Here is a 57,671-nt window from a genome sequence, read left to right as displayed (position 1 = left end):
GGAGTGGCTTTCTATCAGCTATTTCTCTTGATAAAAGCAGATGAAAGGGAGGAATCTCGGAATAAAAAGCCGTAACTTTGCAATCCGAAAAAAGTACGCAGAATAAAATGAAGATTTTCTCCTCCATGTATACCAAATTGATTGGCCTTACATTGGGAATTGCCGCCCTTGTTGCCATCATTTCCATGTTGGGATTTGAACAGTTGCTTCATGCAAAGGTTTGGAACATTATTTTGTTTTTCTTCTTTCTCACCTTAGTTATGGTGTTTTTAACCCAATTGATATTAAAAAATGGAGAAGAAAATTTTGCTCAAGTTGTACTGGGGGCTACTATTTTCAGATTTTTCTTCAGTTTGGGGTATATCCTGATCTTTCTGTTTTTAGGATTGGACAATATTATTCTGTTTGTAACTAATTTCTTTGCGGTTTATTTGTTGTATTTATTATTTGATATATACGGGTTAATAACTAATTTGCGCCCGCATTCAAAGTAGGTTTCTAAAAATTGATTTGATGATCCGTAAGTTTCTGTTTCTAAGTGTTTTATTATCAGCCTTCTTGCTGAGCGCACCGGCAGCTTTTGCAGCCTCTGGTTCGGATGAAGATAAGACTGGTTTTATCATGCATCACATCAAGGATTCCCACGAGTGGCATTTTGCTACCGTAGGCCATACCCATGTGACGCTTCCTCTTCCTGTAATCGTTTATTCTCAAGATAGAGGTGTAGAGGTGTTTTCCTCAAGTGACTTTATTGATCCGGAAACCCATACTTTCGGAAAAGAGCATGAAGGATACATTATCGATGACCATGATAAATTGGTTGCTGTAGATGAATCAAGATCAATCACTGACTTATCTATTACGAAGAATGTCGCCATGATGTTTATCGTAATCCTGGTGATTTTAGCTTTAATGATATCAACGGCAAATAACTACAAGAAAAGGCCAAATAGTGCTCCGAAAGGTGTTGCTTCTTTCATCGAGCCAGTTGTATTGTTTGTAAGAGACGAAATCGCCCTGCCTAACATCGGGCCGAGATATAAGAAATTTATGCCTTACCTGCTTACCCTGTTCTTCTTTATCTGGATAGGTAACTTGTTGGGCTTGATCCCTGGTGCTGCCAACTTAACTGGTAACATCGCGGTAACGGCTACATTGGCAGCCATCACCTTTATTGTGGTTAACCTTAACGGCAATAAGGATTATTGGAAGCACGTGTTTGCCACTCCTGGAGTTCCGATTCCATTGTTGTTGGTAATCGTACCTGTAGAGATCATGGGTCTGTTTACTAAGCCCTTTGCCTTGATGGTCCGTTTGTTTGTAGCCATCACTGCGGGTCACATTGTGATCTTGGCCTTTATCGCCTTGATCTTTATCTTTGAATCTTATGCCATTGGCGTAGTGAGTACCATCATGGTGATTTTCATCAACTTGATCGAAATCTTGGTAGCCTCTATCCAGGCCTATGTGTTTACCTTGTTTACATCGATGTATATCGGCGCAGCAGTAGCCGAGCACCATCATGAAGCAACCGAGCATTAAAATTTCTTTGTTCAATTTATATAACTAATAACACGTATGTTAACTTCATTATTATTGTCTGCAGGTCTAGCTCTTATGGGAGCAGGTATTGGTGCTGGTGTTGTTGCGATAGGCGCAGCTCTTGGTATCGGTAGAATTGGTGGTCAAGCTATGGAAGCTATTGCCCGTCAGCCTGAAGCAGCTGGTAAAATCCAGACGGCTATGTTGATCATTGCAGCTCTTGTGGAAGTTGTATCCCTGTTTGCAGTAGTAGTTTGTCTACTTATTGCTCTTAACGCAGGTGGTCTTACTTTCAACTAAGAACAAAAGAATGGGAGTCGGCTTTAGGTCGGCTCCTTATTTAAATTTGAACAAATACGAATAAGAAATATAACATTTAATAAAGATGGATCTTATACTACCTGAATCGGGCTTAATTATCTGGCAAGCAATAGGTTTTATCATATTGTTTGTTCTTTTGGCCAAATTTGCCTGGAAACCAATCCTGGGGGCATTGGAAGAAAGAGAGCAGGCTATTGAATCAGCCATTCTTGCTGCAGAAAATGCCAGAAATGAAATGGCTAACTTGAAGGCTCAGAATGAATCTTTGCTTCAGGAAGCCAGATTGGAAAGAGATCAACTTCTTCAGAAAGCATCTGAAACTTCGGCCAGAATGATCGAGGAAGCCAAGCTGGAGGCCGAGAAAGCCGGTGCGGAGATGATCGCCAACGCAAAGGCGGTAATTGAAACCGAGAAAAAGGCGGCTCTTGCTGAGGTGAAAAACCAAGTGGCTATTCTTTCTCTTGAAGTAACCGAGAAATTGTTGAGAAGAGAATTGAAGGATGAGTCTTCCCAGAAAGCTCTTGTGGAAGAATTTGTTAGCGATCTTAAATTAAACTAAACCCTAATCCATGTCAGTATTTAGAGTTTCCTCCCGATACGCCAAATCCCTGGTTGACCTTTCGATCGAGAAAGGGGTATTGGAAGGAGTGCGTGAGGACATGAACCGGCTATTGGCTATTGGCACCTCAAACAAAGAGTTTGTCAGTGCTATCAAAAGCCCGGTGATCAAAGGTGATAAGAAGCTTAAAGTATTGAAAGCCCTTTTTCCTAATGGAAACGAGCTTACGCTTGCTTTCTTTGACATCCTGTCCAAAAAAGGCAGAGAGTCTCTCTTGTTGGACATTGCCAAAGCGTTTGTAAATCTTTACAATGAGCACAGGGGAATCCAAGTGGCTGAAGTGACCACTACCTTTGCCATGGATGACAAGCAGAGAGAGGAGTTCAAGAAGATTGTCAAGCAAATCTCCAACAAGCAGGAAGTTGAACTTATCGAGAAAGTAAACAAGGATATCATTGGTGGATTTGTGCTGAAAGTAGGCGACAGGCAACTTGATGAGTCTTTGAATTCCAAATTGAACGCTCTTCGTCTTCAGTTTTCCCAAAACCTGTACGAGAAGCATATTTAACAAATTAGCAATAACTATCTAATCATATTTAAGAATGGCAGACGTAAGACCTGATGAAGTTTCGGCAATATTGAGAGAACAGCTCTCAGGTGCTAGAACTGAAGCTGAACTGGAAGAAGTAGGAACCGTCCTACAAGTTGGTGACGGTGTAGCTCGTATCTATGGACTTTCAAAGGCTCAAGCTGGTGAGTTGCTTGAGTTTGAAAATGGCTTGAAGGCCATGGTTCTTAACCTTGAAGAGGACAACGTGGGTGCGGTACTTTTCGGTGACTCCAAAGAAGTAATGGAGGGTGACACCGTAAAGAGAACAAGAACAATTGCTTCCATCAAAGTAGGTGAAGGCATGCTAGGCCGAGTGGTGGATACCTTGGGTAACCCAATCGATGGTAAAGGCCCTCTTGCAGGTGAACTTTATGACATGCCACTTGAGCGTAAAGCCCCTGGGGTAATCTATAGACAGCCGGTAGCAGAACCTCTTCAGACAGGTGTGAAGTCAATCGATGCCATGATTCCAATCGGGAGAGGTCAGCGTGAGTTGATCATTGGTGACCGTCAGACAGGTAAAACTGCTGTGGCGATTGATACCATTCTTAACCAAAAAGAATTTTATGACAGAGGCGAGCCTGTTTTCTGTATCTATGTAGCTATAGGTCAGAAGGCTTCCACAGTAGCCGGTATCGTGGCTGCTTTGGAAAAAGGCGGTGCCCTTCCTTATACAGTAGTGGTGTCAGCTTCTGCAGCTGATCCGGCTCCGATGCAGTTCTTTGCTCCATTTACCGGTGCTTCTATCGGTGAATTCTTCAGAGATACAGGACGTCCTGCATTGGTGGTTTATGATGATCTTTCTAAGCAAGCTGTTGCTTACCGTGAGGTTTCTCTTCTTCTAAGAAGACCTCCGGGACGTGAAGCTTACCCAGGTGATGTATTCTACCTTCACTCAAGATTGTTGGAAAGAGCTGCCAAAATCAACTCTTCCGATACCATCGCCCAGCAGATGAACGATTTGCCTGATTCTATCAAGCATTTGGTGAAAGGTGGCGGGTCTTTGACTGCCCTTCCAATCATCGAAACCCAAGCTGGTGACGTTTCTGCCTATATCCCGACTAACGTAATTTCGATTACTGACGGTCAGATCTTCTTGGAGACTAACCTTTTCAACTCCGGTATCCGTCCTGCGATTAACGTAGGTATCTCGGTATCCAGAGTAGGGGGTGCTGCCCAGATCAAAGCTATGAAGAAAGTAGCCGGTACTTTGAAACTTGACCAAGCCCAGTTCCGTGAATTGGAAGCTTTTGCCAAGTTCGGTTCTGATCTTGATGCTACTACCAAGAGAACTATCGAAAGAGGTAGAAGAAACCAAGAGATCTTGAAGCAGCCTCAATACTCTCCAGTAGCTGTAGAGCTTCAGGTGGCTATCATCTATGCTTCTACTAAAGGTTTGATGGACAAAGTTCCGGTTGAAAAAGCAAGGGCTTTCGAGAAGGAGTTCTATACTTTGATCACCAATACTTATCCAGAGGCTCTTGACCACATCAAGAAGGGTAATATCGACGGCGCTGGAGAAATCCTTAAGAAAGCTGCCGCTGAACTTACTCCAAAGTACTCTAATTAATTATTGAAAACATTCCTCCTGGCTTTGAGCTGGGAGGTTTTTGATATACTTGTCTAGTAAATATGGCTAATTTAAAGGAAGTAAAAGAAAGGATCACCTCGGTTGTATCTACCCAGCAGATAACCAAAGCCATGAAAATGGTGTCGGCTGCCAAACTGAGAAGGGCACAGGACAAGATTGTCCAGATGCGTCCTTATTCCCAAAAACTTACTGCCATTCTCAATAATGTTTCCGCTGCCAGCGAATCTCAAGCGGATATTGTTTACGCCCAAAAGCGGGAGATCAAGAATGTTTTGATCGTGCCTGTGACTTCTGATAAAGGTCTTTGTGGTGCATTCAATACCAACATCATCAAGGCTTCCATGGCTACTATTAACACCCAGTTTGCGGGTGAGAATGTAACAGTAATGCCAATCGGAAAAAAGGCTTTTGATGCCTATAAGAAAAGAGATTTCAACATGATTACCGATTTTTCGGACCTTTTCTTGGACCTTACTTTTGATAAAGTAAGAGCTGCAGCGGAAAGAGCAATGGAAGGATATGCTTCTGGAGAATTCGATCAAGTAATCGTGGTTTACAATGAATTTAAAAACGTAGCTACCCAAATTGTAAGAGCTGAGCAGTTTCTGCCAATGGAAAATACTGCCACTGAAGGTGAGCAGGTTGCCGCAGCTAACAATGAGGTGGATTACATCTTGGAGCCAAGCAGAGAGTACATCATTGAGGAACTCGTGCCAACTTCCTTGAAGATTCAGTTTTACAAAGCTGTTTTGGAAAGCAATGCCTCTGAACACGGCGCTAGGATGACTGCCATGGACAAAGCTACTGAAAACGCCGGCGAGTTGCTTAAAGACCTTAGGTTGCTATACAACAGAAGCCGTCAGGCAGCTATTACCAATGAAATTCTTGAAATTGTTGCCGGTGCTGAAGCACTTGGCGGTAATTAAGAATAGATATATTGAAAACACAGAGCCCTTAGCTGAAAAGTTAAGGGCCTTTTTTTTATAGCTCCTGCTTCAATTTGTATTTTACTATCACCCACATATCATCGTCCAATAGTTCTTGATGTAAGCGAATAAATTCATGAATGTTACTGTTTGTCTTGCTTAGTTCATTATGCTCTTGCAAGTTTCGATAATTATCCAAGATGTCTTTTGATCTTTTTAAGTAAACTATATCGGTTTGAGTATGGGACCAGGGCAGTGTATTTAGTTCAATGTTATCGATATCATTTGTAGGGCTTATTAATTGTCTGACTACCTCAAATTCATTATTGAGTAGGATATAATGTCTATCCTTAGTTCCCTGCCTTACATACATTAGATAATGGTGTTGGAAAGGGAAGAATGCTCCAATTTCTTTTACATAAGATTTCTGGGCTATTTCTTCATTGAGGATTTTTAAATTGTTTTTCCAAATAGTTGAGGGGGGTGAATGTTTCCCGAAATTAAAATTTATACTTCTTATAAGATTTCCATTCTTTTGATCAAAAAATGCAACTTCACTTGAACTGTGTGGAGTGAATATAATTTCATTTTTATAAGGGTTAACAATAAAACCCAAATGGGAGTCATGCTTCGTAAGATTTGACTTTTCCTGTGGTATTTTGATGAATTCTGTATAAGCTCCTGAATTCTTTTCTCTTCTTAAGAAATTGTGCTCCCTCAATTCTGTGCTGTATGACATGAAAAAAAGAGTAAAGTCTTTAGTATCATAAAAGTTTTGGCTTCTTATTGATGTCTTGAACTCGTTTATGAGAAATCCATCTTGACCGTAAGTTTGGATTTTTGAAAGTATTGGGTCGTGTAAGGTCAGGTTTCCCTCTAAATTAATATGGAAATCCTGTATCTGGAAATACTCATTTGGGCCCCTGCCTGTAGGTTGATGAACTTTGTCAACCGTTCCGAAATTGTTAAAAACAAATAGTTCGTTGGTTGAATGATCCTGTACATAAATGCTGTTTTCCCAAAACTTTACGCTATGAGGCGATACAAGATTTTGATTGTCAGAAGTTTTTAGCAAAACATACTCAATAGTGTCGACAAAATCCGAAAGGTTGCTTATTTCCGATTTTGTCAAGTCGATTGAAAAAGAAGTAGAATCATTCTTGGAATTAGGCCGACAGCTAGAGAATAGGATTACTAATATTAAAATAGACTTAATTTTAAAATTCATTGGATTGAAGTTTTAATTTGGAGGGAATATTTTCCCTCCATTAAGTTAATCACATAACTCCTGCTGTCCTGGATCACAGGTTGAATTGTAACTAACGTACACACACCTGTTTACAGTTTGTTCCCCATTTGGGCAGGTTTTTGTTCTCATTGCATAACCATCTTCAGGTAATGCCTCCTGAGCCATTGTATAGCTACCAAATAAGGATAGAAAACAGGTTGAAAATACTAAGAAAGACTTTTTCATTTTAGTTAAAAATTTAAATTTTAAAAAGTTTTGGCCAAAACAGGCTTTTACCTAAAAGCCTAACCAATAATATGAACTATTTTTTTTTTTTTCAAAATAAGAAATTAATTATTTTACTTGGGCCCTTCGAAAACAAGCTTTATGCTGATTTATGAGTGTATGTCCTTACTTTGAATTGTGCGTTTACATTGTAACAGTCCAAATTTGCTGCGTCTCTTTCAATTATTTTTTTATTTAGTGTTGGAAACATGTGTAGAGATAGTTGAAAAGTGAAGGGCTTTTTTTGTGGGATGATTGGATGTCGGACGACCGATGGTGGAAGTTTAATGATGATGGTGATCTCTTGCTAACCAATCAATTTCAGCCTCAATTGCAAAATGATTATTCCTTATCTAAACGATAGGTCATCGGTATATTAAATAGAACTTACATGGATTTCCTCTCCTTTTTCACCCTGGTTCTCCTTCGGTTCCTCTATGTATCCACTCTGTTTTAATACGGAGTGGATAAGGAGTGGGTACGGAGTGGAATGCAGGTTGTATTCTATTTAGGTTCGGGAAATCCTCTATTTTAACCCTCTCTATTATAGGTTTCTGCCCCGTTTTATTTCCCGAGCGCAGCCTTTGTTCGCCTGCTTCAATATTCTATTAACCCATAAGTAATCAAATGCATTTGCCTAAAGCTGAGTCTAGAATGTTAACTTTAGCGGATGTTTCGCAAACTGGATTCCAACAGCCTTTTTCGCCTCCTTCAATGGCTCTCACTGGATGTGGTGCTGGGGGCTTGCGCGGGGATGTATTTTTTTGCACACCTTCTGGGCTTGCATCTCGATTTGCTGTTTTACCTGCTTATGGGTTTGGCTGTTTGGAGCATCTATACGTTGGATCATCTTCTGGATGCCCGGCAGGTAGGGGGCACTGCATCAACTGAACGCCATCGATTCCACCAAGTATATTCTAACCAATTATGTATAGTGTTAGGTGTGGTGGTTATTGTGGGAGCGGGGATTGCCTATTATTTGCTCGATGTTTCGCTTATTTCTGTTTCCGCTATTTTGTTAGGTGGGTTGATTGTGGGAAATATGTTGGCGATCAAATATCTTTTCAGTAAACTGGCCTTTTTGAAAGAGTTTAATATTGCGGTGTTCTATACTGTGGGGATCATGCTAGTGCCCTATTTGTTGGGAATGGATGAGGGAGTTAATAGGGCTTTTTGGTTGCTGGGACTGGCCTATTTTTTAGTTGCCTTGATGAACCTTTGGCTTTTGTCTATAATGGATGCGGAATCCGATAGACAGGATGGGTTTGTCTCCCTAGTGACGTTTTTGGGAAAGGAGAGGGTTCAAAAGTTGCTGTTTTGGCTGATGATAATAACACTAATTTATAACCTTTCACTCTATTGGATACTGTTTTCCTATTTTTATATGCACATCAGCGTAATCCTAATAACAAGTCTGATTCATTGCCTGGAAGTCATCAAGCCCTCGCCTGATAGCAGCCAAGCCAGAAGGAAGATGGAAGCAGCTTTTATGCTGCCGTTTATTTTGCTGCTTTTTTAGGCCTGATAAAAATTGAAATCACCACAGGTTCGCGCCGATAAAAAAGTTACAAGCCTTACAGCCCCTTTTTGTTTAACCTTCCTCTCTGAGCCCTCTGGTCCTCCGTGGTTATTTTATTTGTGTTTGATTAAACAAAAGCACTGTGGCCAGTAATCGCCCTTCCCACGATGAGGGAATTGATTTCCTTGGTGCCTTCGTAGGAATAGATGGCCTCAGCATCTGCCACAAACCTGGCAATGTCGTACTCCAATAAAATCCCATTTCCTCCAAATAATTCCCTTGCCTGGTCCACAATGTCCCGCATCCGGAGTGTGCAGAACACCTTTGCCAAGGACGCATGCTCATCCAGTAACTCGTCATTGTCCTGCATGATGGAAAGTCGAGTCACCATCGTCTGCATGGCGGTAAGATCTCCCAGCATGGTCACCAGTAGGTCCTGGACCAATTGAAAGCTTGCGATTGGTCTTCCAAACTGGAATCGATCATTGGTATATTTCAAGGCTGCTTCATATGCGCCCCTTGCGCAGCCTACAGCCTGCCAAGCCACCCCGGCACGGGTCATTTTTAATACTACAGATGTGTCTTTGAAGGAATTGGCTTCCTGCAGCCTGTCACTTTCTGGGACCCGGCAATCCTTTAAGGTGATCAAGGCGTTCTGAACTGTCCGCAAGGCCATTTTATTTTCCATCTTTTCAGGATGGATGCCTGGGTTGTCTTTTCTTACGATAAAACCTTTAACCTTTTGATCATCTAAGTCTCTCGCCCAAATGATGGTGATATCCGAAAAGGTAGCATTTCCAATCCATTTCTTTTGGCCGTTAATCACCCATTCGTCCCCTTCCCGCTTGCAGGTGGTGGTAAGTCCTCCCGCTACGGCAGAGCCCACTTCCGGCTCGGTCAACCCAAATGCGCCAATCACTTCCATTTTCTGCATCTTAGGTAGCCACTCCTGCTTTTGTTCTTCCGATCCGCAATAGTAAATGGAGCCCATCGCCAAGCCGGTCTGCACCCCAAAAAAAGTGGAAATGGAAGTGTCGACTCTAGCCATTTCCATAGCCAGAAACCCTTCCAAAAGGGCCGAATGCCCCGGACAGCCATAGCCTTTATAGGTTAGGCCCGCTATATTGAGCTCTGCCATCTTTGGGATGATATGCATGGGAAATTCGGCCTTGTTCCAGTATTCATTGGCAATAGGCCGGATTTCCTTTTCCATAAACTCCCGGACTTTTAGCTGTATCTCCCTTTCATTCTCAGGAAGGGTTTTTCCCAATTCATAAAAGTCCCCGTTGATCGGAGGGATTTCCTTTTTCTTGCCCCCCGACTTCATCATTTTCATCATCTTGGCCAGGTCCTCATCGCTCATGGCCGATACGACCCCCATCATCTCATTGAGGTCAACTTTTTGGGATAGCTTGTTCAGCTTTTCTATATCCAGGTTTTTTAAGATTGATTTGATGCCTGAAATGGATTGAAAGAAGTTTTTCATTTGTTATTCGAAAAGAGTTTAAACACGGTACACCAGACCATTGAAAAAATGTATGGCCTTCTGGTAATAAGATGAAATGGGAAAGATTTGTTTTGAGAGGGTTTGTAGGCAGGATAAAGCATTCTATAGATCTCAAGCCCTTACCTTAGCCTTTCGTCATTGTCAGGAGACCTTAAGCCTTTATCAGTAAAATTAAAAACTACATTTGATTTGTATTTTTTACATATAAATCTGATGGTAATCCGAAGCTGATCTGGAATTGATCCCTGATTAATCCAAATCTTAACCTGCCATCGTGGGTGGTGAGGTACTTGGACAGGTTCGGCAGGACTAGGATATCAGAAACGTCTGCTTCAGTGAGCTACATCCGCTGCCTTCTGGATAATCTTGGTGAACACCTCGTCAAAATAGGAACCGGCGTGGGGGCCATACCAGTTCATATCCCGGGCTTCGTGGTGTCGGAGATCATAATACTCGTCGGGGATGATGTAGCCCGTATACCCGCCATTAAAAGTGCTGACGATGAGTTGAAGTCCGTGTTTATTGGCCAGGGATTCCCATTTTTCCATAAACATGCCCGATACCTCCCCTGAAGTAGAAAGGAGGAGGATATTGTCTATTTTGGAAATGTTGATATTTGCGTTAGTTTCCCCAAATAATGAATTAAAGACCCATGGCCGCAGCCTGATATTATCGGAAACGCGGTAGTGGGCTGCTGGAAGATTCATGGAAAGGTCCGCTACCCACATGTCTCCCCCTTTTATCGACTCAAAAGAAGGCTCTGATCTCACTTTCAGCATACTGTCCAGGTCGGCTGCATATAGTTTCACTTTTTCCACCTCCCTTGCTTGCAGATTTGGGCTGTGACTGCCCACCGCTCCCGAACTGAAAAGGGCCATTTCGTAACGATCCTCTTCCAAGGCCTCCATGAGGTAAAATGGATAATCGCCCGAAAGACCCATAAAACCGCTGTGTATACCGGTGGCGTGTGCGGTGTAGGTTAGTAAGGTGGCCTTCTGACCAGAAGTTTTCTCTATGACCAACTGTCTAAGATAGGGGTCTGTTATGCCCTTTTCAACTAAGCGATTGTTTACGCCTTCTGGCAGGGGGGTTTTTTTGAAGCCTATATTTAGGGTATCCATAGCCTCCATCGCTATATTTATAGCCTTAAGGCTGGAATTGACCATGTGGTCCACCACTTCCTCGTCATATCCACCAAAAGCCAACTTGCCCATAATCCCTGGTATATATCCTCCCATCCCACTATGGGTATGGGTTGCGGAAAATACCACTTGGTCAATGGGCAAGTTCTTTTCATCAATGGCAGATTTAACCGCTTTAGCAAGATGGGGATGGACAATCAACAGCTCGTAATTCAAAAAAGCTATAGTCTGATGATTGTTGCTGATTAAAATAGACTTTACGTAGGAACTGTCCTGGACAAATTCATAGGGGCCGCGAGGTTTGTACCCCACGAGGTCAACGGCCTGGGGGGGAGTCATGTTGGCTTTGCCCCAGCCGCCTAACAAAAAATCATTGGAAAAAACCTCAGGTTCTAACTCCGAGATTTTCTCCATCATTTGAGCATAATAATCCTTTTCCCTGTAATCTGTGCGATCTACTGGAGCTAGCAAAAAGATTACAAGCAAAAGTAAAAGGCCTGAAATCCAGGCCAGTATTTTAAGTATGCTTTTCAAATGAAATTAATTATGAAGTGTATTCATAGTCACCATGGGGGCCAGAGATGGTTACCTTCTTGCCTTCCCCAGCCATCACGCGGCCGATAACCTGCGCTTCCACCCCGTGAAATTCAGCAATGTCAATCACCTCTTCAGCATATTTTTCATCCAGATATACCTCCATCCGGTGGCCCATGTTGAAAACTTTATACATCTCTTTCCAATCAGTTTGGCTTTCTGCCTGAATGATGTTGAAAAGAGGCGGGGTTGGGAACAAATTGTCTTTGATGACATGCAGGTTGTCTATGAAATGGAGGACTTTTGTCTGAGCTCCACCGCTGCAATGAACCAAACCGTTGATTTTTGGTCTGAGGTACTTGAGCACCTCGGCCATGATTGGCGCATAGGTTCGGGTAGGGGATAGTACCAGCTTCCCAATGTCGACAGGGGAGCCAGGGGCTGGGTCTGTCAAATTATATTTGCCTGAATAAACTAGTTCATCCGGAACAGCCGGGTCGAAGCTTTCAGGGTATTTGCTTTTCAAGACTTTGTTAAAAACATCATGTCTGGCTGAGGTCAGACCGTTGCTGCCCATTCCGCCGTTGTATTCATTTTCATATTTTGCCTGTCCGAAAGATGAAATACCTACAATCACATCATTGGCTTTGATTCTGTCGTTGGATATTACATCCTCCCGACGCATTCTGGCTGTCACGGTGCTGTCTACAATGATGGTTCGCACCAAATCACCCACATCCGCAGTCTCGCCGCCGGTAAGTACAGCGTGCACTCCGTTGTCGCGAAGCATTTGCAACACTTCTTCGGTTCCCTCAATGATTGCAGAGATGATTTCTCCGGGGATCAGGTTCTTGTTACGGCCAATGGTAGAGGATACAAGGATATTATTGGTGGCGCCTACGCAAAGCAGGTCATCAATATTCATGATGATAGCATCTTGGGCAATGCCTTTCCATACGCTCATATCGCCAGTCTCCTTCCAATATAGGTAGGCTAGGGAGGACTTGGTGCCTGCTCCGTCGGCATGCATGATATTGCAATACTCAGGGTCGTTGCCAAGCGTGTCCTCTACTATTTTACAGAAAGCGTGGGGAAACAGCCCTTTGTCAAGTTTGGAAATTGCTTTGTGGACATCTTCTTTGGAAGCGGAGACGCCTCGCTGCATATACCTTTCGTTCATGATAGGGGGGTGTATTTGGGTAGGAAACAAAGTTAATAATTTAATATTTCGAATCGAAAGTAATCTTGAGGAAAGCTTGCAGGAAATCTGTCTTTGATAAGTACAAAGCATTACGGTGGTGTAAAATGCCATTTAAACAGTATAAAATGTTATTGATGTGCAAATGGTTGATTATCAATTTTGTGCAGGTGCTTAAAGGCTTAAAAATTTAAAATAAAAAATCGCGTCTTACCATTTAAATTTTAAATTAAGGTAATAAATTTGCACTCCTCCGTTTTATTTAAGCACTTAGAGTGCTAACTTTAAAACGTTCAACTAACATCAAATAAAAGCACAAACCAAGAATGGGATTATTTGACTTTTTCTCAAGTGATATAGCAATAGATTTAGGTACAGCCAATACCTTGATTATATATAAAGATAAAATTGTGGTGGATGAGCCATCCATCATCGCCATCGACAAAACCACCAATAGGGTGCTTGCCGTAGGACGCGAAGCGATGAACATGCACGAAAAAACGCATGAAAACATCAAGACGATCAGGCCATTGAAAGACGGTGTGATTGCTGATTTCTATGCTGCCGAGCAGATGATTCGCGGGATGATCAAAATGATCCCAGGTCACAAAAAAAGCATGTTCCCACAATCCCACCGTATGGTAATCTGTATACCTTCAGGGATTACGGAAGTGGAAAAACGTGCCGTACGTGACTCCGCGGAGCATGCGGGTGCCAAGGAGGTGTATATGGTATATGAGCCGATCGCTGCTGCTATCGGTATAGGTATTGATATCGAAAAGCCAATGGGTTCCATGATTGTAGACATCGGGGGTGGTACTACTGAAATTGCTCTTATTGCCCTTTCAGGTATTGTGGCCGATCAGTCTATTCGGGTAGCTGGGGATACTTTTACCAAGGATATCTTGGATTACATGAGAAGACAACACAATCTCTTGATTGGGGAGCGCTCTGCTGAAAAAGTCAAAATTGCTATTGGATCAGCTTTAACGGAGCTTGACGATGCTCCTGAGGATTATGAAATCCGAGGAAGAGATTTGATGACAGGTATTCCAAAAGTTATCAAAGTTTCATATTCAGAGATTGCTTTTGCATTGGATAAGTCTGTTTCTAAGATTGAGGAAGCGGTATTGAAGGCGCTTGAAATCGCCCCACCAGAGCTTTCAGCTGATATTTATGATAATGGTATACACCTTACAGGTGGTGGTGCCTTGCTCAAAGGTTTAGATAAGAGGCTTCATCAGAAAACAAAACTTCCAATCCACATTGCCGAGGATCCATTAAGGGCAGTAGTGCGAGGAACAGGTACAGCCCTGAAAAACATAAATAATTTCAGAACCGTCCTGATGACCTGATGTTTGAATGCAACGCATCTTATTATTTCTATATAGCTTACGCGTATTTCTTATCTTTATCGGTTTAGAGGTTTTAGCCATTTGGCTGATCTTTTCCTACAATTCCCCCCAGGGGGCGGTTTTTTTCAATTCCTCCAACTATTTTGCAGGCTCCGTTTTGCAGGCAAGAGATGGTGTCACGGGGTATTTTACCCTCGGGGCGGCCAATGAGGCGTTGGCTGAAAAAAACGCCGAGCTTCTCAGCAGACTTTCTGTAACCATTCAGCCTGCTGACAGCGCCTATCTTGAAATAGATAGCGTTTTGGCCAGTCAGTATGAATTCCGCTCCGCAAAGGTGATCAATAATTCCATCCGTTTAAATCAAAACCACATCACCCTAAACAAAGGCCGCAAACACGGGGTGCGGGAAGGTATGGGGGTGTTTAACGAGCAAGGGGTAGTTGGCCGGGTAAAAGGGGTTACCGAGAACTTTTCTTCGGTAATTTCACTTTTGCACACTGAACTGCTTATTTCTTCCAAGGTCAAATCCTCATCCGTATTTGGGTCTACCAAATGGGACGGCAAGAATACCCGAAAGGCCAAATTGCTTTATGTGCCTCGCCATGTTATGCTATCTGAAGGCGATACGGTGGTGACCAGCGGTTACAATGCTGTATTTCCCGAAGGGATCATGATTGGAATCGTGGATGAAGTCACTAAGGGTGCAGAAACGAATTACTTGGATATCACCATAGATCTTTCCACTGAGTTTAGCAGGCTGACCTATGTCTACCTGGTTGAAAATCCATTGGAGGAAGAATTAGATTCCCTATACCAAATGTCAGGCGTACAAAATGAATAGCAGAAGTTTCATATTAGCTATACTTGGTTTTTTTGCATATATGGCCGTGCAGGCTTTTGTGCTGAAAAACGTGGTGCTATTTGGTAGCGCTTTTGCCTTTTTGTATGTAATCTACATATTGATATTCCCATTGGAAATCAAGACCATTCCTTTGATGCTGGTCAGTTTCCTGTTGGGTTTTTCGATCGATATATTTTATGACAGCTTGGGTATGCACACGGCCAGTTTGGTGCTGGTGGCATTCCTGAGAAAATCCTGGCTCAACGTCCACACCCCTACTGGAGGGTTTGACGACAACACGGATCCCACTGTTTTAAACATGGGTTTTGGCTGGTTTTTGACTTATGCCCTGCCATTGATATTAGTTCATCATTTGGCCTTTTTCTATATTGACAATTTGGGAACTGATTTATATATTCCAGTAATTATGAAGGCTGTGTCGAGTGCGGCGTTCACTTTTATATTGGGGGTAATAGTCCAGATGTTGTTTTATAAGAAAAAGAGGGGAATATAATGAACAATCCAAGGCCGGCTATATTAGTAGCTTTCATTGTTTTGATAGCGGGGGTGCTTCTTACGAAACTGTTTTTGATCCAGGTAGCGGATGATAGTTTCCTCAAAAGGGCCGAAAGAAACGCTATCCAACGTGTAGTGGACCACCCCTACCGTGGGCTGGTCTATGACCGTAATGATAAGTTGTTGGTGTACAATAACCCGGTTTTTGATCTGATGATCATTCCCAAGGAATTTACTGTGAAGGATACAGCGAAATTCTGTCAGCTTTTTAAAATCGAGAAAGAGGAACTTATCGACAAATATCAGGCAGCCCGCAAATATTCTTGGGTGAAGCCTTCCCCTTTGATGAAGGCTATTTCAAATGCTGAATTTGCTCGGATTCAGGATTTTTTGATTGATTATCCAGGGCTCTTCGTGATGACCCGCTCAGTGAGGGCTTATCCCCAAGCCAGTGCTGCCAATGCCTTGGGCTATATCGGGGAGATCAGCGGCAACCAACTGAAAGCGGATTCTACCAGATATTACCGGCAAGGTGACTATGTGGGCCTGGCTGGATTGGAAAGATATTATGAGGATGACCTAAGGGGCAAAAAAGGCGTCAAGTATAAAATGGTCAATGTCCGGGGTATTGACAAAGGCTCCTTCAAAGGAGGGGAGTATGATACCCTTTCACTTGCCGGTAAAAACATCCAATCCACCATAGATCTGGAGCTTCAGCTATATGGTGAAAAACTGATGGCAGGGAAAAGAGGTTCCGTGGTGGCTATAGAGCCTAAAACAGGCGAGATACTTTCCATGATTTCCGCACCTAGCTATGATCCAAACATCCTTGCGGGATCTAGATTTGGAAAAAATTACGGCGTGCTGACTATGGACGAGACCAAGCCTCTCTTCAACCGCCCTATTATGGCCATGTATCCTCCAGGGTCCATTTTCAAAGTGGTTCAATCGCTTATAGGGCTACAAGAAGGGGTTTTGCAAACCAATACCGTATTTAGCTGCAATCAAGCTTTGGTAAAATGCCACCCGCATCCCAACCCAACTAATTTATTTGGCGCTATCAAGTATAGCTGTAACCCCTATTATCACCAAGCATACCGTAAGATGATCAATAGGGAGGTTTCCAGCAACACGTTCAAAGATACCCAGATCGGACTCGACCAGTGGAGAGAGTCAGTGATGAAGTTTGGATTGGGACAGACCTTGGGGATAGATATGAATAATGAAAAAGGTGGTTCAATCCCTTCAAGCGCACTTTACAACCGTATTTATGGTGAAGGTAGATGGAAGTATTCTACCATTTACTCCCTATCCATTGGGCAAGGTGAAATGTTGGTGACTCCACTACAGATGGCCAACTTGGCTGCTATTTTTGCCAACAAGGGCTGGTACTATCCGCCTCACTTGGTGAAAACCATCGATGGGGAGCGGGCCAATATTCCAGAGAAGTTTAGGACAAAAGTGGAGGTAGGAATAGATGCCCACCATTTTGATATGGTGCATGATGCGATGAATGAAGCCTTGATGGGGACGGCCAACCGGGCCATCATTAAGGATATCGCCATTGCCGGTAAAACCGGGACAGCTCAGAACCCGGCTGGAGCCGATCACTCGGTATTCGTAGCATTTGCCCCTAAAGAAGATCCGCAGATCGCTATAGCGGTATATGTGGAAAACAGCGGATTTGGCGGACGTGCGGCTGCCAGTACGGCAAGTTTGATGATTGAAAAATACCTCAGAGGCCACATCACCAGGCCGGCGTTGGAGGATTATGTGTTAGCAGGTAAATTTCTTTATTAATTGAGGCAGGACGATTTATATATCAACAAAATTGACTGGATCACCATTCTGATCTACATAGCCCTGGTCACCATGGGCTGGTTCAATATCTATGCTGCTGTGTATGACGAGCAGGCAGCCAAGAGTATTTTCGATTTTTCTATCAACTCAGGTAAGCAGCTAGTATGGATTGGAACGGCCATATTACTTATTACAGTGATTATGGTGGCCGACTACCGGCTTTTTGACAACCTCAGTATGATCCTGTTTGGGTTTTTCCTGTTTATCCTTCTTTTGACGCCCTTTTTCGGTAAAGAAATCAACGGCCAGCGGGCATGGTTTGAAATCGGGGTGTTTCGATTGCAACCAGCGGAATTTGCCAAATTTGCTACGGCTTTGGCCTTGGCAAAATTCATGGAGTCCCCCACTTTTGACCTTTCCAAAACCAAATTCCAGATGCGGGCATTGGGTATCATTGCCCTGCCGGTGGCTTTGATCATGCTGCAGCCTGATACCGGCACAGCGATGGTTTACAGTGCATTTGGTATCATGCTCTTTAGGGAAGGAATGCCCCAGAGGTATTATGTGTTTGCCCTCAGTTTTGTGGCCATCTCCTTGCTTTCCTTGGGGATTGAAGAAAACCTTTACTTGGCAGCCGGAGTAGGGGTAGTAATTGCAGCTTTGATTCTTATTGGGAAAAAAACCTGGCAAAGGATCACGGCACTTACAACAATCGGCTTGATCGTGATAGCCTATTCATACAGTTTGGATTATGTCGTTTCCAAACTTCCAGATCACCAGCAAAACAGGATCATGGTACTGTTTAATCCCGACCTTGACCCGCTTGGGGTAGGGTGGAATGTGACCCAATCCAAGATCGCCATTGGATCAGGAGGCTTTATGGGGAAAGGGTATCTAGAAGGTACACAGACTAAATTTGATTTTGTGCCGGAGCAACATACCGACTTTATTTTCTGTACTCTTGGGGAAGAGTTTGGCTGGGTTGGGTCGGCTGTGATGATTGGATTGTTTGTAGCCTTACTGATCCGATTGGTGTTTCTGGCAGAGAGGCAAAAGACCCGGTTCTCCAGGATATACGGCTACTGCGTGATGTCCATTCTGCTTTTTCACTTCACGATCAATATAGCCATGACCATTGGCTTATTTCCTGTAGTGGGGATCCCGTTGCCCTTCTTTAGTTATGGTGGATCTTCATTGTGGTCCTTTACCATCCTGTTGTTTATATTTATAAAGCTGGATTCCCACAGGATTCAATTATTGGGAAGACATTAACAAAAAAAGAGTACATGCCATGTGTACTCTTTTTTTGTTCATTTTTTCGAGAATTGCCTAACTTTTACTTGCTCTCAAATTTCCGGAAAACTAATTGCAGAAATTCGTTGACTTCCTCGGAGTGCTTGTTCCAATTCAGTTCATGCACATATCGCTTGTTGAGCAACTCCACCGCTTCCATAAAACTGTCACAATTGTCAATGGATTTCAAAGCATGCTTCATCAGGTCATGGTTGCCTTGAAACAGCTCCCGGGTAAACATGAATTTTTGGTTCAAGGCCAATCCATCTGTGAGGGTGTCAATGCTGCCCTTCATGTAGCTGTAGGTTTCAGATTCAAATTTGGCCCAGGTTAAGGCCGGATCAATTTCCTTTTCGCTCTCCCCAGAAACAGGCATTTTAGGCTGCTGAGGTTCTGGGTTTGTGGACTGTTCTTCATTTATTTCAGGCTCTTTGACAGCCACTGGCTTTGCCTCTACCGTCACTTGTTCCTTTTGTAGAGGTTCAGGCTTTGGTTCAGGTTTTGGTTCAGGTTTTTCCGGTGTTGGGTTGTGGGATTTGTCCTCAAAAAGCTGAATGAGTTCCAAATGCTGGATCTGGTTAAGCGGTTTGAGCAAAATCTCCGGGTTGTCCAGGTCACGGTGGATAGCCTGGTACTTGTTGCGCAAGGCCATTTTCAGGTCTGGCACGGTGAGTCCCATGGATGCCTTGTCCATCAAGTGGGTCAAGAGTTCATGGTGCCATTTGATGTACTTTTTGGAATCCTTATAATATTGTTCGTTCTCCTGACCTTTGTCGATAAGGATATTGAAAAACATGAAGGGGTCAATAGCCAGGATGATGGTGTCTTCCACGGCCTCTTTGAGTAGGGGCTCGAAGTATCTTCTCTCCACTTTGATGGATCGGGACAGGACGTTCATAAATTCCTTCAGAGCATTGTCAACGGCAATATCACGGTAGTCGAAATAGGGACTTTTTTTCAATTCCTCCATTTCTTCCTGCCAGGCATTGAATAAAGACCGAATGGTCATCAAATTGACCTGCTGGCTTGGAGTAAGCTGGATGATTTCTTGTCCGGTCATATATTTCCTCGAGCGGAAATATTCGTCGCAAACGGATTCAGAAACCTTTTGGGCATAGGATTCTAAATAATTGAAATTAATTTTATCAGTCATTGTTATATGGTTTCACAGTAAGTAGACATGGATCATGCCTAAAATCATTATCGAAAACATGAATTTCAGGGAAATTGATGTTCCCAAACCGGACTATAAAGTTATTGAAATTATTCATGAAAATTACATTGACTGGATGCATGCCTGCGGGAAAAAAGGGCGGTGCACCAGTTGCAAGATGATAGTGTCAGACGGTATGGAGAATCTGACACCTATGAACGATAAAGAACAATTTTTTGCAGAAAAAGGCAGGTTAAAAGTGAATGAAAGATTATCTTGCCAAGCTAAAATTATGGGTGGGACCTTGGCGATCCGAGTTGCCGAAGAAAATAAGTTTCCCCATATTGAGTACAGTGAATAAGTTTGGTCACGCATGTTTATAGAACCTTCCATAGGGAAAAACACATTAAAGGAAAAAGCTGGTCATATCGAGGTGATCTGTGGTTCCATGTTTTCCGGTAAAACAGAAGAACTCATCCGTCGCCTTAATAGGGCGCTCATCGCAAAGCAAAAGGTTGAGATTTTCAAGCCTGCTGTCGATAAGCGTTATCACGACATGGACGTTGTCTCCCATAATGAAAACGCAATTCGCTCCACTCCAGTACAGTTTGCAGATGATATTATGCTCTTGGCCGGAAACTGCGAGGTAGTAGGCATCGATGAGGTTCAGTTTTTCGACACCCAGATTGTGAACTTGGCCATTTCTCTGGCCAATTCTGGCAAGAGGGTTATCATGGCTGGTCTAGACATGGATTTTGCCGGCAGCCCGTTTGAGCCGATGCCCCAGCTTTTGGCCATAGCCGAGTATGTGACCAAGGTTCACGCCATTTGCATGAAATGCGGAGGACTAGCCTCTTATAGCTTTAGACTGTCCGATAGTAAACAGAAAGTGATGCTCGGGGAAAAGGAAAGTTATGAGGCCAGGTGCAGAAAATGCTTTTACGAAGATAAAAAATAGACTTCCGCTGTATGCTTCGCAAAACCTCCGGTATAGTCATCAGCTACTTGAAGTATAGGGAAACCTCCATTATTGTCAAGATTTTTACACGTGAACTTGGGCTGAAAAGCTATATAGTCAACTCCGTGCGCAGCTCAAAAGCCAAAACCAAAATGGGCTTTTTTCAACCCCTTACCATTTTGGAACTGGTAGTTTACGATAAAGAGAAGGCCAACCTCAACCGCATTTCAGAGGTAAAGCTGAAATTGCCTTACCATTTTATTCCATTCGATTTCCAAAGGTCAGGCGTGGCAATGTTTGTGGGCGAGGTGTTGGGTAAGGTGATCTATGAGGATTATCAAAACGAAGCCTTATTTGATTTTTTGACGCATGCGCTGAGCCATTTGGATCAAGAGTCCACCAGGCTTCATTTGTATCCCCAATCTTTTTTGCTCGAAACGGCCAAGTTTCTGGGGTTTGGCTCAGACGATCCACACGAGCTGTTTTCCCAATTGTATGGTCTTGATCAGCAGGATGATTTTATAAGGGAGGAAAAAGGGTATCTGGGAGAATTGATGGATGATCCGTTTTCCAATGATCTCAAGGTTCCAAGCATCTTCAGGAAGAAAATGCTGGATGACCTATTGTCCTTTTATAAAATGCATGTGGAGGGTTTTGCGGAATTGAAATCCATCAAAGTGCTTCGTAGCCTTAATTAACCTTGATCCGTTTTTGGGAAGAAGTGAATACGCCCTCCAGTTCAGAGCCGTCAGCTTTGATCAGGCTAACCTCCAGCTTGTATTCCCCCGCAGGCAGCTGGTCCACACGGATAGGCTCGATTTCATCGGTGGTAAATTCGTAACCGTTAAGCTTTATCCTCACCATATAGCCATCATTTTTCAACTCCCCATCCAAAACCATAAAATCGACGATTACCTCGTCACCTGTTCCGTATTCCTGCTCATTGAGGGGGAGGTTTAGGATAAGAAATGGCTCATCGTTTTCGGGAAAGGGCTGGCTATCCATTACCCTGAAGTCCCTGTCTACATAATTTCCAAATTCCTTCAGCGCCAAACCTTCCTCATCCACCAAATAGGCTACGGCGCGATAAGTGCCCTGATTGAGTTCTTTTTGGAAAATGGGCATGTTATAGCCAATAGGATCGTTCCCGTTCAGCACCATTTTCAACTGAAAGCCCATTCCCTTTTCCCCGAACGGATAGTTTTTGACATTAAATTCGAAGGGGACCTTGTTGGAGCTAAAGTTCTGGTTGCCAAGGGGGCTGTACATTTCCAGAATGGCATCTGGGTAATCGGAGTGCTCTGTATAAGTGTAAAAATGTACCGAATGTTCATCCGTGTCTCCCTCGGCAGGAGCTGTGACTAGGTTTTCCGACTTTCTTTCTCTTTTGCCATCGCAGCCTACAAAAGTGGCAACCATAACAAAAGCTAACATTCCAATAGCATTTCTCAGCATAGCAAAGCGGGTTCTGTTTGGTTAAAGATATTTAATTTTAGGCGAAAATAAATTAACTTGCGGTACAAAATAACAAATTACATGAGCGAAATTCTGTATAATGAAATTCCATCTTTGGATTTAGCGGATTTTACTTCCGGAGATGCTGAGAAGAAAGCGGCGTTTGTACAGGCCTTGGGCCAGGCTTACAACAACATAGGTTTTGCAGCCATCAAAAATCACGGCCTATCGCAAGAGCTTCAAGACAAGCTGTATGCTACGATTAAAAAGTTTTTTGCATTGGAAGACAGTGTGAAATCCCAATATGAGAGACCTGAAATCGGTTATCAAAGAGGCTATACGGGTAAAGGAAAAGAGCACGCCAAAGGTAGAAATACAGGTGATCTCAAGGAGTTTTACCACGTTGGACAGGATCTTAATGATATTCCTGATTCAGATGCGATCAAATCCGAATATCCTGAAAATGTTTTCCCTTCTGAAATTGCCGAATTTGAAGAGGTGACTTTGGAGGTTTACAAAACCATCGAAGCCGCTGGTAAAAACATGCTAAGAGCTATCGCGCTTTATCTGGAATTGCCGGAGGATTATTTTGAGAACAAGGTAAGGTTTGGGAACTCCATCCTTCGACCTATCCACTATTTCCCAATCGAGAACCCTGATGAAGTGCCTGCTGATGCCGTAAGAGCTGCAGAGCATGGTGATATCAACCTCATCACGCTTTTGATGGGTGCAAGTGCCGATGGGTTGCAGGTGTTGCGAAAAGATAACCAGTGGATCCCGATCACCGCCCTGCCTGATCAGTTGGTAGTGAATGTTGGAGATATGTTGGAAAGATTGACCAATAAGAAACTGAAGTCAACGATCCACAGAGTGGTCAACCCTCCAAAGGAGAAAATGAACAGCAGCCGATATTCGGTGCCATTCTTCATGCACCCAAGATCCGAAATGGACCTTACTTGCTTGGATAGTTGTGTGGATGATCAACACCCTAAGGAATTTGAAGATGCTACAGCAGGAGAATTCCTTGACGAGCGTCTAAGAGAGCTTGGATTGAAGAAGTAAGATAAGTGGCTGTCAAGAGAGTTCGTTATTATTTCTATCTGCGAGATGTATTGGTTCTCTCAGTGACAGCCTTTGGAGGCCCACAGGCATTTCTCGCCATGGTATTGGATATCATGGTGAGAAAGCGGGGCTACCTTTCCGAAAATGACCTCATGGAGCTGAATGCGCTGTGTCAGGTCTTGCCTGGACCAACCTCTACCCAGACCATTTCGGCAATAGGCTACCGCATTGGCGGACCTAATTTAGCCTATCTTTCTCTTTTTGTGTGGATTTTGCCAGCCACCCTTCTGATGATCCTGGCGGCTGTGCTGATTGATTTTTTGCAGGAAAATACTGCTGGGTCGCTGGACTTTGCCAAATTCATCCAGCCAATGGCTATCGGGTTTATCATTTTTGCAGCCCAAAAGACCATTCGGATCATGATTCAGACCAAGGAAGCCATGGTGCTGATGATGCTTTCTGCTTTTGTCGCTTTCTTTTATAATTCTCCCTTTGTGTTTCCCTTGATGTTGGCCATAGGTGGTCTGAGTACTTCCCTGAAGTATAACAAGCAGCCCAAAGTCAACGACAAGGCTATATTAAATGTGAAGTGGGCAAATTTTATCCTCTGGGCAGGGGTGTTGATCGGAGCGGCTGTGTTGGGGCATTTTACAAGGTTGTTGCCCATTAGGCTATTCGAAAACTTTTATCGAAACGGTAGCTTGATATTTGGGGGAGGGCAGGTGCTGGTTCCCTATCTATATACCGAGTTTGTGGAGTTCAAAAACTACCTGACTTCTGAAGAGTTTTTGACCGGCTACGCAATTTCTCAAGGACTGCCCGGGCCAACTTTCAGCATCAGTACTTACATAGGCGCGTTGTCTATGCGCGAATTTGGGCTGAGCGGAAAAATCTTGGGTGGTTTTATCGCTGCGGCAGGAATTTTCCTTCCAGGGACATTTTTGATATTCTTTGTGATCAGGTTCTGGGATGGTCTGAAAAAATACAGACCGGTAAGGGCGGCTCTTGAAGGTATCAACGCGGTAAGTTGCGGAATGCTGCTGGCTGCTGCCTATCTGCTTTTCGAACCTTTGGACGCCAATACCTTCAATATTTTAGCCATTGTGGCCACCTATGCCCTGCTGCAGTTTACCAAGCTTTCCTCACCGCTGATCATCGCCCTGGGGATCGTAGCGGGAATCAGTTACAATTGGGTTATTGCGCTGATTTAATTTTCTGCATCAAGTCAAATAAGCTTACCGCCCACAAATCATTTCCCAAGGGAAACTCATCATGTCCCGCAAAGACAATAAAACGACGAACCGCTTTTATGTCTTCACATGAGATCAAAAAACCTTTAGATGCCTTTGGGCTAAGAGTTCTTTTGATTTCAATCGCCCAGACTTCATCTTTGATAATCAGGACCAAATCGATTTCGGCACCAGCCGAAGTGCGGTAGTAATAATAATCACTTCCTTTGGGCAAAACTGAAAGGATGTTTTCAATAATAAACCCTTCCCAGCTCGACCCCACCACCGGGTGGCTCAGAAGGCTTTCCATGTTGGGGATATTCAGGAGCGCATGAGTCAAGCCTGAATCTCTGATGTAAACTTTTGGACTCTTTACCAGTCTTTTGCCCCCATTGTTGTGCCATGGACGTATCTGCCTGATGAGCAGTAAGTCTTCCAGCATCTCCACATAGCTTTTTATGGTTGGCGAACTCAAGTCCATGCTCGCCGCGATTTTGCTAAAATTCACCTGCTGGCCTTGCTGGTGGGCAAGTATGGTCCAGAGGTTTCGCAACCGGGTGGCGGGAATCATGGTTACAATTTGAGGGATGTCCCTTTCCAAGTAAGTGGTGATGAAATTTCGCCTCCACCGTATGCTGTTGTATTCAGACTTGGCCAGGAAACTGTCAGGGAAACCTCCTCTAAGCCATAATTGGTTCAAGGGGTTTTCTGACATGCTTTTTATTTCCAGAAGGTTAAACCCAAATAGTTCTTCATAGGCGATTCTGCCAGCCAATGATTCGGAAGATTGCTTGATCAGCTCTAAAGAGGCAGATCCCAAAATCAAGAATTGCCCAGTCCGAAACCCTTTTTTTCTTCTCCGATCTATCACTCCTCTTAATACCTGAAAGAGTTCGGGCATTCGTTGGATTTCATCCAAAATGATAAGCCGGCCTTCGTGAAAGTCAAAATAGGCTTCCGGATCGGCTAGCCTCACTTTATCTGCGGGGCTTTCCAAATCGAGATATATGGCGTCTTGGTCCATACTTTCCGCTACTTCCTGCGCTAGTGTGGTCTTTCCGACCTGCCTGGGACCCAATATTGCAACTGCTGGGAAATCCTGCAAGAGGTCATTGAGTTCATATGTTATATACCGTTTTATCACCTTGCAAATTTAAATAATGATTTTAAATTTGCAAGGTAAAGTACGGGTTTTAACCTTGTAAAATTAAAGTATATTTTTAAATTTGCAAGGTAGAATGATTAAAGTAACCTTGTAAATTTAAAGCGGCATTTTATATTTACAAGATAAAAAGTTGGTATTCAGGCTGTTTTAAGGGTTTTGGGGGTTTTGGCTGATTTCGGAACAAAAATGAAGCTATATCCATTAAATGTCGCCAGTAAATACTTCTTTCACTTTGTAGGTTTTTTTATCCTGTGATTCAAAATATGTCCTTACGATGATTTCCGCAATGATGCCAGTGGTGATCAGCTGAATCCCGGCTAAAAGGAAGATGAATCCCAGTAATAGGATAGGCCTTCCCCAGATATCCGCACCCAATATTTTGTCTACAAGTAGGTAAAGGTTGATTATTATACCGATCAGGAAACTGAATAGCCCCAAGGTTCCAAATATATGGATTGGACGCTGTAGGTATTTTTGGAAAAAAAGCATGAGGATGAGGTCAGCAATAACCTTGAAGGTCCTGCTCAGTCCGTATTTTGAATCTCCATGGATGCGTGGATGGTGTTTTACAGCTACTTCGGTCATCGTTGCACCTTCTTGCTTGGCCAAAACCGGGATGAACCTGTGGAGTTCCCCGTACAATTCCATGTTCTGGGCTATTTGGGCTTTGTAAACCCTTAAGCTACAGCCATAGTCCTTTAGGTATACTTTGGTGGTGTTCCGGATGACATAATTGGCAATCTTGCTGGGCAGTTTTCGAAGTACAAAGCCGTCTTTCCGGTCTGCCCGTCTCCCTGCTACCACATCCCAGTTTTCGTCAATAGCCTTATTGAGCATCATCGGGATGTCAGAGGGGTCGTTTTGCAGGTCCCCGTCCATGGTGGCAATGTATTGTCCCGTGGCGTGGTCAATACCCGCGGCCAAGGCAGTGGTTTGGCCGTAATTTTTATTGAAAATGATCAGCTTTGTCCTTCTGTTGGCTATTTTTTTTACTTCTCTGATGGTTTGGTCGGAAGAGCCGTCATCAACCAGGATAAGTTCGTAATCGAGCTCTCCCATTGCTGAATAAACAGCATCCAGCAAGGGTTTGATGTTTTCTTCTTCGTTGAAAACGGTGACTACGACTGAGAGTTTGGGAATGTGCATAGGGTGGAATTTTGCCAAATTTACTCTTTTTATACCGTGGCAGCAAGCTGGATTTAATGGTTGGCTAGTAGCGGCCCGCTGGAGCGTACCTCAATCAGATAATTTGGTGTAAGCGCTTTCTCCCGGGTGGAAGGGTTTAGAAACCGGCCTTTTAATCGGGAAACATGGAAAGCGCCTTTTTCCGCAAGGTTGTCTACCTGAAGATTGGTCTGGGATTGGAGGAAGTTTAATCCGTCGTTATTTACATACAAAAATATGGGGCCGCTGGCGACCTTGTCCAATATGTCCTCGTACGTTACCCTTTTGTGTAGGTGCTTGCTCTGGAAATCGAAAGAATAACTGTGCATCTCAAAGAAATAGGTTTGTTCTTTATCCAGCCTCATTCGCTCTGCTTCTTTGGCCAAAGCAGTTCCTCCTTGGTATTTTAAAAGTTGGGGATAGAAATTGACCTGCATCATCATGTTGACCCCCACACCGACAGAAAGGGAGAGCATGACCATGGAGGCCCATTTTTTTTCTAATTTTTTCCAGTAAGCCAGATAAACGGCTGCGATGGACAATGGGAGGATGATGGCCCAGCTTGGGAAGGCGAAAACATTCACCGTTATCGCCAGCAAGGTGATCAAGATTAGAACTACATATTGGACATTCCTTATGGCAGGTGAGATCTCAAATTTAACCAAGGCCGCTGCAGTCACAATTGCCATGAATGGGAAAAGTGTGTTGAGGTAGTGCGGAAGTTTGAAACCGGCTAAAGAATAAATTCCCAGCAGAAATATCAGCGTTCCCATTGTCATCCAATCCAATCCGGTTTTGGAGATAAGCTTTTGTTTTAGCCCTTTGGCAATGCCGAAATAGAAAAGGAAGGACCAGGGCAAAAATGCCCAAAGGATGGTGTGTAGAAAAAACAGGTAGTCCTTGCTGCCGTCACCACCCCAAGTTTCCCCGTCAAATCGCTCAAAATTCTGGTCCCAAAGGATGAATTTTATTCCTGAAATATTTTCCCTGCCTCTAATGACCAAATCAGGGTTTAGGTCGAATTGGATGTAATACGCATATAGTACTGGGCTGGAAAATATGAAAAATAGCGGTATGGCCAGATAGGCTTTATAGTCAAGAAAAAACTTCCAGTCCTTTTTTTCCACTAGGTAGAAAAGGAATGCGAAAACCGGCACTGCGGGGCCAATCATGCCTTTGGTCATGAAGCCAAGGCTAAGCCCAAGGGCTGTTCCGGCAAGATAGGGCCAGGATCTAAACTGATAATATCCCCAAGCTTGCCAAGCCGCAAAGATCATGGATGCTGTAAGCATGGCATCCATTCTCACATCGCTGTTTGCCAGGATAAAGGCAAAGCTGGTGGCTAAAATTGCAGTGGCGAGCCATCCCGTTTTTTTGTCGTAAAGTCCGCTTCCCAGCCTAAAAGTGGAATATAGGCCGAGTAAGGTAAAAAGGAAAGAGGGAAATTTGTAGGCAAACGCATTAATTCCAAACAGGTTGAAGGAGGCAGCGCTGGTCCAGAATAGCAAGTGGGGCTTGTCCAAATAGGGCTTGCCTTTGTCGATAAGGCTGATGTAGTCACCAGTTAGCACCATGTGTAGGGCTATGTTGGCATGATGGGCGGAATCTGAATCCATCAAAGGGACGAAGAGAGCAAAAATATAAGTCAGGAATAAGCCGGCAAACAGTAGTAGTAAGAAAAGTTGTGTGGAGGTGTGATTTGAAGGCTCAGTTAGGTTAGTGTTCATCCCCGGAAATTTTTTATGCAAATTTATGGATTATTTCCACATGGGGGTAGGGGTAAATAAAAAGCCCTCTTGAACAAGAGGGCTTAGGGGAGGGTTTATTGTTTTGCCAGCAAGGATTTCTCCTTGTGCTTTTTAAGCTGCCTTCTTAACTGCTCGACTGCTTCGTCCGCGGCAGCTTCAAAAGAACCGTTTTGGGTTTTGGAAAACAGTTGTTTTCCGGGTACATTCATTTTGATCTCCACGACCTTGTTTTCACTTCTGTCATTTTTATCTAACCTCATGAAAACTTCTCCGTCAATGATACGATCATAGTAGGTGTCCAGCTTGTCCGCTTTTTTCTGAATAAAATTGATGAGCTTCTGATCAGCGTCAAAGTGGATTGAATGCATCTGTAATTTCATAATCGTTACGGTTTATAGTTAAACTTTTATTAAGCTTTAGGATGTGCTTGATCAAACACGGCCTTCAGTTTTTCCATGGAATTGTGGGTATATACTTGGGTGGCGGCCAAATTGGCGTGTCCAAGTAGATCTTTCACGGCGTTGAGGTCTGCTCCTTTATTGAGAAGATGGGTCGCAAAAGTGTGCCTCAGGATGTGAGGGCTTCGTTTGGAAGTTTGGGCAAAAAGATCTAGATAATGCTTCACTATACGGTAAATTTTCATCGGATATGCCGGCTCTCTTGTAATTGTAACGATAAAATAATCACAATGGTCTAGATTATGAAATGTTTTTTCAAATGATTTTTTGTATGAAATAATATTTTGTTTAAGGACTTTTGTGATTGGAATTATACGTTCTTTTTGCCTTTTCCCCAATACTCTAACGAGATCGGAATTAAGGTCTACATCCTTCCATTTTAGGTTCAAAAGTTCGGATAAACGCACCCCCGTGAGGTAGAGAAATTCCATGACCATCTTGTCCCGTTGTCCTTCAAAATCCTCCTGATATTGGATTTCTGACAGCACTTCTTCGACGTTCTGTTCCGATATGAATTCGGGCAATCTTTTTGGGGTTTTGAGCGCCTGGATTTTATAGGTGGGGTCTTTTTGGATTTGGCCTTCCTTCAACAAAAATTTATAGAACGAGCGCAGGGTGGCAATCTTCCTGTTAATGCTTCTGGGAGAAAGGCCGCTTTCGACCAGGTCGATTACCCATGCTCTGATTTCAGCATGTTGGGCGTCCTCGAGAGGCGTTTGAAAGGCTGTCTGGCCGAACTCCTCAAACTGCTCCAAGTCTTTCTTGTAGGCGGTAAGGGTGTGTTGGCTGGCCCTTTTGGTGTGTTGTAGGTAGGTTATAAACGACAAAAGCATATTAGTGAATATTTACACTAATATGCTTTATTTATCTTGAGAAAGAAAATGATTAACCCATTTCCTCAGTTTGCATTCTTTGCTTATAAGCAGCTTTGATGACTTCAGTTCTTCTTTTGATAGAAGGTTTCTCAAAATACTGTCTTGCTCTCAGTTCTCTGATTGCTCCAGTTCTGTCAAACTTCTTCTTGAATCTTTTCAAAGCTTTTTCGATAGATTCGTTTTCTTTAACGTTTACTACGATCATAATTTTACACCTCCTTTCGAAGTGCAAATGTAGCCAATTATTCTGTCAATCCAAAAAGAAGTCCTGATTGTGGAATATTATTTCAAGATTTGACGTCCGATTACCAATTTTTGTATCTCAGAAGTACCTTCACCAATCGTACAAAGCTTGGCATCTCTATAGAATTTCTCCACCGGATAATCTTTGGTAAAGCCGTATCCACCAAAAATCTGCACAGCCTCATTTGCTACTGATACAGAAACCTCAGAGGCATAAAGTTTAGCCATCGCGCTTTCTTTGGTTACGTTTTGTCCTTTGTTTTTCAAGTCCGCAGCCTGGTAGATAAGCAGTTTTGATGCTTCTACCTGGGTGGCCATATCGGCAAGTTTGAAGCTGATGCCTTGGAAGCTGCTGATAGGCTTGTTAAACTGTTGTCTTTCCTTGCTATACTGGATGGCTGCTTCAAGAGCGCCCTCGGCAATTCCCAGGGATAGGGCAGCGATGGAAATTCTTCCTCCATCCAAAATTTTCATCGACTGGATAAAGCCATCACCTACTTCTCCTAACACCTGGCTTTTATGGACTCTGCAATCTTCAAAAATCAGCTCAGCCGTTTCTGAGGATCGCATGCCTAACTTATCTTCTTTTCTGCCGCCTCTGAATCCAGGGGTGTCACGATCAATAATGAAAGCCGTCATGCCATGGGAATCACCGACTTCTCCAGTTCGGGCAATGACCACTGCCACATCTCCGGATACACCGTGGGTAATGAAGTTTTTGGCGCCATTCAATACATAATAATCACCATCTTCTACAGCGGTGGTTCTCATGTTTCCAGCATCCGAACCGGTGTTGGGTTCTGTCAAGCCCCAAGCACCTAGAAATTCGCAACTGGCCAGTTTGGGGATGTACTTTTTCTTTTGTTCCTCATTGCCAAACATCATGATATGTCCGGTACAAAGGGAGTTGTGGGCAGCCATGGAAAGGCCTATTCCCGGGTCAAGCTTGGTCAGTTCCACAATGGCAGTCACATATTCGAAATAACCGAATCCTGATCCTCCATATTCATTGGGAACCAGCACGCCCATAAGGCCAAGTTCTCCAAGTTTTTTAAATAGCTCCAATGGGAATTTTTGCTCGTCATCCCATTCTTTTCTAAAAGGGGTAATTTCCTTTGCTCCAAAATCCCGGATCATTTCCGCGATCATTTTTTGGTTCTCATTGAGTCCGAAACTCATCATAATTTTATAAGTTTATTTGGGTTTGCAGTTCAAAATTCCAAATTAGAGAATCTTTTTTTGAATTCTTGCATGGAATTTGACTTAATTTTGAAAATGGTTTTTTTAAAGGGAACCAGACTTTTATATTTGTTGGCGTAAATTTTGTTTATAGGATCTCGAATTTGTTGATTTTATTCGGATATCACTTCGAAGGATGCAAATCACCCTTAAATGAATTTTTAAGAGAATCTTCCAAGTTTTTTACTCATGAGGATTCGCCGCGGTGACCAGCCGCTTTGTTTTAAAATAATCAGAACAGGTAAAAATTGTTTTTCACTAAATCATTTTACAAAAATTAATTATGAAAATTACAGTAGTAGGTACCGGATATGTAGGTTTGGTAACGGGTACATGTTTTGCCGATGTAGGTGTGGAAGTGGTCTGTGTAGATGTAGACCAGAAGAAGATAGATAATTTGAAAAAAGGTATTATGCCTATCTATGAGCCAGGTTTGGAAGAGATGGTAGTGCGTAATTATAAAAGCGGAAGGTTGCAGTTTTCCACCGATTTAGGTGAAGCAATAAAAGGAAGTGAAGTGGCGTTCATCGCGGTAGGCACCCCTCCGGGTGAAGACGGCTCTGCTGATTTGCAGTATGTTTTGGCCGTAGCCGAAGGTATCGGTAAAAGCATGGATGATTTCATGGTAGTGGCTACCAAGAGTACCGTACCGGTAGGTACAGGTAAAAAAGTGCATGCGGCCATTCAGAAAGCCTTGGAAGGAAGAGGCAGTGACTTGGGTTTTGCAGTTGCTTCCAACCCTGAGTTTTTGAAAGAAGGAGCCGCAGTGGAAGATTTCTTGAAGCCGGACAGAATCGTGATTGGTGTGGAGGATGAAAAAGCCGAAGCTATCATGAAGCGCCTTTATAAGCCTTTCCAGCTTAGCGGTGACAGAATCATTTATATGGACATCCCATCTGCGGAAATGACCAAATATACGGCTAACGCCATGTTGGCAACCAAGATATCTTTTATGAACGATATCGCCAACCTTTGCGAGCTAGTGGGCGCAGATGCCAACATGGTGCGAAAGGGGATCGGTTCCGATCCTCGTATCGGCAACAAGTTCATTTACCCAGGTGTAGGTTATGGTGGATCTTGCTTCCCCAAGGACGTGAAGGCTATCATCCGAACTGCAAGAGAGTACAATTACGAGTTGAAGGTATTGCAGTCTGTGGAGGATGTAAATGAGAAACAGAAATATGTGCTTTCCAACAAAGTGAAAAAGCACTTTGGAGAAGATCTTTCTGGAAAGACTTTTGCCATGTGGGGACTAAGCTTCAAGCCAAATACAGATGATATGAGAGAGGCTCCTGCATGCGTGATTATCGATGAATTATTGGCTGCTGGCGCGCAAGTGAAGGCTTATGATCCTATTGCCATGAAAGAGGCAAAAGAGCATTATATAGGTGATAAGATTACTTATTGCAATGATGCTTATGAAGCCCTAGTTGATGCAGATGCATTATTGCTTGTAACGGAATGGTCTGAATTTAGAATGCCAAGCTGGAATGTGTTGACCAAGCTGCTGAATGACAAGGTGATTTTTGATGGTAGAAACATCTACGATCCTAAATACTTGAAAGAGCTTGGGTTCACCCATTATGGAATCGGTATCTAATTAATACATTATAATTTAGAGTGAAAAGCATAATCAGGTGAGTTTATTCCTTGATTATGCTTTTTTTATTACAAATAAAATTGGATTTTTAGCTATGAAGAAAAAAATATTGATCACGGGAGGAGCCGGATATATCGGTTCCCATACCGCTGTAGCACTTTTTGAGGCAGGTTTTGAGCCGGTTGTAATCGATGACTTTTCCAATTCTGACAAATCCGCAGTTAGGGGCATCGAGAAAATTGTGGGGCAAGAAGTTAAGCTTTACGAAGGTGACTGCAATGATGTGAAACTGATGGAAGAAATTTTTTCCACAGAAGGAATCGCAGGAGTTATCCATTTTGCAGCCTATAAGGCAGTAGGAGAGAGCACTGAGCATCCCTTAAAGTATTACAAAAACAACGTAGGTTCCCTGCTGGTGCTTTTGGAGACCATGCGGAAATTTGAGGTGGGCGACATTGTTTTCTCTTCATCCTGTACCGTCTATGGTCAGCCAGATGAAAACCCTGTAAAGGAATCAACCCCCCGCAAGGAGGCCGAAAGCCCCTATGGCAACACAAAAAAGGTATGCGAGGATATCCTCAACGATTATGTGAAAAGCAAGGCTCCGGTGAGAGTGATAGCATTAAGGTATTTCAACCCGGTAGGTGCACACCCAAGTTCGGCCATTGGAGAGTTGCCGCTAGGGGTTCCCAATAACTTGGTGCCATTCGTAACCCAAACGGGAGCTGGGCTCAGGGAGCAATTAACTGTTTTTGGGGATGATTACGATACCTCTGACGGTACGTGTATTCGGGACTATATCCACGTGGTGGATTTGGCCGAAGCTCACGTAAAATCCATTCAGCACCTTGCTGATAAACCTGCGACTTATTTTGACCTATTTAACTTAGGTACAGGTGAAGGCAATACCGTTTTGGAAGTGGTAAAGACATTCGAAAAGGTAAGCGGGGAATCCTTAAAATACAAGATAGGCCCTAGAAGGTCTGGCGACATCGAAAAAGTGTGGGCCAATACGGATAAGGCAGAGCAGGTCCTGGGATGGAGATCCAGACTGAATCTTGAGGATGCCCTCAGGGATTCCTGGAATTGGCAATTGAGTTTGAAGGAAAAAGAAAAGATGAGCTAACACTCATCTTTTCTTTTTTGCTATTCCTGATAAATAGTAAAGAGAACAGTTTCGCCCACAGCTTTTAAAGTTCTTCTGTCGATCAAGTCCATGCTGTCCTGATGGGTATGGTGGTATTTACCAAAACCGTAATCAGGTGAATATTCCACGATGTCAATCATCGGGATTTTCGCCACTTGGTTGACAAACACGTGGTCATCGATGATTTCATGAGAATCCCTCATGGGGAAGAAATCGCCATGACCCAAGCGATGGGCATTTCTCCATACTTTTTGTACGATATTGCGGGCGTACTGCATGGAATAACCCTCTCGATAAAACCTTGCTCCTTTGGCGCCAACCATATCGAGAAGGATTCCATAATAGGCTGAATATCCGGCTTCATGTGGATTTCTGGACCAATGCTGGGAGCCCAAGGCCCACCAAATCTGGGAGTGGTTTCGGTCGCTTGGCTTGGTCTGTTCGGGCTCCCCGTAATCCTCCCCGTCAAAAAGTATAAAGTCCACGCCAACTTCCGGGTCCATCCCGGATGTGGCTATAACCCTGGCTATTTCCAAGATCACGCCAACACCGCTTCCTCCATCATTCGCCCCATCAATTGGCTGCTCAATGTTTTCGGTATCCTTGTCGGCTAGGTGCCGGGTGTCCCAATGGGCGGCCAAGAGAATTCTTTTGCTAGCCTGTGGATTGTGGGCTGCAAAGATATTGGTCAGCTTCAGGTTGGTTCCGTCATAGGCTTTTGCTTCAAAATCCTGCTCGGTAACCTGCATTCCGTACTCATTGAATTTTTCAACAAGCCATCTTTTGGTCTCCTGATGCGCCTCAGTGTTGGGCACCCTAGGCCCAAAATCAACTTGCCGTTGGATAAAGCTATAAGCAGAATCAGCGTTAAATTCAGGTACTTCCCTTAATTCCTCTTCTTCGACCCTTTCTTCAGCCTGGTCGCGTCCACAAGCTATGAGCGTAATGAAAAGAATTGCAAAAATCCAGTTACTCTTCATATGCCCAGTCGATTTTATCTTTCATGTCTTTTACTATGATGCCATTGGTTTTCAAGGTGGCTCTGATCTGATCTACCAAATCATAGTCACGGTTTTTCTTGGCGTCGCCATATACATTTAACAATGCATCCAAGAGGCTATATTGAATGTCTGCTTTTTCCTCGACAAGACCTAGAATCTCTTCCACAAATACTATATAGCGGTCGAGCATCTTTTCAAAAACCTCCTTGCCCAAGGCAGCGGATTTAAGCTGGCCTGTGAAACAACTGTTGATCTTCTTGGTCAGATTGAATAGGTAGCCGATTGCCTGTGCGGTGTTGAGGTCATCGTTCATCGCCCTGTAGGCATTCTGGATGTTTTGCTCCACCTGTTTGGCCTGGTTTTCATCGATATCCACGCCTTCTTCCTGCTCAAATTTTAGGTTTTTGGCAATTCGAAGGGCGTTGATGATTTTCTTGTAGCCTTTTTGGGCTGCTTTCAGAGCGTCGTTGGAAAAATCCAGCGTAGATCTATAATGGGCAGTCAATATGAAATACCTGATCGTCATGGGACTGTAGGCCTGCTCCAATAGTTCGTGTTCCCCATTAAATAGCTGCTGCAGGGTGATAAAATTGCCCAAGGATTTGCCCATCTTCTGGCCATTGATGGTGATCATGTTGTTGTGCATCCAGTATTTGGCCGGGTCGGTGTGGTTGCAGGCGTTGCCCTGTGCGATTTCACATTCGTGGTGTGGAAACATAAGGTCCATGCCCCCGCCGTGGATGTCAAAATGCTTGCCCAGGTACTTTGCACTCATAGCCGTACACTCCAGGTGCCAGCCTGGAAAACCCTGGCCCCAAGGCGAGTCCCATTTCATCAGGTGCTCCGGAGAGGCTTTTTTCCAAAGGGCAAAATCGATTGGGTTGCGCTTTTCCTGCTGTCCATCAAGTTCGCGGCTTCCGGAAACCAATTCTTCCAGAATCCTTCCAGAAAGCTTTCCGTATTTTCCACGCTCATTGTACTTGAGCACATCAAAGTAGACGCTGCCATTTACCTCATAAGCCAAGCCTTCGGCAAGGATGTCCTTCACCAGCTGGATCTGCTCGGGAATATGGCCAGTAGCCCGGGGCTCAATATTAGGTTTTTTGGTGTTGAGCAGGTCCATGTCCCGATGGTAGGTATCCGTGTAGTGCTGGGCCACTTCCATGGGTTCGAGCTGTTCGAGTTTAGCCTTTTTGGCTATCTTGTCCTCCCCGTCATCGGCATCGGCTTCCAGGTGTCCCACGTCGGTGATGTTGCGGACATACCTGACCTTATTGCCCAAATGGGTGAGGTAGCGGTATAAAGTGTCAAAAGTGATAGCTGGCCGAGCATGGCCCAGATGGGCGTCGCCATATACGGTAGGACCGCAAACATACATCCCCACAAAGGGAGGGTTTAGCGGTTCGAAAAGTTCCTTTTTCCGACTGAGGGTGTTGTATATTTTTAAATCTTTTGAATACATGTTACAAATTTATCAAATCAAGAGAGAAAATTAAGAAAACTGTGAAATGAACACTTCCGTTGTGAAGGGGTTCGATTACTTAAATGTCCAAATAAAAACACCGAATTTAGGGTAAAAAGGTTTAAAACGGACCTAGGGAATAATTTTCTGTAGGGATTATTTCTTTTTTATAGGAAAAAAAATTATTACATTTGTACCCTACTTAGCCGAATTTAGAGAGGGGACAAGCAGTCCCCTCTTTCATTATGCTAGAATTTGAACATGAGTTTGAAGCAGACTATAGAAGAAATTGTAGAGAAGCATCTGCCTGATGCCAGCCATTTTGTGGTTGATGTGACCGTGAAGGAAGCTTCGGGGAAGCAGAAGGTAATCATCCTGATCGATGCCGATGAGGGGCTTAACATAGATGCCTGTGCCAAGGTGAGCCGTGCCGTAGGGGAGGAGCTTGAGGCCAAGGATATCCTTGAGGAGGCGTATGTGCTGGAGGTTTCTTCTCCTGGTTTGGATTTTCCATTGACTAGCAGGAGGCAGTACCAAAAAAACATCGGCCGCAATATAAAGGTGACACTAGAAAATGGAGGCGAGCAGGAAGGCGAGCTGACATCAGTGGAGCCGCTACATGTGGTTTTGAAGACAAAGAAAAAAGAAAAAGGGAAAAAAGCTGTAGAGGAAGAAGTTCAGTTGGCTTTTGACCAAATAAAGAAATCAATTGTATTAGTCTCTTTTAAATAAACACAATGGATGCTAAAGTTTTAATTGAATCGTTTGCAGAATTTGCAAGGTCTAAGAATGTGGATCGCCCTACCATGATCCGCATACTGGAGGATGTATTTAGAGCAATGATTCGTAAGAAATACGAAACTGACGAAAACTTTGATGTGACCATCAATGCCGACAAAGGCGACCTTGAGATTTGGAGGATTAGGGAGATTGTAGACGATAACTCAGAGGATATCTGGGATAATGACAAGATCAGCCTGACTGAGGCAAGAAAACTTGAGCCCGATTTTGAAATCGGGGAAGAGACATACGAAAAGGTGGAGCTTGAGGACTTTGGACGTAGAGCCGTTCAGATGGCCCGCCAGACGTTGATCCAGCGGATCAAGGACCTGGAGAAGGATCTTCTTTTTCAGCAATATGAGGAATTGGTAGGTGAGATCATCACAGCAGAGGTGTACCAGGTGCTTGGCCGTGAGGCTTTGTTGATGGACAGTGAAGGTAATGAGCTTGTTTTGCCTAAAGGCGAGCAGATTCCAAAAGACAGATATAGAAAAGGCGATGCTGTGAAAGCCATTGTCCACAAAGTGGAAATGATTAACGGCAATCCTAAAATTATTCTTTCCAGAACCTCTCCGATTTTCTTAGAGAGATTATTCGAAAATGAGGTGCCGGAAGTATATGATGGGTTGATTACCATCAAAAAGATCGTGCGTGAACCGGGTGAAAGGGCAAAAGTTGCCGTGGAATCTTATGATGACCGTATTGATCCGGTAGGTGCTTGCGTCGGGATGAAAGGAAGCAGGATCCACGCTGTGGTGAGAGAGCTTCAGAATGAAAACATTGACGTAATCAATTATACCGACAACTTGGAGCTGTATGTTTCCCGTGCGTTAAGCCCGGCAAAGGTTAGTTCTATACAAGTTAACGAAGAGGGAAAGAGACTTTCCGTGTTTTTAAAGCCTGATCAGGTATCTTTGGCAATTGGTAAGGGAGGATTCAACATCAGACTTGCCAGCCGCTTGGTAGGATATGAGATCGACGTGTTCCGGGAGCTTTCCGAATATGAGGAAGAGGAGGATGTGGATTTGACAGAATTCACCGATGAGATCGAAGATTGGGTAATTGAAGAGTTGAAGAAGACCGGTTTGGACACCGCCAAAAGTGTATTGGCAGTGACGAAAGAAGAGCTCCTACGCAGGACGGAGCTTGAGGAAGAAACCATCGATGAGGTCTTCAGAATATTGAAACAAGAATTTGAACAGTAAAAAAGCGTCGAATAGTTAATTTAAAGGCGTTATATTTACACAAAAATAAAATAGCAAGGTTTTAGCGTATGTCAGAAGAAAAAATGATGCGATTGGGCCAGGTAGCCAGAAAACTCAACGTAGGGATTTCTACGATTGTAGATTCTATGGCTAAGAAAGGCTTTGATGTAGAGAGCAACCCTAATTCCAAGATAAGTGTTGAGCAATTCAACATGTTGGCTAAGGAATTTAAGTCCTCTGCAAAGGAAAAGGAGGAGGCATCCCACCTTTCCATTGGCAAACGTCATAATGAGACGTTTACCATCAAAGCTGAATCTGAGTCTGAGCCTGAGAAGGAGAAAAAACCGGAGCCTCCTACCAAACCAGCTCCCAAACCAGAGGAAAAGAAAGTAGAGAAGAAGGAAGAGCCGAAGCCGGAGTCTGACAAAGTACAGGCATCAGCAGACAAGCTTCCTGGAATCAAAGTTTTGGGCAAAATCGACTTGGACAAAAAGCCGGCCGAGAAAAAAGAAAAGCCTGAGCAACCTAAGCCGGAGGCCAAAAAGCCGGCAACACCTGAAGCTGCACCTCCCAAGAAAGAGGAGAAGCCTCAGCCTGAGAAAAAAGAACAACCAAAAGAGGAAAAGCCAACTCCTCAACCTAAGGCTGTGAAGCCTCAGACTTCTGAACCTGCTAAAACTGAACCTACCAAAAGTAAGCCGACAGCTCCAGACGCATCTAAGGAGAAAGACGCACCAAAGCCTGCCAAGCCAGTAGAGCAAAAACCAGCTGCCAAAGAGCAGACTGAAAAGCCTGCTGAAAAAGCGGAGGATAAACCTGGACAGGTAATTTCCGCCAAAGCTGACGCGCTCAAGGGCCTTACTGTTTTGGGTAAAATTGAACTTCCTGCTGATAGATCCAAGAAAAAGGCCAAGCCTGTGGCGTCTTCAGATGAAAAAGGGAAGGATAAAAAGAAAAGACCTCGCAAGAGAATCGATAAAAAACCTGGAGAAGGCGGCGGTCAGCAAAGACCGGGCGGACCAGGACAAGGTCAAGGCGGACCGAGAGGAGCAGGCCAGCAAGGCCGTGGCGCCAGACCGGGGCAAGCTGGAAGAGGTAAACCTGGGGCTAAAGGACAAGGCGCAGGCCGTTTCCAAAAAGCCGAGCCTACGCAAAAGGAAATCCAAGACCAAATCAAACAAACCCTTGCCCGTCTTCAAGGCGGTGGCAAAGGCGGAAAGAAAAGCAGCCGTAGAGACAAGCGTTCTGAAAGAAGCAGAGAGCAAGTTGAAGGGGTGGAGGAAACAAGAGTACTTAAGGTTACCGAGTTTATCTCTGCAAACGACCTTGCCAGCCTTTTGGACGTATCCGTAAATGAGATCATTTCGGTTTGTATGTCCCTTGGTATGTTTGTTTCCATCAATCAAAGACTTGACGCGGAAGCCATCACCATCATTGCGGATGAGTTTAACTACGAAGTTGAATTCTCCAAAGCTGATGAAGATGAGGATGTGGAAGTGGTAGAAGACGCACCGGAAGATCTGGAGGAAAGAGCTCCTATTGTGACTATCATGGGTCACGTCGATCACGGTAAGACTTCCCTTCTTGATTACATCCGTAGTGCAAAAGTAACCTCAGGTGAAGCAGGTGGTATCACCCAGCACATCGGAGCTTACGATGTAATGACAGACAATGGTAACAAGATCGCATTCTTGGATACACCGGGTCACGAAGCCTTTACGGCGATGAGGGCTAGGGGTGCCAAAATCACCGATGTGGCCATTATCGTGATTGCAGCTGATGACGACATCATGCCTCAAACCAAGGAAGCTATCAATCACGCCCAAGTAGCTGGGGTGCCGATGATCTTTGCAATAAATAAAATAGATAAGCCAAATGCAAACCCTGAGAAAATCAAGGAGCAATTGGCAAATATGAACCTATTGGTAGAAGATTGGGGTGGTAAATACCAGTCCCAGGAAATTTCTGCCAAAACAGGGCAAGGTGTTGACGACCTACTTGAAAAAGTGCTTCTTGAAGCGGAAATCCTTGAACTTAAAGCCAATGCCCATAAAAACGCGGTTGGTACTGTAGTGGAAGCTTCCCTTGATAAAGGTAAAGGTTATGTTTCTACGGTGATGGTTCAGGCCGGAACGTTGAAAATCGGTGACATCATGTTGGCCGGTGAGCATTACGGTAGGGTAAAAGCCATGTTTGACCATACAGGTAAGAAGGTGAAAGAAGCAGGACCGTCCACACCAGTTCAGGTGCTTGGTCTTAGCGGTGCACCTCAAGCCGGTGATATCCTCAAGGTTTACGGCACAGAACGTGAAGCCCGAGAAATCGCCAACCAAAGAGGCCAGATCAACCGTGAGCAAAGCATGCGTACCAAGAAGCATATTACCCTTGATGAGATTGGAAGGCGTCTTGCTATCGGTAGCTTTAAAGAGCTTAACATCATCATCAAAGGTGATGTGGATGGGTCTGTGGAAGCGTTATCTGATTCCTTGCTGAAGCTATCTAAAGATGAGGTAAGTGTGAACATCATCCATAAGGGTGTGGGTCAGATTTCAGAATCTGACGTCTTGTTGGCTTCTGCTTCAGACGCCATCATCCTAGGATTCCAAGTTAGACCTTCTACCAACGCCAAGAAATTGGCCGAGCAGGAGGAAATTGAAATCCGTCACTACTCCATCATTTATGATGCGATCAACCAGATCAAAGATGCTATCGAGGGTATGCTAGAGCCTACATTTGAAGAGGTAATCACGGGTAATATCCAGGTGAGAGAAGTCTTCAAGATCTCTAAAATCGGTACAGTTGCCGGATGTTATGTGACTGACGGTTTTGTGACCAGAAAGAACAAGATTCGAGTAATTCGCGAAGGTATTGTTGTCCATGATGGAGAAATCGATCAGTTGAAGCGATTCAAGGACGATGTAGCTGAAGTGAAAGCTGGATATGAGTGCGGTATCTCGATCAAAAACTACAATGATATCAAGCTTGACGATATCATCGAGGGATACGAAATGAGAGAAATCAAACGTAAGAAATAATTAATTTCATATAGATTTAAAAGGCGGTTTTATTTAAACCGCCTTTTTTTATTTTTGCACATGATCGAAGCGTTAATCATATTGGTCAAAATCCTCTTCTACTTTTCCTTAATTAACCTGGCGGCAGGCTTTGTAAAGCCGGTGTATGCTCTTTGGTTTTTGGATAGGAGTAATAGGTTAAAGGTGATCTGGATATATGGAAGTGCTGCTGTGATCTTGTTTCTTTGTAAAACCATGTTACAGCTTTTGGCTTAATGGGATATGGGGAGGTAGTATGTATGGTATTCTTATTTTTGATCAAATTTAAAGGATTTCAAGGTGGGGCTTGAAGGTTGTTTAGGGGGAAAAGTTCTAAGTTAAAAAGAAAAAAGCCGGCCGAGGTTGCCGGCTTTTAAGAGTTACTCGAATGGATTGACACGCATGTTGTACCAGGCAAAGGCAAACTTGTCTGTTACCTCATCGATGATCATGCTGGTCGGCTTTCCTGCACCGTGTCCCGCATTGGTTTCGATTCTGATCAAGACCGGGTTGCTGCCCGTGTGGGCTTCCTGAAGCCTTGCGGCAAATTTAAACGAATGGGCTGGCACTACCCTGTCATCATGGTCTGCTGTTGTGACCATAGTGGCTGGGTATTCCGTATCATCCCCTAAGCTGTGAAGTGGGCTGTAGTTTTTCAAGTATTCATACATCTCCTTGCTGTCGTCAGCCGTTCCGTAATCGTATGCCCAACCTGCTCCAGCAGTAAACTGGTGATACCTCAACATATCTAGAACTCCCACAGCGGGGAAAGCTACTTTCGCCAATTCTGGTCTTTGCGTCATCGTAGCCCCAACTAATAATCCTCCATTACTTCCGCCGCTGATTGCCAGCTTTTCCGAGGAAGTATAGTTTTCAGAAATGAGGTATTCGGCCGCTGCAATGAAATCGTCAAACACATTTTGCTTTTGCATCTTGGTGCCTGCTTCATGCCATTTCTTGCCGTATTCTCCACCCCCACGAAGGTTAGGAACCGCATAAACACCTCCTTTTTCCAGCCATACCGTATTGGCTACGCTAAAGGATGGTGTCAAGCTAACGCCAAATCCACCGTAAGCGTATAATAAAGTTGGGTTGCTGCCGTCAAGTTCAAGGCCTTTTTTGTGGGTGATGATCATTGGTACCTTTGTTCCGTCTTTGCTGGTGAAGAAAACTTGCTTGCTTTCATAATCTTCAGCGTTAAATTTGACGTCTGGTTTGATGTGAAGTTCGCTTTCGCCAGATTCGATCTCATATTTATATATTGTGCCTGGTGTAATGTAAGAAGTGAAGCTGTAATAAAGGTGCTCATCATCCTCCTTGGCTGAGAAACCACCTGCTGAACCAATGCCTGGCAAATCCACCGTCCTGATTTCATTTCCTTCCAGGTCAAACTGCTTTACATGGGTAATGGCATCTTTCAGGTAGGATGCAAATATGTTTTTTCCGGCAGTGCTTGCCCTCAATACGTTTTCTGTTTCAGGAATAACTATTGTCCAATTCTCTGGGGAAAGCTGATCAATCGAGGTTTTTACTACCTTGTTGTTTGGCGCGTCCATATCAGTGAAGATCAGCAATTCGTCGCCTTTGGAAGTAAGCACCGAATGGGTATTTTCCATGTCGGAAACGATAGGCTGAATTTCGCTGTCATTTTTCCGTAAATCCTGCACATACAATTCGTTGCCCGTTGTGCTGTTTGCGGCTGTTATGATCAGGAAGTTTTGGTCTTCCGTCACTCTTGCGCCTACATATCTTCTAGGGCTTTCGTCATCACCAAAGACCAGCACATCATCCTCTTGGCTTGTCCCCAGCTTGTGATAATAAAGTTTGTGGTTATTGGTCAGGGCCGAAAGCTTGCTGCCCCCCGGTTTTTCATAGGTGCTGTAGTAGAAGCCTTCATTGCCTTTCCAGGCGATTCCGGTAAACTTTGCATCCTCGATTTTGTCATTAAGCAAAGTCTTGTCATTCGCATCCATTATATAGATGTCTCTCCAGTCGGATCCGGCTACCGACACGGCATAGGCAAATAGGCTTCCGTCCTTTGTGAAATTGGCTGAGGCCAAGGAAGTGGTGCCGTCTTCCGAAAGTTGGTTGGGATCCAAGAATACTTCTTCCTGGCCATCTTCGCCTTTTTTGCGGTAAAGAACAGACTGGTTTTGCAAGCCGTCGTTTCTATAAAAATAGGTGTAATCCCCATATTCAAATGGAGCACCTACTTTTTCGTAATTCCAGACATCCTCAAGTTTTTCCCGGATCTGGGAGCGGAACGGGATTTTTTTCAAGTAATCAAAAGTGACCTTGTTTTGGGATTCTACCCAAGCTTTGGTTTTCTCCGCGTGATCATCCTCCAGCCAGCGGTAGGGGTCTGCCAGCTGCTCTCCCCAATAGGTGTCTATTTGCTCACCCTTGGTCGTGTTGGGGTAATTCAAATCCATTTGCATCTGTGCCTGTGCACCTGTGAAAAGGCCCAAGGCAAGGCCTAGGGCGATTAGTTTCTTTTTATCCATAGTTGAATTTGGGTTTTTATACTTGAAATATAATAAAGAAGGATCAAAAAAGCATCTGAATAAAAAAAGCCGGTCCATAATGGCCGGCTTTTGATTTAATCTATCATATCAAATCCCAAATAAGGAACCAATACCTTCGGCATCCTGATGCCATTTTCTGTCTGGTTGTTTTCCAAGATGGAAGCCACAATCCTAGGCAAAGCCAAGGCGCTCCCGTTAAGGGTGTGGGCCAAAGTAGTCTTTTTGTCCTCACCTTTAAATCTCAGCTTCAACCTGTTCGACTGGTAGGTTTCAAAGTTGCTGACAGAGCTTACCTCAAGCCATCTTTCCTGAGCGGCGGAATATACCTCCATATCATACGTCAAAGCTGAAGTGAAGCCCATATCGCCTCCGCAAAGTCTCAGTACACGGTAGGGGAGCTCAAGCTTTTGCAATAAGCTCTGTACATAATTGCTCATGTCTTCCAAAGCCTCGTAGGATTTTTCCGGATGGGTAATTTGCACGATTTCAACCTTGTCAAATTGATGCAGCCTGTTCAAACCTCTCACATGCGCTCCCCAGCTGCCCGCTTCCCTTCTGAAACAAGGCGTAAAGCCTACATTTTTGATTGGGAAATCATTTTCTGAGACAATCACATCCCGGTACAAATTGGTGATAGGTACCTCGGCAGTAGGGATCAAAAAGAGGCCGTCAGCCGCAATCTCATACATCTGACCTTCTTTGTCAGGAAGCTGGCCAGTTGCATACCCAGAGGCTTCGTTTACCACAATAGGTGGCTGCACTTCGTTGTAGCCCTGAGCGGTGGCCTCATCAAGGAAAAAGTTGATGAGTGCGCGCTGAAGTCTGGCGCCTTTACCTTTATAAACAGGAAAGCCCGCACCGGAGATTTTTGCTCCCAGGTCGAAGTCTATAATGTCATATTTTTTGATCAAATCCCAGTGTGGCATTTTGTCCTCAGCCAGGGACGGGATCTGTCCGTTTTCCAATACAATCTCGTTGTCTTCAGCACTCTTGCCTGCAGGGACGCTTTCGTGCGGGATATTTGGAATGGTATATAAAAGTTGGGTTAATTCCTGCTCAAATTCGTCGTAGCGGTTTTCAAGGTCCTTGATCAAGCTCTTGATTTCGGCAGTTCGGGACTTGACCTTTTCGGCTTCATCTTTTTTGCCCTCTTTCATCAGCATTCCGATCTGCTTGGATATGCTGTTGGATTCAGCCTGCAATTGGTCTCTTTCGGTTTGCATTTCGCGACGTTTTTGATCTATGTCCAAAACCTTTTGAAGGGTGCTGTCTGCTTCCGGGAAGTTCCTTTTTTCCAGGCCTGCCAAAACGGTTTGGTAATTCTCTTTAATGCTGTTTACCTGTAACATGGATGATTATGTATTATAAAAATGAGATAAAGTGCAAAGATAGCAAATTTGACACCAGTTAGGCAGAGCTTTTGCTTATAAAAGCGGGACACATAGGCCTCACATGGCAGTGTGTCAAAGGATCGGAATGAGAAGATTTTTACTTGTTTTCGAGCAACGTGTGAATTTATTGCTAAGATTCAGTTGCTTGCAGAAGAAAAATTTGCTAATTAAATTCTGATGATGTAATATTGCAAAGTCACAGTATCAAAAATCCCGGTCCCGGTGATTTTACATTATCCTGAAGACCTTTTTATTCCAATCACAATTAGTCACAATACTTACTTCATTTATTCAATTCGAGTAATATCATACGCTTTTTATGTATAACATAGAAGAATTAAAAATCAGATTGCTGTCTGAACTGAAAGAGATAGCTGAGGAGCTGGGGGTCAAAAACTTTAAATCCCTTAAGAAAGACGAGCTTGTTTATGCCATTTTGGACCAGCAGGCCATCACTCCGGAAAAAGCCCTCCCCAAGAAAAAGCCCTCCAAAGCAGAAATTGAAACACCTTCCTCCCCGGAAGAATCAGCAGACACACCTCAAGAACAGCCTTCCAAACCAAAATTCAGACGCCAGAACGTGACTGAACTTGAAAAGGATGATAAGGAACCAAAGCCTGAAGCCAAAAAAGAGGAGCCCAAAAAAGAAAAAGAAGCTCCAAAAGAGGCCATAAAGCAGGAAGCGCCCCAAAAGGCAGCGCCAACCCGAAAGGAAGAGCCGCAAAAAGAGCAAAAGAAAGAAGTGCCGCCCAAGCCTCAGCCAAAGCAGGAGGATAAGAGATCTTCTGAAGGCAAGCAGGAAGAGTCCGGAAGGAGCTTTAGGCCGAGAAGAAGAGCCGTGGTCGAAGAAGCCGTTTCCAGCAGCACTGCATCCGAAAAGTCTCAAGATCAGGAGCAGCCGCGTAGAAGACAGCAGCGAGATGAGGATTCACAGCCCCAATCGCAACCTAATGAGTCTTCCAGAAAGAAATCAAACATTAGCATCAAGGATTTTGATGGCATTATAGAAAATGAAGGTGTGCTTGAAATCATGTCCGACGGATACGGTTTCTTGAGATCATTGGATTATAATTATTTGGCCTCACCGGATGATATCTATGTATCCCCTTCCCAGATCAAACTTTTCGGTCTGAAAACGGGTGATAATATAAAAGGTCAGATTCGTCCTCCAAAAGAAGGGGAGAAGTATTTTGCCCTTTTGAAGGTTGGAACCGTAAACGGTAAAACTACCGAGGAGATCAGGGATAGAATTCCTTTCGAGTACCTTACTCCATTGTTCCCTGAGGAGAGGTTAAACCTGACTACCAAGCCGGATAACTACTCTACCCGAATTTTGGATCTGTTTGCACCTATCGGGAAAGGCCAGAGGGGGATGATTGTGGCGCAGCCTAAAACAGGTAAGACGGTATTGCTTCAAAAGATAGCCAATGCCATCGCAGAAAACCACCCTGAAGTTCACTTGATGATCCTATTGATCGATGAGCGTCCTGAAGAGGTAACAGATATGGCTAGATCAGTAAAGGCTGAGGTGATATCCTCAACTTTTGATGAGCAGGCCGAGCGCCATGTGAAGGTTTCTTCCATGGTATTGGAAAAAGCTAAGAGAATGGTGGAGTGTGGCCATGATGTGGTGATCCTTTTGGATTCCATCACCAGACTTGCCAGAGCATACAATACAGTAGTGCCATCCTCAGGAAAGATCCTTTCCGGTGGTGTGGATGCCAATGCCCTGCACAAGCCTAAGAGATTCTTTGGGGCAGCGAGAAATGTTGAAAATGGCGGTTCATTGACCATCATAGCAACTGCACTAGTGGAGACAGGCTCCAAGATGGACGAGGTTATCTTTGAGGAATTCAAAGGAACCGGTAACATGGAGCTTTCCCTTGACAGAAAACTATCCAACCGTCGTATCTATCCTGCTATCGATGTACCGGGTTCTGGTACAAGAAGAGAGGATCTCCTTATGGACAAAGAGGAAATGCAGCGTATCTGGATCCTAAGAAAGCTCATGTCCGACATGACCTCCCAGGAAGCTATGGAGTTCTTGCTCCAAAGAATGCGAGGCACGCGTGACAACACGGAGTTTTTGATCAGTATGAACGGGTAAGAACTACTTAAAATAAATAATTTTTAAAGCACCTCAGGATTGAGGTGCTTTTTTTTGGTGGTAATTGAAATTTATGCTATTTTTCTTTTAAACGCTTGTTTTTTTTGTAAAATACATATTTTTACGTTTAAAATATATTGTAAGCTCATGAGGTTATTGCCTGTTATTTTGGTGTTTTTGTTTTCTATTTTGATAAGTTTTAAAGTTAAAAGTCAGGATTTTGATTGTAGGGAAACATATAGCGTTAGTGGTTCTGATAGATTTTTTGTACCTGCAAATGTTTCTCAAATAAGAATTAGCGTGGTAGGGGGTGGTGGAAGTGGCGGCGTGTATTATTATGATAGAGCAGGCGGAGGTGGTGCAGGTGGATATTCTCAGTCAGTGATAAGTGTTTCTGCTGGAGATCAATTTTTTATCAATGTTGGTAGTGGAGGGGTAAATTCCGATGGGGGAGATTCTTGGGTTTCAAGAGATAATATCAAAAATAATGCAATTGTATTAGCTAAAGGCGGAGGTAAGGCAAATGGCCAAGTTGGAGGGGTTGGAGGTAATTCTGAAAATGGAAGGGGCGACTCTAAAGTTTCCGGAGGAGATGGAGAAAGTGCACAAAACAATAGGTCAGGAAGTGGTGGTGATTCGGCGTATGGTAATGGTGGAGTTGGTATTCAAGGACAACATGGTTCAGGTAATGCTGGTACTCAAGGAGGAGGTGGAGGCGGGGCTACAGTAAATAGGGGGAATAGTCATCATAATCCTGGAGTTGGCGGGGCAGGCTTTATTGAAATAGAATATAAATGTCAATTTACTGATTTACCATCATGCGCTTTTTTAGAGGATACTGGAGTTAGAACTGGAGAAGTTGTTATATCTTATAGGGAGGGTATTTGTGAATGGAGCCCACCAGCTGGTTTGATGGAGTTTGAAGTGTTTCTTGTAGGAGGAGGAGGAGGAGGAGGTCGTGGTGAAAAGGCTGGTGGCGGAGGTGCGGGAGGTGTTGTGCGTAGAAAATTTTGTGATGTTAACAATGGAAATGGTTTTAATGGAAATGAAAAATTTATTGTTGAAGTTGGGAATGGTGGAAATGGATCTTTGCAGCTAGATAGTCAGGGTGGAGATGGAAATAAAACTTATTTTCGGCTTGAAACTTTTTTTGAAATAATTGTAGGTGGAGGAGGTGGTGGTGGATCCGACCTGAACTCCAATGGTAGAAAAGGAAATGGATATGCATCCTCCGGGGGAGGTGCTGCTGCTGGTGGTGACTTTGGTGATGCAGATGAGTGCTATTTAATTGCTGGAGACTCATGTGGTATAGAAGATTCCTGGTGTGGGTTTCCAGGTGGGGGGGCAGATGGTCAAAACGATGGAGCAGGCGGAGCAGGAGGAGGAGGAGGAGGGAACTCAACCTCTGGGGTCGCAGGGAGTTATTATAGTTTAAATGCAAATGGTGGTAATGGGGGAAGTGGTTATTTCTATTCCATTAATAATGATAGAAGTATTTTAGTGGCTGCTGGAGGAGGTGGAACGGCCAGTGTTGATATTGAATTTTCGAGAGCTCAAGGTGAAGGTGGGGATAATGTTGGGGGAATTGCTAGAAATCCTGGCTCAGGTGGGGTAGGCCTTACTGTAGGGTCAGGTGGCGGAGCAGGTATAACAGCAGGAGGGGCTGGTCAAAGGGGGTTGGTTATTGTTAGATTTGAATTAATAAGTATTAATCCCGTCGAATGGTACGAAGTCTCTGCTAAATACGAAGCCTCCTCTCGATCTAACTCCGTAAACTGGTCCACCCTCAAAGAATGGGAAAACAGCCATTTTGAAATTGAGCGGTCCATAGATGGGGTAAAGGATTATAAGAAGATAGGGCGCGTAGAGGGCATGGGCTGGTCGGATGATTTGACGGAGTATAGTTTTTGTGATGAGGATCTGCCGCTGAGAGGGGGTAGGGTCTATTATAGGATCAAGCAGGTGGATTTTGATGGGACTTTTGATTATAGCCAGACGATGATGGTGAATGTACCTGGCGTGCAGGTGACCAAGGGGGACTGGCGCGCCTATCCCAATCCCATAAGGGGATATGAATTCAATATCGCCCGTCTGGCCGCGGAAAGCCTTAGGTCGGATATACAGGTAAAAGTGATGACTTCCCAGATCCCGTTGGCCACCTTCACGGCAAAAAGCGAGGTAGAACTTAACAGGCACCTGCAAAAACTCCTTCCCAGAATCCCAAAAGGGGTTTTCGTGGTAGAGCTTCAGTCCAATCAGCAGGTAGAGTACCTGAAGGTTATCAAAGATTAAAAGCAAATAATTAGTAATATCCGTCGAGATGTCAGCAGCAAGGAGACCGAAGACTGATGACCTAAGAAGCGGACAATCCTTACTGAGAATACGGAATTTTAAAAATCCCGGCAGAACCTACCTGCCGGGATTTTTTGCTTTTCAGATGGAGGGTATATAATGGTTTTATTATCAAAATCTGCTTATTGTCCACTTTAAGTCGTGTGAATAACTGTGTGGATAAATAAATCATCAAATAGTGATAAAAAAAGAAATGCAAGTATTGCGGGGTTAAAATTTTTCTGTAAATTTACTTCTGTAATGCAAATAAACGGTGTCTAAATGCATTTATAGATTTTTTAAGTTTACTTTTTAGCGATGAGAAGAAATGAAGGGGCCTGGCTTTTTGATACTCATTTTTTTAACCCTTTTTCTTAAAAAACATTTCTTTATCAAGGTTGGCTTATAAAGTCAGCCTTTTATTTTTATAAAACTACATGGTTTTGGTATTTCTAGGGTAATCTGTAATTAATTCTAAGATAAGGAGTGATTCAAATTAATTTATTACATATATTTGTATAAGCAAAATTATTTTTGTCTCAATTTCTTTTTTTAAGAAGTTAGCTATTCTGCGAGTGAGTGTCTATTACTTTCCGATTTTTAGGAGTAAATGCTTGCATTATGAAAGTCTTTTTTAAGTCAATTTTCTTTTATTTTATACTTACCGCTGGCTTTGCCCAAGGCCAGTGCTTCAGGGAATATGCTATTTCAGGGAATTTTTCCTTCAATGTTCCATTTGGGGTTACATCAGTCACAGTTGAAGTTTGGGGTGCTGGTGGAAAAGGGGCTGATATGTCCATTACTGGTGGAGGTGGTGGGGGCGGTGGCGGTGCCTACTCTAGGCAAACGCTTGTAGTGATCCCAGGACAAACTCTTAGTGTTTTTGTGGGGGAAGGCAGTGAAAGCGTTAATCCAGGGGAAGCCTCTTGGGTTTCATTATCAACAAATGTAAATAACCCTTTTGTACTTGCTAGAGGTGGAAGCTCCGTAGGTCTAAATTCTCCAACAGGAGCACAGGGTGGACAAGCTGCCTTGGGGATAGGAGAGATTAGGTACAACGGTGGAAATGGAGGCAATCAAACCACTACTACTCGGCCACCGGGAAACACTATATCCCCTGTTTCGGGCGGAGGTGGTTCATCCGGTGGTACTTTCCAAAATGGTGTTGCTGGCCAGGGGCCAACTGGAGGTGAAGTAGAAGGTGGGGGCAAAGGTGGTGATGGGAGTAGTCAAGGGCAAGGAAGTTCAGATGGAATTAGAGGTGGTGGCGGTAGTGGTGGAAGAAGGCAAACAGATAATCCTGCTCAAAATATCGCTGTCGGAGGTAAGGGCGGCAACGGATATGTGAAAATTTCATACTCCTGTCCTGATGCTGATCCCAATTGGCCAGATTGTGCCACATTAATCGATGATGGAGCTCTAACTGGGGAGGCCATAATAGAGTTTTTAACCGGGGTTTGTGAATGGATTCCTCCTGTTGGACTTACTGAGTTTGAAGTAATGGTAGTTGGTGGTGGCGGTGGCGGCGGTAGAGGTGAAATGGCCGGCGGCGGCGGCGGTGGGGGGCATATTGAATTGACCTTTACAAACATTAATAATGGTCAGGGGTTTGGCTTTGATGTTAGGATCCCTATAGTAGTGGGTGATGGAGGGGTTGGCTCAGGTGATTTAAACAATAGAGGTGGCGACGGTGGTCAATCAAGTTTTGATTTGAATGGATCTTTTGCAGTTATTTCTGGTGGTGGAGGTGGAGGGGGTTCCACAAATGAATCAGATGGTAGTGCGGGGACTGGAAATGGTGCAGCAGGTGGTGGAGCGAGTGGAAATGGTAGTTTTGGCAATGGCGATGGAAATAATGGGGGAATAGGTATAATTAATGGTCTAGATGGCTCTGGTGGGGGTGGTGGAGGAGCCGGCTCGGCAGGTATTAGTGGTGCATTGGATGCTGAATTTGTATCGGGAGGAAATGGTGGGGCTGGCGTAGAGTCTGACTTTTCAGGCATACGGAATATATATTCTGCTGGAGGAGGTGCTACGGCAACATTAGGGGATTTATATTTAAGTTCTCAAGGTGTTGGGGGTAGCGGGGTTGGCGGTGTTGCTAGGAATGTTGGAGAAGGTGGTGCTGGTCAAACACCAGGTTCAGGCGGTGGAGCAGGTAGCCTTCAAGGCGGGAATGGTCGATCTGGAATTGTCATTGTCAAGTTCCAATTGATAAGCATTACCCCAATTGAATGGCAAAATATTAATGTTACATTCAATAATAATATAAGAGAAAATAAAATTTACTGGTCCACCACCAAAGAATGGGAAAATAGCCATTTTGAAATTGAAAGGTCCATTGATGGCGCTAGTGGGTTTGAGGTTATTGGCAATGTGCAGGGTACAGGGTGGTCGGAATCCCTGAGCAATTATGAATTCGTGGACGACAGGCTGCCGTTGAAGGGTGGGAACTTGTTATATAGATTGAAGCAGGTGGATTTTAATGGGTCGTTTGATTATAGCGACATCATTTCAATCCGGGTGCCTTCAGCCACATTCACCGAAGGGGTGTGGCGCGCATATCCCAATCCCGCTACCGGCACAGAGTTTCAGCTGGAGCTGTTGGATGCCCAGCAGTACAGTGGCGAGGAGATTTTATGTCGCATTTTTTCATCCACCACTAGCTCGGGGCAGTTGGCGTTTAAGGACCTCAATGAACTCAGATTCGGGGCCTCAGAGCTGATTGGGGCCATTACCCCGGGGCTATGGATTCTTGAAGTGCACTGGGGCAGCAAAGTGGAAAGGATCAAGATCGTAAAAAGATGACTGCCCTTACTTTTTAGATTGTATTTCCCTCAGTCAATTTGATTTTTGTAGATTTGTAATTCAAGCACCTGTCTGTTTTTCTATGAACTCTCCTATTGAAGTACTTAAAGGCTTTTTTGGCTATAATCAATTCCGTGGCAACCAGGAAGCCATTATCAAATCGGTGATGGACAAGAAGGACACCATTGTCCTCATGCCTACCGGTGGAGGAAAGTCAGTCTGCTACCAAGTGCCGGCCATGGTTTTGGAAGGGTTTACTCTTGTAATAAGTCCTTTGATTGCTTTGATGAAAGATCAGGTGGATGCGCTTAACGCCAATGGCATCCCCGCTGCATTTTTGAACAGTACCCAGAGCCAAAGTGAGCAGCGATACATTCTTCAGGAAGTGGAACAAGGAAAGATCAAGCTGGTGTATGTAGCGCCGGAAAGACTATTTTCCCCATCTTCACCCTTGTCGGATTTTTTGCAAAACAGCAAACTTTCCTTGGTGGCTGTCGATGAGTCCCACTGCGTGTCCCAATGGGGGCATGATTTCCGTCCAGAATATCTCAAGATAGGTGAACTCAGGAAGCTTCTGCCTAACATCCCATTCATAGCCCTCACTGCCACAGCGGATAAACTTACCCGTAAGGATATTGCGCTTAACCTAGGCCTGAAGGATCCCCAATGGTTTATCTCTTCTTTTGACAGATCCAACATCACCTATAGGGTGGAGCCCAAGCGGAATTCTTTCGAAAGGTTGCTAGAGTTCTTGGAAGAACAGCAGGGGAATAGCGGGATCATTTACTGCCTTTCCAGAAAGAATGTGGAGGAGACCGCCGAAAAACTCCAGATGGTTGGGCTTTCTGCTTTGCCCTATCACGCAGGATTGCCCAGAGAAGTCCGGGAGAAGAACCAGGAACAGTTTATCAAGGATGAAACCAAGATCATGGTGGCTACCATCGCTTTCGGGATGGGGATAGATAAGTCCAACGTGAGGTTTGTAGTTCATATGAACCTGCCCCAAAACATTGAAGGCTATTATCAAGAAACTGGTAGAGCAGGAAGGGATGGGTTGCCCAGTGAGGCTTTACTTTTCTTCAGCGTGGCTGATTCCATTACACTTGAGCGCATGCTCGAGAAAGCCGACAATCCCGACTATGTGGCTATCATGAAAGGGAAACTTGCCAAAATGAGAAATTTTGGAATGAGCAGAACTTGTCGTAGGAAGTATTTGATGAATTATTTCGGGGAGGATTTTACCGATAATTGTGGCAATTGTGACATTTGTTTTAGCCAGGGGAATGCTCGGGACATGACTGTGTCTTCACAGATGCTGTTGTCCGCCATAGTAAGGTTGCAGGAGTCTTTTGGGCTTGGGTACACCATTCTTATTTTGAGAGGGTCAAAGTCTGCTAAAATAAGAGAGGAGCATACCAAATTGTCTGTGTATGGGATTGGCAAGGACCAGACAGAAGATTATTGGAAAACTCTGGGGGAAAAGTTGATGAAGGAGGGCTATATAGCCGAGGCCGGAAGCCAGTTCCCGACTCTTAAATTAACCACCATGGCTTGGGACAAACTCAAAAAGAAAGAGAAAATATTCTTGCCAATGGAGGCGCCTGTCAAGGTTTCCAGAGAAGTTGCATATAATAAGGAGTTGTTTGAAGCCTTAAAAGAGGTGAGGTTCGAATTAGCCAGAAAGGAAAATGTGCCTCCGCATATTGTGTTTTCTGATACCACGCTAGTTGATATGGCTACCTATTGCCCCAATACCAAGGAAAGACTTTTGGATATGACTGGTGTTGGTGAGGTAAAGGCTGACCGTTATGGGACCGACTTTTTGGAAGTCATAAAACGGTTTATCAAAACCCATAAGTTAAAAGTCAGGATGAAGCTGACAACTAGCAAGAGTGCTGTCAAAAAAGCAGTAAGTACGGGTGTGTCGGATACAGAATGGTTGACCTACAAATACTTGCAGGAAGGTATGAATACCTATCAAATCGCCGATAAACGCGAGATGAAAGTCAATACTATTGAAAGTCACTTGGTAAATTTGGTGAAAAACGGTAAAGTGGATGCTGAAAAGTTTGTCTCAAAGGATGACATCACAAGCATTCGGGTATTTTATAGAAGGCTTGAGGAAAAGCGCCTCAAGCCTGTCAAAGAACATTTTGGGGACAGGTTCAGCTATTGTCAAATCAAGCTCGCCCTGGCCCATGAGAATTAGAAAAGGGAGAATTTTAGTTTTGTAGTTAGCGATTCCAGGGCTTTCATAGCTTTGAGGCTATTTCCCTTATCGTTGAGCTGGGGGCTGAATGCTGCGACACTAAATTTGTTTGGCATCACGGCTGCCACGCCTCCGCCTACACCACTTTTTCCCGGCATACCCACTCTGAATGCAAACTCCCCGGATTCATCATAAAACCCACAGGTCAGCATCAGGGCATTTACCCTTTGGGTGTGCCTTTTGGTCAGGATGCTGCGGTCAGCAAAAATGCAATGACCATCATTGGCCAAAAAGTTAAACGACCTGGCCAAGTCGATACAGTTCATTTCAAGAGAACAATGGTAAGTATATACATCCAAAACCCTGTCTATGCCGTTGTTAAAATTTTTATGCGCGCGTAGAAAGTGGGCCAAGGCCATGTTTCGGTCAGAATGGTCTAATTCCGATGTGTGGACTATGGGGTTGACCTTTACAGACTTATGGCCAGTAATTTCATTGATAAATTTGATGATGTCCTTTTCAGGGTCTTTAAATTTTGAAACCAAAGCATCTGTGATTACCAGGGCCCCGGCATTGATGAATGGGTTTCTGGGAATTCCTTTTTCATATTCCAGCTGTGCCACAGAGTTGAATGGGTTGCCGCTGGGTTCCACATTTACGCGGTGCCAGAGCTTGCTCTTGAAAACATGGAAAACCATGGTAAGGGTGTGAACTTTGGAAATACTTTGGATAGAAAATTCCTTCCGATAATCCCCTGCGCCGTAAACATTCCCTTCTAAATCCACCAATGCGATACCAAATAAATCGGGGTCTATATCAGCCAGTTGGGGAATATAATCAGCCACTTTACCTTTCAGTTTTAATTTTGATACCTCGTGGTAAACTTCATCTATTAATTCTTGATAATCCATAAAAAGTTAGCCTTGCTATATAATAAATTATGCTTAATATCTTATATGAAATAGATAATTCCCTACTTTTCAGAAGGTTTAATATTTTACCTATTCGAAATTGTACTTTGTCAACAAAAAAAAGTCAAAAAATACCCCTAATTGGGTATTTCAAAAAAGTTGGTTCACTTCTATCTTTACGTAGGGTGATTAAGCAACTTTTTCCGCTTTACTATTTTTGAGAAACTATAAAGGAGGTATTTTTTGATAACTTTTTCTACCTCCTTTTCTTTTTTCTTAATCAACCCAATGGCCAAATTTGCCTTGCTGGTAATCTTGGTAAGCCTGCATGATTTCCTGCTGTGAGTTCATTACAAATGGCCCTTGCGCCACTATGGGTTCCATAAAAGGCTTGGCGTGTCCCAATATAATAACGGCGTCCTCACTGGCGCTCACTTCCAAGGTACCATCTTGATTGGCAAATTCCACTAGATTCCTAAATCCCACCTCAGTTCCATTTACATTAACCGTGCCCCTCACTACATAAAAAAAGATATTTTCACTGCTAGGCACTTCCTTAGTAAATTTCCCCCCTTCATTCATATGTATTGTGCTCAAGAAAATGGGATTTAAAGTTTCAAACGCTCCCTTTTCCCCATTCCATTCTCCTGCTATTAGCTGGATGGTGACCTTTTCATCCTCAGGGTAAGTGAAAGTGTTTATTTCTTCTTTCTGTAGTCCGATGTATTTTGGGGCAGTCATTTTATGTTTTGCGGGAAGGTTGACCCATAGTTGAAGGATCTCCAGCGGGCCGCCTTCTTTTTTGAATTGATCGCTGCTGACTTCCGCATGGATCAACCCCTTTCCGGCGGTCATCCATTGTACACCCCCAGCCTCTATTACCGATTCGTGTCCTGAGGAGTCCTTATGTGATATATCACCTTCCAATATAAAGGTGACTGTTTCCATACCCCTATGTGGGTGGGGGCCAAATGGGAGGCCATTGTTTCCCTTAGCGTAGGTCTGATGACCGTGGTGATTTAAAAATAGGAAAGGATCCAAATATTGAAGCCTTTGTGTGGGCATGGGGCTGTAAGTGATTAAGTCCGCAATAGGACGAAATTCCCCGGGATGAATTTGTTTGATCGTTTTCATGGGTTCATAAAATATGCATAAAAAAAAGCTTGAAGGTTATTCAAGCTTTTCAGTTTCTTATTTAAGCCAAGCTAGGCTGATTTCGTCTGGGGTTTTCATTCGATCTGCTAGCCTCATGTATCTGGAAGAAAGTCCGGATAAATAATCTTGGGCTTTAGCCGCTACATCGTTGAGTCCGGTTACGTTCTCTACATCCCACAGCTTCACTAGGTGATCGATTATTCTGGCGTAATCCCAGCCGGTATACACCCCGATTTTTTGGGTGATGGCCGAAAACTGACTGAAAAGAGTTGGATTGTTTCCACCTTCACCCATAAGAACTGCAGGCATCACAATTTGTTTTTTCATCATTTTCTCAAAGGCAACCATCGCACCATTGGGGTCGATTTCAAAGATCCTGCTCATGAAAGACTTATAGGCCTTCTCATGACGGGCTTCATCACCGGCAATGGTTTTGCAAATCCTGGAAAGCACATCATCACCGGCCTTAG

Annotated in this window: 49 protein-coding genes (2 of these 49 cut by a window edge); 29 read left to right on the top strand and 20 right to left on the bottom strand. The window is 43.8% G+C overall.

The window, feature by feature from the left end; genetic code table 11:
* The 8 genes from KI659_RS09320 to atpG all read left to right on the top strand — a co-directional run.
* Positions 1–75, top strand: the 3' end of a protein-coding gene (locus tag KI659_RS09320) for an AtpZ/AtpI family protein (protein ID WP_213945077.1). 180 nt of this gene lie to the left of the window's left edge; the window shows 75 of its 255 coding nt (coding positions 181–255); its start codon lies off the left edge, out of view; its stop codon occupies positions 73–75.
* 32 nt (positions 76–107) lie between these two features.
* The gene (locus tag KI659_RS09315) at positions 108–494 is read left to right on the top strand and encodes a hypothetical protein (protein ID WP_213945076.1); all 387 of its coding nucleotides are present in this window, start codon (positions 108–110) and stop codon (positions 492–494) included.
* A gap of 19 nt (positions 495–513) precedes the next feature.
* Positions 514–1,542 (top strand): F0F1 ATP synthase subunit A, encoded by a 1,029-nt coding sequence (atpB, locus tag KI659_RS09310; protein WP_213945075.1) that lies wholly within the window; start codon positions 514–516, stop codon positions 1,540–1,542.
* Positions 1,543–1,578: 36 nt separating this feature from the next.
* Positions 1,579–1,842, top strand: coding sequence for an ATP synthase F0 subunit C (atpE, locus tag KI659_RS09305; protein WP_035076334.1), 264 nt, complete (start codon positions 1,579–1,581; stop codon positions 1,840–1,842).
* An 85-nt stretch (positions 1,843–1,927) separates the two neighbouring features.
* Complete coding sequence (gene atpF, locus KI659_RS09300) at positions 1,928–2,422, top strand: F0F1 ATP synthase subunit B (RefSeq protein WP_213945074.1); 495 nt, start codon at positions 1,928–1,930, stop codon at positions 2,420–2,422.
* 10 nt (positions 2,423–2,432) lie between these two features.
* Positions 2,433–2,990, top strand: a complete 558-nt coding sequence (gene atpH, locus KI659_RS09295) for an ATP synthase F1 subunit delta (RefSeq protein WP_213945073.1) — start codon at positions 2,433–2,435, stop codon at positions 2,988–2,990.
* Between the two features lie 34 nt (positions 2,991–3,024).
* Entirely contained in the window at positions 3,025–4,602 is a 1,578-nt protein-coding gene (gene atpA / locus KI659_RS09290; protein ID WP_213945072.1) for a F0F1 ATP synthase subunit alpha, read from the top strand.
* A gap of 62 nt (positions 4,603–4,664) precedes the next feature.
* Positions 4,665–5,549: an ATP synthase F1 subunit gamma gene (gene atpG / locus KI659_RS09285; RefSeq protein WP_213945071.1), complete on the top strand. Its 885-nt coding sequence runs from the start codon at positions 4,665–4,667 to the stop codon at positions 5,547–5,549.
* A 55-nt stretch (positions 5,550–5,604) separates the two neighbouring features.
* On the opposite strand, the gene KI659_RS09280 is transcribed toward atpG, so the two are convergent.
* Positions 5,605–6,777, bottom strand: a complete 1,173-nt coding sequence (locus KI659_RS09280; RefSeq protein ID WP_213945070.1) for a 6-bladed beta-propeller — start codon at positions 6,775–6,777, stop codon at positions 5,605–5,607.
* A gap of 955 nt (positions 6,778–7,732) precedes the next feature.
* On the opposite strand from KI659_RS09280, the gene KI659_RS09275 reads away from it, so the two are divergent.
* Complete coding sequence (locus tag KI659_RS09275; RefSeq protein WP_213945069.1) at positions 7,733–8,581, top strand: UbiA family prenyltransferase; 849 nt, start codon at positions 7,733–7,735, stop codon at positions 8,579–8,581.
* Positions 8,582–8,708: 127 nt separating this feature from the next.
* Here the strand turns inward: KI659_RS09275 and KI659_RS09270 are convergent, their stop codons facing one another.
* The 3 genes from KI659_RS09270 to KI659_RS09260 all read right to left on the bottom strand — a co-directional run bounded on the left by KI659_RS09270 (position 8,709) and on the right by KI659_RS09260 (position 12,944).
* Positions 8,709–10,067, bottom strand: a complete 1,359-nt coding sequence (locus KI659_RS09270) for an acyl-CoA dehydrogenase family protein (RefSeq protein ID WP_213945068.1) — start codon at positions 10,065–10,067, stop codon at positions 8,709–8,711.
* A 353-nt stretch (positions 10,068–10,420) separates the two neighbouring features.
* A complete protein-coding gene (locus KI659_RS09265; protein WP_213945067.1) occupies positions 10,421–11,764 on the bottom strand; it encodes a neutral/alkaline non-lysosomal ceramidase N-terminal domain-containing protein in 1,344 nt (447 codons plus the stop codon).
* Positions 11,765–11,774: 10 nt separating this feature from the next.
* Entirely contained in the window at positions 11,775–12,944 is a 1,170-nt protein-coding gene (locus KI659_RS09260) for an AIR synthase related protein (protein ID WP_213945066.1), read from the bottom strand.
* Positions 12,945–13,288: 344 nt separating this feature from the next.
* Here KI659_RS09260 and KI659_RS09255 point away from each other — a divergent pair, with 344 nt between their 5' ends.
* Genes KI659_RS09255 through rodA form a run of 5 tightly spaced genes read left to right on the top strand, consistent with a single transcriptional unit; the run spans position 13,289 to position 18,746 of the window.
* Positions 13,289–14,317: a rod shape-determining protein gene (locus KI659_RS09255; RefSeq protein WP_035076270.1), complete on the top strand. Its 1,029-nt coding sequence runs from the start codon at positions 13,289–13,291 to the stop codon at positions 14,315–14,317.
* A 7-nt stretch (positions 14,318–14,324) separates the two neighbouring features.
* Positions 14,325–15,158, top strand: coding sequence for a rod shape-determining protein MreC (gene mreC / locus KI659_RS09250; RefSeq protein ID WP_213945065.1), 834 nt, complete (start codon positions 14,325–14,327; stop codon positions 15,156–15,158).
* Positions 15,151–15,672, top strand: coding sequence for a rod shape-determining protein MreD (locus KI659_RS09245; protein WP_213945064.1), 522 nt, complete (start codon positions 15,151–15,153; stop codon positions 15,670–15,672). The genes mreC and KI659_RS09245 overlap by 8 nt, the downstream gene beginning before the upstream one ends.
* A complete protein-coding gene (gene mrdA, locus KI659_RS09240) occupies positions 15,672–17,474 on the top strand; it encodes a penicillin-binding protein 2 (RefSeq protein ID WP_213945063.1) in 1,803 nt (600 codons plus the stop codon). The genes KI659_RS09245 and mrdA overlap by 1 nt, the downstream gene beginning before the upstream one ends.
* The gene (rodA, locus tag KI659_RS09235; RefSeq protein ID WP_213945062.1) at positions 17,475–18,746 is read left to right on the top strand and encodes a rod shape-determining protein RodA; all 1,272 of its coding nucleotides are present in this window, start codon (positions 17,475–17,477) and stop codon (positions 18,744–18,746) included. It begins immediately after the preceding gene.
* A gap of 64 nt (positions 18,747–18,810) precedes the next feature.
* Here the strand turns inward: rodA and KI659_RS09230 are convergent, their stop codons facing one another.
* Complete coding sequence (locus KI659_RS09230; RefSeq protein WP_213945061.1) at positions 18,811–19,920, bottom strand: hypothetical protein; 1,110 nt, start codon at positions 19,918–19,920, stop codon at positions 18,811–18,813.
* Between the two features lie 34 nt (positions 19,921–19,954).
* Here KI659_RS09230 and KI659_RS09225 point away from each other — a divergent pair, with 34 nt between their 5' ends.
* Genes KI659_RS09225 through recO form a run of 3 tightly spaced genes read left to right on the top strand, consistent with a single transcriptional unit; the run spans position 19,955 to position 21,576 of the window.
* Entirely contained in the window at positions 19,955–20,281 is a 327-nt protein-coding gene (locus tag KI659_RS09225; RefSeq protein WP_213945060.1) for a 2Fe-2S iron-sulfur cluster-binding protein, read from the top strand.
* A gap of 12 nt (positions 20,282–20,293) precedes the next feature.
* On the top strand, positions 20,294–20,878 hold the full coding sequence (locus KI659_RS09220) for a thymidine kinase (RefSeq protein ID WP_213945059.1): 585 nt from the start codon (positions 20,294–20,296) through the stop codon (positions 20,876–20,878).
* 11 nt (positions 20,879–20,889) lie between these two features.
* Positions 20,890–21,576: a DNA repair protein RecO gene (recO, locus tag KI659_RS09215; RefSeq protein ID WP_213945058.1), complete on the top strand. Its 687-nt coding sequence runs from the start codon at positions 20,890–20,892 to the stop codon at positions 21,574–21,576.
* Here recO and KI659_RS09210 read toward each other — a convergent pair.
* Complete coding sequence (locus tag KI659_RS09210; protein ID WP_246535346.1) at positions 21,569–22,312, bottom strand: hypothetical protein; 744 nt, start codon at positions 22,310–22,312, stop codon at positions 21,569–21,571. The two genes, recO and KI659_RS09210, sit on opposite strands and share 8 nt — an antisense overlap.
* 102 nt (positions 22,313–22,414) lie before the next feature.
* Here KI659_RS09210 and KI659_RS09205 point away from each other — a divergent pair, with 102 nt between their 5' ends.
* Together KI659_RS09205 and chrA are read left to right on the top strand one after the other, a co-directional pair.
* Positions 22,415–23,395 carry an isopenicillin N synthase family dioxygenase gene (locus KI659_RS09205; protein ID WP_213945056.1) on the top strand — a complete coding sequence of 327 codons (981 nt, stop codon included), beginning with the start codon at positions 22,415–22,417 and terminating at the stop codon, positions 23,393–23,395.
* Between the two features lie 5 nt (positions 23,396–23,400).
* Positions 23,401–24,606, top strand: coding sequence for a chromate efflux transporter (chrA, locus tag KI659_RS09200; protein ID WP_213945055.1), 1,206 nt, complete (start codon positions 23,401–23,403; stop codon positions 24,604–24,606).
* Here chrA and KI659_RS09195 read toward each other — a convergent pair.
* The 7 genes from KI659_RS09195 to KI659_RS09165 all read right to left on the bottom strand — a co-directional run bounded on the left by KI659_RS09195 (position 24,590) and on the right by KI659_RS09165 (position 31,456).
* Complete coding sequence (locus tag KI659_RS09195) at positions 24,590–25,768, bottom strand: ATP-binding protein (protein ID WP_213945054.1); 1,179 nt, start codon at positions 25,766–25,768, stop codon at positions 24,590–24,592. The two genes, chrA and KI659_RS09195, sit on opposite strands and share 17 nt — an antisense overlap.
* Before the next feature lie 222 nt (positions 25,769–25,990).
* Positions 25,991–26,935: a glycosyltransferase family 2 protein gene (locus KI659_RS09190; protein ID WP_213945053.1), complete on the bottom strand. Its 945-nt coding sequence runs from the start codon at positions 26,933–26,935 to the stop codon at positions 25,991–25,993.
* 53 nt (positions 26,936–26,988) lie between these two features.
* Entirely contained in the window at positions 26,989–28,680 is a 1,692-nt protein-coding gene (locus KI659_RS09185) for an ArnT family glycosyltransferase (protein WP_213945052.1), read from the bottom strand.
* 95 nt (positions 28,681–28,775) lie between these two features.
* Positions 28,776–29,081, bottom strand: a complete 306-nt coding sequence (gene hpf / locus KI659_RS09180; protein ID WP_213945051.1) for a ribosome hibernation-promoting factor, HPF/YfiA family — start codon at positions 29,079–29,081, stop codon at positions 28,776–28,778.
* Between the two features lie 29 nt (positions 29,082–29,110).
* Positions 29,111–29,992, bottom strand: coding sequence for a tyrosine-type recombinase/integrase (locus tag KI659_RS09175; protein WP_213945050.1), 882 nt, complete (start codon positions 29,990–29,992; stop codon positions 29,111–29,113).
* A 52-nt stretch (positions 29,993–30,044) separates the two neighbouring features.
* Complete coding sequence (gene rpsU / locus KI659_RS09170; protein WP_143962538.1) at positions 30,045–30,239, bottom strand: 30S ribosomal protein S21; 195 nt, start codon at positions 30,237–30,239, stop codon at positions 30,045–30,047.
* Between the two features lie 77 nt (positions 30,240–30,316).
* Entirely contained in the window at positions 30,317–31,456 is a 1,140-nt protein-coding gene (locus KI659_RS09165; RefSeq protein ID WP_213945278.1) for an acyl-CoA dehydrogenase family protein, read from the bottom strand.
* Positions 31,457–31,799: 343 nt separating this feature from the next.
* Here KI659_RS09165 and KI659_RS09160 point away from each other — a divergent pair, with 343 nt between their 5' ends.
* Together KI659_RS09160 and galE are read left to right on the top strand one after the other, a co-directional pair.
* Complete coding sequence (locus tag KI659_RS09160) at positions 31,800–33,116, top strand: UDP-glucose dehydrogenase family protein (RefSeq protein WP_213945049.1); 1,317 nt, start codon at positions 31,800–31,802, stop codon at positions 33,114–33,116.
* Positions 33,117–33,210: 94 nt separating this feature from the next.
* Positions 33,211–34,242 (top strand): UDP-glucose 4-epimerase GalE, encoded by a 1,032-nt coding sequence (galE, locus tag KI659_RS09155; RefSeq protein ID WP_213945048.1) that lies wholly within the window; start codon positions 33,211–33,213, stop codon positions 34,240–34,242.
* A 20-nt stretch (positions 34,243–34,262) separates the two neighbouring features.
* Here galE and KI659_RS09150 read toward each other — a convergent pair whose 3' ends face one another.
* Both KI659_RS09150 and cysS read right to left on the bottom strand, forming a co-directional pair.
* The gene (locus tag KI659_RS09150) at positions 34,263–35,243 is read right to left on the bottom strand and encodes a M28 family peptidase (RefSeq protein WP_213945047.1); all 981 of its coding nucleotides are present in this window, start codon (positions 35,241–35,243) and stop codon (positions 34,263–34,265) included.
* Entirely contained in the window at positions 35,233–36,726 is a 1,494-nt protein-coding gene (gene cysS, locus KI659_RS09145; protein WP_213945046.1) for a cysteine--tRNA ligase, read from the bottom strand. Before cysS ends, KI659_RS09150 begins: the two co-directional genes overlap by 11 nt.
* Positions 36,727–36,987: 261 nt before the next feature.
* On the opposite strand from cysS, the gene KI659_RS09140 reads away from it, so the two are divergent.
* From KI659_RS09140 to KI659_RS09125, 4 genes are all read left to right on the top strand, one after another.
* Entirely contained in the window at positions 36,988–37,458 is a 471-nt protein-coding gene (locus KI659_RS09140) for a ribosome maturation factor RimP (protein ID WP_213945045.1), read from the top strand.
* Positions 37,459–37,463: 5 nt separating this feature from the next.
* A complete protein-coding gene (gene nusA / locus KI659_RS09135; protein WP_213945044.1) occupies positions 37,464–38,711 on the top strand; it encodes a transcription termination factor NusA in 1,248 nt (415 codons plus the stop codon).
* Between the two features lie 68 nt (positions 38,712–38,779).
* Complete coding sequence (gene infB, locus KI659_RS09130; protein ID WP_213945043.1) at positions 38,780–41,746, top strand: translation initiation factor IF-2; 2,967 nt, start codon at positions 38,780–38,782, stop codon at positions 41,744–41,746.
* A gap of 60 nt (positions 41,747–41,806) precedes the next feature.
* Positions 41,807–42,001, top strand: a complete 195-nt coding sequence (locus tag KI659_RS09125) for a hypothetical protein (protein ID WP_213945042.1) — start codon at positions 41,807–41,809, stop codon at positions 41,999–42,001.
* A 143-nt stretch (positions 42,002–42,144) separates the two neighbouring features.
* Here the strand turns inward: KI659_RS09125 and KI659_RS09120 are convergent, their stop codons facing one another.
* Both KI659_RS09120 and serS read right to left on the bottom strand, forming a co-directional pair.
* Positions 42,145–44,268 carry a prolyl oligopeptidase family serine peptidase gene (locus KI659_RS09120; protein WP_213945041.1) on the bottom strand — a complete coding sequence of 708 codons (2,124 nt, stop codon included), beginning with the start codon at positions 44,266–44,268 and terminating at the stop codon, positions 42,145–42,147.
* 95 nt (positions 44,269–44,363) lie between these two features.
* On the bottom strand, positions 44,364–45,638 hold the full coding sequence (gene serS, locus KI659_RS09115) for a serine--tRNA ligase (protein ID WP_213945040.1): 1,275 nt from the start codon (positions 45,636–45,638) through the stop codon (positions 44,364–44,366).
* A 361-nt stretch (positions 45,639–45,999) separates the two neighbouring features.
* Here serS and rho point away from each other — a divergent pair, with 361 nt between their 5' ends.
* The 4 genes from rho to recQ all read left to right on the top strand — a co-directional run bounded on the left by rho (position 46,000) and on the right by recQ (position 55,135).
* Positions 46,000–47,787: a transcription termination factor Rho gene (rho, locus tag KI659_RS09110; protein ID WP_213945039.1), complete on the top strand. Its 1,788-nt coding sequence runs from the start codon at positions 46,000–46,002 to the stop codon at positions 47,785–47,787.
* Between the two features lie 147 nt (positions 47,788–47,934).
* Positions 47,935–50,079 carry a glycine-rich domain-containing protein gene (locus KI659_RS09105; RefSeq protein ID WP_213945038.1) on the top strand — a complete coding sequence of 715 codons (2,145 nt, stop codon included), beginning with the start codon at positions 47,935–47,937 and terminating at the stop codon, positions 50,077–50,079.
* A 660-nt stretch (positions 50,080–50,739) separates the two neighbouring features.
* A complete protein-coding gene (locus tag KI659_RS09100; protein WP_213945037.1) occupies positions 50,740–52,926 on the top strand; it encodes a glycine-rich domain-containing protein in 2,187 nt (728 codons plus the stop codon).
* A gap of 82 nt (positions 52,927–53,008) precedes the next feature.
* Entirely contained in the window at positions 53,009–55,135 is a 2,127-nt protein-coding gene (gene recQ / locus KI659_RS09095; RefSeq protein WP_213945036.1) for a DNA helicase RecQ, read from the top strand.
* Here recQ and KI659_RS09090 read toward each other — a convergent pair.
* The 3 genes from KI659_RS09090 to KI659_RS09080 form a co-directional block, all read right to left on the bottom strand.
* The gene (locus KI659_RS09090) at positions 55,132–56,046 is read right to left on the bottom strand and encodes a glutaminase (protein ID WP_213945035.1); all 915 of its coding nucleotides are present in this window, start codon (positions 56,044–56,046) and stop codon (positions 55,132–55,134) included. The two genes, recQ and KI659_RS09090, sit on opposite strands and share 4 nt — an antisense overlap.
* Before the next feature lie 276 nt (positions 56,047–56,322).
* A complete protein-coding gene (locus KI659_RS09085; protein WP_213945034.1) occupies positions 56,323–57,180 on the bottom strand; it encodes a pirin family protein in 858 nt (285 codons plus the stop codon).
* A gap of 57 nt (positions 57,181–57,237) precedes the next feature.
* Positions 57,238–57,671: the 3' end of an acyl-ACP desaturase gene (locus KI659_RS09080; RefSeq protein ID WP_213945033.1), read on the bottom strand. Its footprint extends 562 nt past the window's final position; 434 of the gene's 996 nt are visible here — the last part of the coding sequence; the start codon falls outside the window, past its right edge; its stop codon occupies positions 57,238–57,240.

The organism is Litoribacter ruber (assembly GCF_018449405.1).
Taxonomy (GTDB): domain Bacteria; phylum Bacteroidota; class Bacteroidia; order Cytophagales; family Cyclobacteriaceae; genus Litoribacter; species Litoribacter ruber.
The sequence above is the reverse complement of the archived record's forward strand: the minus strand, read 5'-3'. Positions and strand labels throughout refer to the sequence as shown.

Coding starts and splice junctions, on each gene's coding strand:
- KI659_RS09315 (WP_213945076.1), top strand. CDS start 108: ATGAAGATTTTCTCCTCCATGTATACCAAATTGATTGGCCTTACATTG.
- atpB (WP_213945075.1), top strand. CDS start 514: ATGATCCGTAAGTTTCTGTTTCTAAGTGTTTTATTATCAGCCTTCTTG.
- atpE (WP_035076334.1), top strand. CDS start 1,579: ATGTTAACTTCATTATTATTGTCTGCAGGTCTAGCTCTTATGGGAGCA.
- atpF (WP_213945074.1), top strand. CDS start 1,928: ATGGATCTTATACTACCTGAATCGGGCTTAATTATCTGGCAAGCAATA.
- atpH (WP_213945073.1), top strand. CDS start 2,433: ATGTCAGTATTTAGAGTTTCCTCCCGATACGCCAAATCCCTGGTTGAC.
- atpA (WP_213945072.1), top strand. CDS start 3,025: ATGGCAGACGTAAGACCTGATGAAGTTTCGGCAATATTGAGAGAACAG.
- atpG (WP_213945071.1), top strand. CDS start 4,665: ATGGCTAATTTAAAGGAAGTAAAAGAAAGGATCACCTCGGTTGTATCT.
- KI659_RS09280 (WP_213945070.1), bottom strand. CDS start 6,777: ATGAATTTTAAAATTAAGTCTATTTTAATATTAGTAATCCTATTCTCT.
- KI659_RS09275 (WP_213945069.1), top strand. CDS start 7,733: ATGTTTCGCAAACTGGATTCCAACAGCCTTTTTCGCCTCCTTCAATGG.
- KI659_RS09270 (WP_213945068.1), bottom strand. CDS start 10,067: ATGAAAAACTTCTTTCAATCCATTTCAGGCATCAAATCAATCTTAAAA.
- KI659_RS09260 (WP_213945066.1), bottom strand. CDS start 12,944: ATGAACGAAAGGTATATGCAGCGAGGCGTCTCCGCTTCCAAAGAAGAT.
- KI659_RS09255 (WP_035076270.1), top strand. CDS start 13,289: ATGGGATTATTTGACTTTTTCTCAAGTGATATAGCAATAGATTTAGGT.
- mreC (WP_213945065.1), top strand. CDS start 14,325: ATGCAACGCATCTTATTATTTCTATATAGCTTACGCGTATTTCTTATC.
- KI659_RS09245 (WP_213945064.1), top strand. CDS start 15,151: ATGAATAGCAGAAGTTTCATATTAGCTATACTTGGTTTTTTTGCATAT.
- mrdA (WP_213945063.1), top strand. CDS start 15,672: ATGAACAATCCAAGGCCGGCTATATTAGTAGCTTTCATTGTTTTGATA.
- KI659_RS09230 (WP_213945061.1), bottom strand. CDS start 19,920: ATGACTGATAAAATTAATTTCAATTATTTAGAATCCTATGCCCAAAAG.
- KI659_RS09225 (WP_213945060.1), top strand. CDS start 19,955: ATGCCTAAAATCATTATCGAAAACATGAATTTCAGGGAAATTGATGTT.
- KI659_RS09220 (WP_213945059.1), top strand. CDS start 20,294: ATGTTTATAGAACCTTCCATAGGGAAAAACACATTAAAGGAAAAAGCT.
- recO (WP_213945058.1), top strand. CDS start 20,890: ATGCTTCGCAAAACCTCCGGTATAGTCATCAGCTACTTGAAGTATAGG.
- KI659_RS09210 (WP_246535346.1), bottom strand. CDS start 22,312: ATGTTAGCTTTTGTTATGGTTGCCACTTTTGTAGGCTGCGATGGCAAA.
- KI659_RS09205 (WP_213945056.1), top strand. CDS start 22,415: ATGAGCGAAATTCTGTATAATGAAATTCCATCTTTGGATTTAGCGGAT.
- KI659_RS09190 (WP_213945053.1), bottom strand. CDS start 26,935: ATGCACATTCCCAAACTCTCAGTCGTAGTCACCGTTTTCAACGAAGAA.
- KI659_RS09185 (WP_213945052.1), bottom strand. CDS start 28,680: ATGAACACTAACCTAACTGAGCCTTCAAATCACACCTCCACACAACTT.
- hpf (WP_213945051.1), bottom strand. CDS start 29,081: ATGAAATTACAGATGCATTCAATCCACTTTGACGCTGATCAGAAGCTC.
- KI659_RS09175 (WP_213945050.1), bottom strand. CDS start 29,992: ATGCTTTTGTCGTTTATAACCTACCTACAACACACCAAAAGGGCCAGC.
- rpsU (WP_143962538.1), bottom strand. CDS start 30,239: ATGATCGTAGTAAACGTTAAAGAAAACGAATCTATCGAAAAAGCTTTG.
- KI659_RS09165 (WP_213945278.1), bottom strand. CDS start 31,456: ATGAGTTTCGGACTCAATGAGAACCAAAAAATGATCGCGGAAATGATC.
- KI659_RS09160 (WP_213945049.1), top strand. CDS start 31,800: ATGAAAATTACAGTAGTAGGTACCGGATATGTAGGTTTGGTAACGGGT.
- galE (WP_213945048.1), top strand. CDS start 33,211: ATGAAGAAAAAAATATTGATCACGGGAGGAGCCGGATATATCGGTTCC.
- KI659_RS09150 (WP_213945047.1), bottom strand. CDS start 35,243: ATGAAGAGTAACTGGATTTTTGCAATTCTTTTCATTACGCTCATAGCT.
- cysS (WP_213945046.1), bottom strand. CDS start 36,726: ATGTATTCAAAAGATTTAAAAATATACAACACCCTCAGTCGGAAAAAG.
- KI659_RS09140 (WP_213945045.1), top strand. CDS start 36,988: ATGAGTTTGAAGCAGACTATAGAAGAAATTGTAGAGAAGCATCTGCCT.
- nusA (WP_213945044.1), top strand. CDS start 37,464: ATGGATGCTAAAGTTTTAATTGAATCGTTTGCAGAATTTGCAAGGTCT.
- infB (WP_213945043.1), top strand. CDS start 38,780: ATGTCAGAAGAAAAAATGATGCGATTGGGCCAGGTAGCCAGAAAACTC.
- KI659_RS09125 (WP_213945042.1), top strand. CDS start 41,807: ATGATCGAAGCGTTAATCATATTGGTCAAAATCCTCTTCTACTTTTCC.
- KI659_RS09120 (WP_213945041.1), bottom strand. CDS start 44,268: ATGGATAAAAAGAAACTAATCGCCCTAGGCCTTGCCTTGGGCCTTTTC.
- serS (WP_213945040.1), bottom strand. CDS start 45,638: ATGTTACAGGTAAACAGCATTAAAGAGAATTACCAAACCGTTTTGGCA.
- rho (WP_213945039.1), top strand. CDS start 46,000: ATGTATAACATAGAAGAATTAAAAATCAGATTGCTGTCTGAACTGAAA.
- KI659_RS09105 (WP_213945038.1), top strand. CDS start 47,935: ATGAGGTTATTGCCTGTTATTTTGGTGTTTTTGTTTTCTATTTTGATA.
- KI659_RS09100 (WP_213945037.1), top strand. CDS start 50,740: ATGAAAGTCTTTTTTAAGTCAATTTTCTTTTATTTTATACTTACCGCT.
- recQ (WP_213945036.1), top strand. CDS start 53,009: ATGAACTCTCCTATTGAAGTACTTAAAGGCTTTTTTGGCTATAATCAA.
- KI659_RS09090 (WP_213945035.1), bottom strand. CDS start 56,046: ATGGATTATCAAGAATTAATAGATGAAGTTTACCACGAGGTATCAAAA.
- KI659_RS09085 (WP_213945034.1), bottom strand. CDS start 57,180: ATGAAAACGATCAAACAAATTCATCCCGGGGAATTTCGTCCTATTGCG.